This is a genomic window from Bacillus sp. FSL K6-1218 (assembly GCF_038006445.1).
Classification (GTDB): Bacteria; Bacillota; Bacilli; order Bacillales; family Bacillaceae_G; genus Bacillus_A; species Bacillus_A thuringiensis_S.
In genome coordinates this window covers 4,528,774-4,586,444 of sequence record NZ_JBBOVE010000001.1, presented here as the reverse complement: position 1 = coordinate 4,586,444, position 57,671 = coordinate 4,528,774, and the positions used below count along the sequence as shown (strand labels likewise).

The following is a 57,671-nucleotide window of genomic DNA, read 5'->3' as shown; positions in this document are numbered from 1 at the left end:
AAAACAAAATTAGATGTATTTGGTGTAATTAGTTCGAGTATTGGACTAGGTAGCTTACTGTACGGATTTAGTGAGGCTGGAAATAATAGTTGGACTAGTGCAGAAGTTGTTATTTCACTTATCATTGGTGTCATTGGTTTAGCGTTATTTATTTGGAGAGAGTTAACAACAGACAATAAAATGCTTGATTTACAAGTATTTAAATATCCAGTATTTACTTTCACTTTACTAATTAATGCAATTGTAACGATGGCGTTATTTGGAGGTATGTTATTACTTCCGGTATATCTGCAAAACATTCGCGGCTTTACGCCAATCGAATCAGGTTTATTATTACTCCCAGGATCATTAATTATGGGTATTATGGGACCTATTGCAGGGAAACTATTTGATAAATACGGTATTCGTCCGTTAGCGATTGTTGGGTTAGCTATTACAACGTTCGCGACATATGAATTTACGAAGTTATCAATGGATACGCCATATAGCGTTATTATGATGGATTATATTATACGTTCAATTGGTATGTCATTCATTATGATGCCAATTATGACAGCTGGTATGAACGCACTGCCGATGAAATTAATTTCTCACGGTACAGCAACGCAAAATACGTCAAGACAAGTAGCTGGTTCAATCGGAACAGCAATTTTAATCACACTTATGACGCAACAAACAACTGCTCACGTAGCAGATTACGGCAACATGTTAACAACATCAAACCCAATTTTAGTTGATAAAGTACACGGTATGGGGCAAAGTTTAGCAGCGATTGCCGGATCGGCTCAAGCAGGAGATGCGATGAGCACACAACTATTATATGGACAAATTTCAAAGCTATCTGCAATTAACGGTATTAACGATGCCTTCTTAATTGCAACGATACTAGCAGGTATTGCTTGGGTGTTATCGTTCTTCTTACAATCAGGCAATAAACCAAATAAAAAAGCAGGGAATTAATTTCCCTGCTTTTTTGTCTTTTTAAAGAGTTAAATATAAAAAATGATAACCAGTTACGGAGCACAGCCCTGTTATAAACAAAATCGTTCCCATAGCAAGAATACTTGATATTTGTCTGCCGCTTATAATAGCTAATAGTCCGGCTAAAGAGAACAAACTCCAATATAAAGTTCCTGAAATTGGAACCATCCCCTCTAAATGTATTCCAGAACCTATACAAATGATAGGAACAACGATAAGAGATATGCTAATTAAACCAGCTATAATAGTAAGTAATTTACGATGTTTCATGCCAGCAATAATTAAAAAAATACCAACGATAAATTCACATACCATCAAAGTAAGAGCTAAAATCATCCAAGTTAATATTCCGACCACTGCTGTATTACCTCCGATTTGTAGGTTTCTAAAAAATATTATATATAGAATGAATCACCTACAGACACGAGTACCCAGAAAATAACCCCCAGTAGTCCCGTAATAAAAATAATAAATCCTATGTTGCGTATACTTTTAATTTTTACTTGTAATCCACTTAATCCTGCCGATAATCCAGTTAAAGAAAACAATATCCAGTATAAAGTAGTTGAAATAGGGAGGATTGTCTCGCTATTCACCCCCATGCTCCAAAAAACAAAAGGTAGCGTTACAAAGGAAAAGCTAAGTACCCCCATTAAACCAACAAATAATTTACGATGTTTAATACTAGTAATAATTAAAAAAATACCACCGAAAAATCCGCATAAGACAAGAATTGGCATATAAACAATCCAAAGGAAGCTAAACATATATAATCTCCTTTTATGTAATGAGTTATATTTTACTACATCAGGTTCATTTTGGATATTATTAATAAATATGTATAAATTGATAGAAATGGGTAGTAATGATACGGATTATCAAAAAGTGCTAATCGAAGAAGAGTTTGAAGTTGTGATAAAAGAGTAAAAAGAGGTATCGTGATGATACCTCTTTTTAACTGAAGAATGCCAACGTATTATTTATAATATGAAATAACATAGCTGGAAGAATGGATTTTGTTTTCTTACATAAAATAGCCATTAATAATCCCATGAAGAAAGTAATTACCATTACTCCAAGTGAGTATGTATGAGCGATACCAAAGAAGAAACTTGTTAAGACTGCTGCAATCCAAAATGGAAAGCGTTCAGAGAAGAAGTGAAGTATAAAACCACGGAAAATAAGTTCTTCAAAAATTGGTGTGAGTATTGCAAATCCGAGAAGTAATAGTATTTGATATTGCTTAAAAACGTCTAAGTTTAGTGCGGAAGATTGCTGCTTTGTTGCGTCTTGGAATACATAATTTAATAAGAAGTAGTTGAGTATGATGTTTATAGCGAAGAAAAGAAGTAAATATACGTATGTGCGCCATTCTTTCAGTGCTTTAAAGTTAAAAGAGTTCAGTAATAATCTTTTCGCAGGTTTGAATTTAAAAATAAAGAATAACAACATGGCTAGTTGTAACCCTATACTTGCGGTGTTTGCAATAGATTCATACAGGGCAATTTGCTTTTTATTTGTAAGACCAGCCGTATAAATTGTTAAGGGCATTATTGCTAGGAACAAGGTAATGAGTCCAGTTCCGAAAAAAGCGAATAAAACGGAGCTAATAAATTGTCCCCATGACATAGAGTGTTTCTGTTCATCAGAAAGTTGTGTAGCGGATTGCATTTGTGAAATCACCTCTTTATATTTGTATATTTAATTATAAAGTAATCTGTTTTTGAATGTAACATTTAAATATTACATTCAAAGGTGTATTTTTCGTAAAATAATAAAAGAGGTATCACCCTGTAGTGATGCCTCTTTCTCATTGATAACTATGTTCTGCCTTGTTATTCAATTTTGCTTGCTCTATTTGCAATTCACGCTCTACCAATCGATCTAATTGCTGAATAGCTTTCAGTGCTTTTTCATAAGAGATAGTTCGGTAATGGTGCGCTCCGCCTGGTTCTTCATCTGCTTCGTCTGCCCATTTAATAATGCTTTGAAGAGATGTTCTTTCAATTTCTTGTTCCACTAAGAAAGAATCTGTATGCAGAAGAATCGCGATAGAAATTTCTTTTGCTAGTTTTGGATGCTCTCCCAATCTAATAAGCAATTTATGTGCTCTTTCTGCACCTTTAATTGCATGGATATCATTCTTTTTATATAAGTCATAGTCCCATTCGCCACCTGTGTACCACGTATGATGTCCGATATCATGAAGGAAGCCAGCTTTTGTGGCAGCATCGACTGAGGCGTGATGCTTTTTGGCTAGGTGAAACGCATGGTAAGCGACAGCGATCGCATGAACCATTCCAGAACGATTTACGTATTTTTGTGTAATATGGTGTTTAAAAATTTGTTCAAGCGTAATACGGTGCATAAAACATTCACTCCTTTTATCTAATGATGTATACGAAGAAAAAACGATCGGTTTAAATGTATTTTGAATATTGTACTCCATCATAGTTCGTTAGTAAAGTAGAAATGTTTAGGAGAAGAAAAAATTTTTCGTGAAAAAAATCACCTTGGCTTATGCGAAGGTGATTTTTAAATTGCTTATTTTTTTAATCCTTGCTCAAGTGTTTCTAACATTTCATGTTTTTCATTTTCATCAGCATTTTTCCAAATGACTTCGAATAAAACGCCAAGACCTGGAAGCATTTTTTCTTCACCGCTTTGAATTGCATCGACAATTGTTTCTTGTAATTGATCTTGTGAATTTCCAGATACATTCGCTAATACGGCACCGCGTAAATTAAAACTCATTGTTTTCACCTCTTCTTCAGAATTGAAACTGACGTTAGTTTTTGTTCTTTTTTATGTAAATATGTATGAAAAATAGGCTATAATGATAAGACAAGAAGAGAGGGAAATACATATTATGAAAAACATTGATTCAGTACAAAATCCGCGTGTAAAGCAGTGGAAAAAGCTGCAAACGAAAAAAGAACGCGATAAAAAAGGTTTATTTTTTGTAGAAGGATTCCACTTAGTCGAAGAAGCTTTGAAGGCAGGAATTGTAACAGAACTTATCGTTTCAGATCAGACAGACCTTCCGAAAGATTGGACAGTTAATGATGTGGAAATGTATATCGTGCCTGAGGCTATTGTAAAAATACTTCGTGAAACAGAAACGACGCAAGGTGTATTTGCTGTTTGTGAGAAGCATGAGAAAGAAGTAGCTCTTACTGATGGGAAATTCCTTTTATTAGATGGCCTGCAAGACCCAGGTAATTTAGGGACAATTATTCGTACAGCTGATGCAGCTGGTATTCATGCCGTTGTGCTTGGAGAAGGTTGTGTTGATGTTTACAATAGTAAAGTACTCCGCTCTACACAAGGTTCTATTTTCCACTTGCCAATTGTAAAAGGGAACTTAGAAGAATGGGTAGACAAGTTAAAAGAAAATAACGTTCCTGTATATGGAACAGCTCTTGAAAATGGAGTTCCGTATGATGAAGTAACTCCGGCCGGAAGTTTTGCATTAATTGTTGGAAATGAAGGAAATGGCGTACGCCAAGAAATTCTTGCAAAAACGGATCAAAACTTGTATATTCCGATTTACGGCGGGGCAGAATCATTAAATGTTGCGGTTGCAGCAGGGATTTTAACGTATTATTTACAAAGCCCAGTTGCGAACAAATAAAAAACTTCTTATAATAAGTTGAAGTACATTATATTAAAAGTTAAATAACGAAAAACGTTGATAGAGAAGAGTAGCTTACAAAATCGCCATATAGGGAGAGAATGCCGTAGACTGAAAGCATTCTTATGGTAGACGGAAGTGAATTCACCTCTGGAGTTGACGCCAGGACCATGTATATGTAAAGGCGTTCCGGTCAGAATTGATCGTTATAACTAATGAGTGGGCAGACTTGTTCTGTCAATTTAGGGTGGTACCGCGAATTTACCTCGTCCCTTTTTGGGAGCGAGGTTTTTTTATTTTTAAAATTAGGAGGGTTCCAAAATGGAAGCACGTTTAAAAGAGCTAAAGCAAAAAGCGTTAGAGCTTATTGAAGAAGCGAAAGAGCTAAAGGGCTTAAACGACGTACGCGTAGCGTATTTAGGAAAAAAAGGTCCAATTACAGAAGTATTACGCGGCATGGGAAAATTATCAGCAGAAGAGCGTCCACGTATGGGAGCATTAGTGAATGAAGTACGTGAAGCGATTCAAACGCGTCTAGAAGACAAAATTAGCAACTTAGAAAAAGCAGTAATTGAAGCGAAATTAGCTACGGAAACAATTGATGTTACATTACCAGGTCGTCCTGTTGAAACAGGTTGTCACCATCCGTTAACAGCTGTTGTTGAACAAATTGAAGATGTATTCATCGGTATGGGTTATGAAGTAGCTGAAGGAACAGAAGTAGAAAAAGACTACTACAACTTCGAAGCACTAAACTTACCGAAAGATCACCCAGCACGTGACATGCAAGATACATTCTACATTACAGAAGAAACGTTACTACGTACACATACATCTTCTGTGCAAGCACGTACGATGGAAAATAATAAAGAAAAAGGCCCAATCAAAATTATTTGTCCTGGTAAAGTGTATCGCCGCGATGATGATGATGCGACGCATTCACATCAGTTCATGCAAATTGAAGGCCTTGTAATTGATAAAAACATTCGTATGAGTGACTTAAAAGGTACACTGCAAGTATTCGTGAAAAAGATGTTCGGTGAAGATCGTGAAATCCGTCTTCGTCCAAGTTTCTTCCCATTCACAGAGCCATCTGTAGAGATGGATATTTCTTGTATGATGTGTCATGGCAAAGGTTGCGGCACTTGTAAAGGAACTGGCTGGATTGAAATTCTAGGCGCAGGTATGGTTCACCCGAACGTACTTGAAATGGCTGGTTATGATTCAAAAGAATATCAAGGTTTCGCATTCGGTATGGGCGCAGAGCGTATCGCAATGTTGAAATACGGAGTAGATGACATTCGTCATTTCTATACAAATGATGTACGTTTCTTACAACAATTCAAACGAGCGTAAGGGAAGGAGAGGATAAATATGTTCGTATCATATCGTTGGTTACAAGAGTATGTAGATATTAAAGATGTAACAGCACAAGAACTAGCAGACAAAATCACGAAAAGTGGTATTGAAGTAGAAGGCGTTGAAGTATTAAATAAAGGTGTAAAAGGTGTTGTAGTTGGTCACGTATTAGAATGTGAAAAACACCCAGAAGCTGATAAATTAAGCAAATGCTTAATCGATATCGGTGAAGAAGAGCCAGTTCAAATTATTTGTGGAGCTGCTAACATTGCAAAAGGTTTAAAAGTACCAGTTGCAAAAGTTGGAGCTGTACTTCCTGGTAACTTCAAAATCAAAAAAGCAAAACTACGCGGTGAAGCTTCTCACGGTATGGTTTGTGCTCTTCAAGAGCTTGGTATTGATGGAAAGTTAGTTTCAAAAGAATACGCAGATGGTATCTTCATCTTCCCAAGTGACGCTGAAGTTGGTGCAGATGCACTTGAAATTTTAAACTTAAACGATGAAGTACTTGAGCTTGGCTTAACACCAAACCGTGCAGATTGCCTAAACATGTTAGGTGTTGCATATGAAGTAGCTGCTATTTATGGCCGCGAAGTAAAACTTCCAGCTATCGACTTACAAGAAACAGCAGAAAAAACTTCTGATTATATTTCTGTAAGTGTAGAAGCGAAAGAAGAAAACCCGTTATACATTGCAAAAATGGTTAAAAACGTAAAGATTGGTCCATCACCAATGTGGATGCAAACTCGTCTTATGGCAGCTGGCATTCGTCCAATTAGCAACGTAGTTGATATTACAAACTACATTTTAATGGAATACGGTCAACCGTTACATGCATTCGATTACGATAAATTAGGTTCAAAAGAAATCGTTGTTCGTCTTGCAAAAGAAGGCGAAAAAATTGAAACGTTAGATGATCAAGAGCGTACATTACAAAGCCACCATCTTGTAATTACAAACGGCACGAAAGCTTTAGCTGTTGCTGGTGTAATGGGCGGGGCGGATTCTGAAGTTACAAATGAGACAGTAAACGTTCTAATTGAGTCTGCATACTTTGCAGGTCAAACAGTACGTCGTACATCAAAAGACTTAGGTCTTCGTAGTGAATCAAGTGCACGTTTCGAAAAAGGGATCGACCCAACACGTACATTTGAAGCAATTCAACACGCAGCTGCCTTAATGGCGAAATATGCTGGCGGTGAAGCACTTGAAGGTGTAGTAGAAGCTGATAACTTACAAGTACAAGAGCGTACAGTATCTGTTACTGCTGAAAAAGTAAACCGTGTATTAGGTACAAATATTTCTGCGAGTGAAATGGGTACAATGTTCGCGAACTTGAAATTCCCATTCACAGAAGTAGAAGGAACATTCCATGTAAATGTACCAGCACGTCGTCCTGATATTACAATTTCAGAAGACTTAGTAGAAGAAGTGGGCCGTCTATACGGTTATGACCACATTCCAGTTACATTACCTTCTGGAACGATGACTCGTGGTAAATTAACATCAGCACAAACGAAACGTCGTAAAGTACGTCGCTTCTTAGAGGGTGCTGGTTTATATGAAGCAATCACGTATTCATTAACGAGCGCTGACAAAGCGAAACAATACATGATTGAGCCAAACGAAAAGGCGCCTGTAGGTCTTGCACTTCCAATGAGTGAAGAGCGTAGCCAACTTCGTTTAAGCTTAGTGCCACAATTGCTAGAAGCAGTTTCATACAATGTTGCTCGTAAAAACGACAGCGTTGCTTTATACGAAGTAGGTTCTATCTTCTTACCAACAGAAGCAGGAGAACTTCCGAAAGAAGAACAACACCTTGCAGGTGTTATGACAGGTCTTGCTCTTCACCATGCATGGCAAGGTGAGAAGAAAGTAGTAGACTTCTTCGTTGTGAAAGGTGTACTAGAAGGACTATTCGACGTACTTGGCGTTTCAAACCAAATCACATATGCACCAGCAAAACGTGAAGGTATGCACCCAGGCCGTACAGCTGACATCGTATTAGATGGCGAAGTAATTGGTTTCATCGGTCAATTGCACCCAGAAGCAGAAAAACAATTAGATGTGAAAAATACATTCGTATTTGAACTATCTCTTGTAAAAATATTCGGTGCAGACGCTGAAGAAACTTACTACTCAGCAATTCCGCGTTTCCCATCTATGACACGTGACATGGCTGTTGTAGTAACAAAAGAAACAAAAGCTGGTGAAATGAAGCAAGTCATTGCTGAAGCTGGCGGAGAACTTTTGAAAGAAGTAACACTATTCGACTTATACGAAGGTGAAAAAATGGAAGAAGGCAAGAAATCACTTGCATTCTCTATGACTTACTTCGATGCAGAACGTACGTTAACAGATGAAGAAGTAACAGAAGCGCATAACCGTGTATTAACAACGGTAGAAGAGAAATTTGGTGCGGAGTTACGTAAGTAATTAGAAAATTGCCGGATTCATTCCGGCAATTTTTTTATTGCACAATCGTCGACAGATGTCGGTAAGTCGATATATTACAAAAATCGCTTATATATTTTCTGGCATCTTGCATCTTTCTCTCGAATGTAGTACATTAATTTTAGTTTAACAAAATGAAAGACGATGATAAGGAAAAGTAGTATATACTATAATCCAAAGCGAGTCAGGGGCGGTGAGAGCCTGATGAGGCGGTATATGTGAAGAACACCTTGGAGTTGCTAACCGAAATTGAATTTTGTATTCAAGAGTAGACTTAGACGGGAAGCCGGCCTGTTACAAACCGGGAAGTATGTATTACATACGAGTTAAAGTTGGTCTTTATGACAAATTGGGTGGTACCGCGAAGTTTAACCTTTCGTCCCTTTATGGATGAAAGGTTTTTTTGTATTTAAATATATCAGCAAAGGAGAATTTCACTATGGAAAACACATTAGTAAAAAGTCTGTATAGAGATACAGAAAAGTATGCAGGTCAAACAGTACAAGTATCAGGGTGGATTCGTAACTTACGTGATTCAAAAGCATTTGGTTTCATCGAATTAAACGACGGTAGCTTCTTCAAAAGCGTTCAAATCGTTTTCGATACAGAATTAGAGAACTTTAAAGAAATTGCAAAGCTGCCACTTAGCTCTTCAGTGAAAGTAGAAGGTAAAGTAATTGCAACGCCTGGAGCGAAGCAACCATTTGAAATTAAAGCAGAAAAAATTGATATCGAGGGCTTATCAGATTCTGATTACCCACTTCAAAAGAAGCGTCATACGTTTGAATACTTACGTACAATCGCTCACTTACGTCCAAGAACAAATGCATTCTCTGCAACGTTCCGCGTACGTTCTATCGCAGCATTTGCGATTCACCAGTTCTTCCAAGAGCGTGGATTCGTACATGTTCACACACCAATCATCACTGGTAGTGATACAGAAGGTGCTGGCGAAATGTTCCGCGTAACAACACAAGATTTAAACAACGTACCAAAAGGTGAAGACGGACAAGTTGATGAATCAAAAGACTTCTTCGGTAAAGAAACAAACTTAACAGTAAGTGGACAGCTGAACGCTGAAGCGTATGCATTAGCATTCCGTGATGTATATACATTCGGACCTACATTCCGTGCGGAAAACTCAAACACAACTCGCCACGCTGCTGAGTTCTGGATGGTTGAGCCTGAGATTGCATTCGCTGAGTTAGGCGATGTAATGGATCTTACAGAAGATATGCTGAAATATGCAATGAAATATGTATTAGAGCATGCACCAGAAGAAATGGACTTCTTCAACAGCTTCGTTGATAAAACAGTTCTAGAGCGTATGAACAACGTGATTAACTCTGACTTCGGTCGCATCACATATACAGAAGCAATTAAAGTACTTCAAGAATCAGGTGCTGACTTCAAATACCCAGTAGAATGGGGTATTGACTTACAAACAGAGCATGAAAGATACTTATCAGAAGAAATCTTCAAACGCCCTGTATTCGTAACTGACTACCCGAAAGACATTAAAGCGTTCTACATGCGTATGAATGAAGATGGAAAAACAGTAGCTGCTACTGACCTTCTAGTTCCTGGCATCGGCGAATTAATCGGCGGAAGTCAACGTGAAGAAAGAATGGACGTTTTAGTAGACAGAATTAAAGAATTAGGTATGAACGAAGAGGACTACTGGTGGTACTTAGAACTTAGAAAATACGGCGGTACAAAACACGCTGGATTCGGTCTAGGTTTCGAGCGCTTCCTAATGTACATCACTGGTATGGCTAACATCCGTGACGTAATTCCATTCCCAAGAACTCCAGGTTCTTCTGAGTTCTAAAATATGAAAAAAGCGAGAGGATTTCCTCTCGCTTTTTTGTTTGCATAGTTTATGACCCCGTAGCAAAAAGTAACGCGAAGGGGTGAATATAAATGAGTAAAAAAGTGAAAAAAGATCATTCAAGGTCAAGCCTTGGTTCTCCAGAAGTAGAAGGACAAGGAACGACGACACATGAAACAGGTTCACATAAAGTACCTTCATCAAATAAGAAGCAGAAACGAAGCTAACATAAAAAAGGAGAGTCTTGGCGACTCTCCTTTTTTCATGTATTACATCTTCTTATCGTTAATTTCTTTTGTAATGTTATCGACATCTTTGTCTAATCGATCGAAATAGAAAAACCACAGTAAACTTATGAACACGTAATAGATGGCCATCACGCCAAGATTATCAGATATATTTTCAAATGTAGATTTAGTAGTGAAAAAAGCTCCCCAAATGGTAGAAATAGTGAAGTAAGAAAGAGGACCTACGATGTGTACGAAAGCATAAAGTACCGTTTTTACTTTTACAGCGTTCATATGAAAAACCTCCTTTTTCTAATCATACATTCAAGTTCCTCACAGAAGTGTTGTAGTTTTGCTGGATTATGTATTAACAAGCGGGCATCGTGTTTCCCGATAAACCTGCGGATCCGAAAGTTTAATGAAAAAGATCGACCATAACGCTCTATTAAATCGTTGAACTCTCGTTGTTCACTTAGTAGCTGAATGTTTTCCCTAATTTCGAACTGTCTTTCATGTGGATCACCTAGTAAAATATTTAGAATCATTTGTAGAAGTAGCAATGTAGATCCCCTCCTATGTTGGAATAATCTGTATATTATAATTGTAACAAAACTATAAGGACAATAGTAGGATGAAACAAAAAACAGGAGTTTGTAGGCTCCTGTTTTTGTCGATACTATTTTAATAAGCGAAGCGCCTTCTCCGTATTAGCGAAATGCAGTTTCACAAACTCGGGTAATCGTTCTTTACCAAGCTTTTGAATTAATTTAGCAGCAGCGATATCAACTTGTTTACCAGCACCTTTTGGAAGTGGCATACCAGCTTTTTTACTTAGTTCGTCAAACTGTTTTACGAATGAGTAGCGAGCTAAAATAGAAGCAGCGGCTACTGCTAAATGGACGCTTTCACCTTTCGTAGCGAAATAAACATTTTCACGCTGTACCTGTTTTTGTTTTGCTAAATATTTATAGTATGTATCAGGTTGTGTGAATTGATCGATTAAGACGCCTTCAGGTTTTGTAGGTGCCATTTTCGCTAATAAGTTTGTAATAGCTTTATTATGTAGCAAGGCTTTTAACTTACCTTGGTTGTTTCCTTTATCAAATAGCTCGTTATATTTTTCATTATGAAGGACAAGAGAGCTGTAAGGAACAACGTGTAGAAGTTGTTTCGCAATGGCAGTAATTTGATCGTCATTTAAGTTTTTAGAGTCTTTTACACCAAGTTCTTTTAGTAGTGGAATTTGCTTCGCATCCACATATACAGCAACGACTGTCATCGGTCCAAAGAAATCTCCCGTACCAACTTCATCAGACCCTACAATAGACATTGTACCGATGGAAGCAGGCGGCGCATAACGATGGGAATCGACAGATTTTTTTACAGCTGTTTTTGGTGTTTGAGAGACAGTTTGCCAACGAGCAGCTTCTGCTTCAGCGCGGCCTCCTTGGAACATTACTTTTCCAGATTTATATGCTGTAATCGTGCAAGATGGTACCTTTGCCATGAAGATCCCGCCTTGCGGAGTTTTCGGGCTAAGCGAATGTTTATATTGTTGTTTCATGTCTTCAATTACTGTAGAATTTGTTTGAATTACGATAGAATTTGACATAATGGTCGCCCCTTTTTTTATATTGTTATTTTTATCATATCGGATTGTTCTTTCTGTTTCCATATTATGAAGGTTCATGGTATGATAAACTTTAGGATTCTGTACGTGATTGGAGGCCGGTGAGTTGTCACAACAAAAGGGAAAGAAAAGTCGAATTAATGTAGAAATCTATGGTCAACAATATTCAGTTGTTGGCGATGAAAGTACAAGTCATATCCGCATGGTAGCAGCGATTGTGGATGATAAAATGCGCGAACTCAATGCCAAGAATCCTTCGCTTGACACGAGTAGACTAGCGGTATTGACGGCGGTAAACGTCATACACGATTACATAAAATTAAAAGAAGAACATGAGAAATTGAAAGAAAGTATGACAAAAAAAGGAATGGAATAACATGATTGATATTATTATCATTTTACTGCTTGTTATGGGATTTTTCCTCGGCTTACGCAGAGGGTTTATTCTGCAACTTGTAAAGTTAACAAGCTTTATTATCGCATACCTTGTTGCATACTGGTACTGTAAAGATTTAGCGCCAGCACTTGCGAAATTTATTCCGTATCCATTTGATAAAAACGTATCTGTTCCAGAATGGATTGATGCAAATAATATTGAGACAGTATTTTATCAAGCGCTTGCGTTTATCATATTGTTTATTATCACTAAAATTGCACTTTCATTACTTGGTAATTTGTTAAATATGTTTGCAGAAATACCGGTTTTAAAGCAAGTAAATGCGTTTGCGGGGGCAATCCTCGGATTTTTAGAAGTATATATTATTTTGTTTGTCTTAATTATCATTGGAAACATACTTCCGATTGAACAAGTACAAACACCATTACAAAAATCATCAATTAGCAAAATAATTGTAGACGATACACCGATTCTATCTGAAAAGGTGAAGGAACTATGGCAGACAGGTAGCAGAGTATAACTTCTCTTTTTTCGGAAAGAGAAGTTTTTTTCTATGAAAGAAAGGCGGGGCAATGATGAAAGTAAATAAAAAACAAGTTATCAAATTATTAGAGACAATCGGGCTTTTTATGGAACTAAAGGGTGCGAATCCATTTAAAATATCTGCATTTCGTAAAGCGGCAGCAGCATTAGAAAGTGACGATCGTAGTCTTTCTGAAATTGAAGATTTCACAAAGATTCCAGGCATCGGAAAAGGAACAGCAGCCGTTATTCAAGAATATATAGAATCGGGAACATCTGAAGTATTACAAGAACTTGAGAAAGAAGTACCAAGTAGCTTATTGCCGTTATTAAAACTACCAGGACTTGGTGGTAAAAAGGTGGCTAAGTTATATAAAGAACTTGGTGTTGTTGATATGGAATCGCTAAAAGCTGTTTGTGAGGAAAATAAAGTACAGGCTTTAGCAGGTTTCGGTAAGAAGACAGAAGAGAAAATATTAGAAGCAATCGATCAAGTAGGCTCTCGTCCAGAGCGTTTACCAATTGCGATGGTATTGCCTATTGCCGGGGAAATAGAGGAGAAATTGTCGAATATTGCTGAAGTAATTCGTTTCTCTCGCGCTGGTAGCTTACGCCGTGTTCGTGAGACAGTGAAAGATTTAGATTTTATCATTGCAACGACAGAACCAGCAGCGGTACGTGAGCATTTACTACAATTCGATAATATGATTGAAGTAATCGCAAGTGGAGATACAAAAGTTTCTGTCCGTCTTCAATATGAATATGATATTTCAATCGATTTTCGTTTAGTAAAACCAGAAGAGTTTATTACAACTCTTCACCATTTCACAGGATCAAAGGACCATAACGTAAAAATGCGTCAAATCGCAAAAGATAAAGGCGAGAAAATTAGTGAGTACGGTGTAGAGAACTTAGAAACAGGTGAAGTGAAAACATTTGAGACTGAAGAAGACTTCTTCGCTCATTTCGGTCTGCCATTTATTCCGCCAGAAGTGCGTGAAGATGGAAAAGAAATTGAATTAATTAAAGAGTATCCGAACTTAATTCAGTTTTCCGATATACAAGGTGATTTACATATGCATACAACTTGGAGTGACGGTGCTTTTTCTATTGAAGAAATGGTACAAGCGTGCCGTGCTCGTGGATACAAGTTTATGGCGATTACTGATCACTCGCAATATTTGAAAGTAGCGAATGGTTTAACGAAAGAGCGTCTTCGTGAGCAAGCGAAAGAAATTGAACGTATGAATGAAAAGTATCCAGACATTACAATTTTACGCGGAATTGAAATGGACATTTTACCAGATGCCTCTCTTGATTTTGATGATGAAGTATTAGAAGAATTAGACTATGTCATTGGAGCGATTCACTCTAGCTTCTCACAAGACCGTGAAACGATTATGAAGCGTCTGCGTACTGCACTTGAGAATAAACATGTCACAATGATTGCCCATCCGACAGGACGTCTTCTCGGGCGCCGTGAGGGTTATGATGTAGATACAGATTTATTAATTGAACTCGCAAAAGAGACAAATACAGTTTTAGAATTAAATGCGAATCCGAACCGTCTAGATTTAAGCGCGAAATTATTAAAACAAGCACAAGATGCTGGTGTAAAAGTAGCGATTAATACGGATGCTCATACACTTGAAATGTTAGAAGATATGGAAACAGGTGTAGCTGCAGCACGTAAAGGTTGGATTCAAAAAGATAACGTGATTAACACATGGGATATTGAACGTTTATTAGACTATATTAAACGTAATAAGTAACACAAGGGGGACCTGCAACATGTTAGAAAGAACGTTGCGTGTATTAGAATACAATAAAGTAAAAGAACAATTACTTGAACATACAGCCTCTTCACTTGGCCGTGATAAAGTGAAGAATTTAGTGCCGAGCACTGATTTTGAAGAAATTGTAGAAATGCAAGATACAACGGATGAAGCAGCGAAAGTCATTCGTTTAAAAGGTAGTGCACCATTAGGTGGCATTACGGATATTCGTTCCAATGTGAAGCGTGCAAAGATTGGAAGTATGTTAAGCCCGAATGAACTACTTGATATTGCGAATACGATGTATGGTAGTCGTAATATGAAACGTTTCATTGAAGATATGGTTGATAACGGTGTCGAGCTTCCGATTTTAGAAACTCATGTCGCTCAAATTGTATCTTTATATGATTTAGAAAAGAAAATTACAAATTGCATCGGTGATGGCGGTGAAGTAGTCGATAGCGCGAGTGATAAACTGCGTGGTATTCGTACTCAAATTCGTACTGCGGAAAGCCGTATTCGTGAAAAGTTAGAAAATATGACGCGTTCTTCAAACGCGCAAAAGATGTTGTCTGACTCGATTGTAACGATTCGTAACGAACGTTACGTAATACCAGTAAAGCAAGAATATCGCGGCGTATATGGCGGTATTGTTCACGATCAATCAGCTTCTGGACAAACGTTATTTATTGAACCGCAAGTCATTGTAGAATTAAATAACGCACTGCAAGAAGCACGAGTGAAAGAAAAACAAGAAATCGAACGCATCTTATTAATGTTAACGGAAGAAGTGGCAGTAGAAGCCGATATCGTTTTATCAAACGTAGAAGTAGTTGCAAATCTTGATTTCATCTTTGCGAAAGCTTTTTATGCGAAGCGAATTAAAGCAACGAAACCAATCGTAAATAACGAGCGTTACATGGATTTAAGACAAGCACGTCATCCACTTATCGATCCAGAAATTATCGTGCCAAATAACATTATGTTAGGTAAGGATTTCACGACAATTGTTATTACAGGACCGAATACAGGTGGTAAAACAGTTACGCTGAAAACGGTTGGTATTTGTGTATTAATGGCGCAATCTGGCCTTCACATTCCAGTAATGGATGAATCAGAGATTTGTGTATTTAAAAATATCTTTGCTGATATCGGTGATGAGCAATCGATTGAACAAAGTTTAAGTACGTTCTCCTCACATATGGTGAACATTGTAGATATTTTAGAAAAAGCTGATTTTGAAAGCTTAGTTTTATTCGATGAATTAGGTGCTGGAACAGACCCGCAAGAAGGTGCTGCACTAGCAATTTCGATTTTAGATGAAGTATGTAATCGCGGTGCTCGCGTTGTTGCTACGACGCATTACCCAGAATTAAAAGCATACGGATACAACCGTGAGCAAGTTATTAATGCGAGTGTTGAGTTCGATGTGAACACATTAAGCCCAACATATAAATTATTAATCGGTGTACCAGGTCGTAGTAACGCCTTTGAAATTTCGAAGCGTCTTGGATTATCTGATCGCGTTATTGACCAAGCCCGTAACCACATTAGTACAGATACAAATAAAATCGAAAATATGATTGCGAAGTTAGAAGAGAGCCAGAAGAACGCAGAGCGTGACTGGAATGAAGCAGAGGCACTTCGCAAACAATCTGAGAAACTTCATCGTGAGTTGCAACGTCAAATTATTGAATTTAACGATGAGCGTGATGAAAAACTATTAAAAGCGCAAAAAGAAGGGGAAGAAAAAGTCGAAGCTGCGAAGAAAGAAGCAGAAGGTATTATTCAAGAACTTCGTCAATTGCGTAAAGCACAGCTTGTAAATGTGAAAGACCATGAGCTTATTGAAGCGAAGAGCCGTCTAGAAGGAACAGCGCCAGAGCTTGTGAAGAAGCAAAAAGTAAACGTGAAAAACACTGCGCCGAAACAACAGTTACGTGCAGGCGATGAAGTAAAAGTATTAACGTTCGGTCAAAAAGGTCAATTACTTGAAAAAGTAAGCGATACAGAGTGGAGCGTACAAATCGGTATTCTGAAGATGAAAGTAAAAGAATCTAATATGGAATACATTAACACACCGAAACAAACAGAGAAAAAAGCAGTCGCAAGTGTGAAGGGTAGAGATTACCACGTTTCATTGGAACTTGATCTTCGCGGTGAACGTTATGAAGATGCAATGATGCGCGTTGAAAAATATTTAGACGATGCCCAGCTTGCAAGTTATCCTCGTGTATCAATCATTCACGGTAAAGGAACAGGAGCGCTTCGCCAAGGTGTACAAGATTACTTGAAGAAGCACCGCGGCGTGAAGAATTACCGTTACGGTGACATGGGCGAGGGAGGCCTAGGCGTAACAGTTGTCGAATTAAAATAGAAAACAACGAAACAAAGGGGAAACCATTATATGTTTATGGACAAACTTGCAAAAGTATTGTTAGCTTGTTGTGGAATATTTTTGGTGATTGGGGTTATTTATTTAGTTGTTTTTGCGAAGTGAAAAAGCGTCAATCGTGGCATAATGATATTGCCATAGATTGACGTTTTTATTATATATGAAAAGGAACAAAACATGAAAATCAACCAATACATAAGCGAAGCAAAATCCTGCTCAAGACGTGAAACAGATCGCCTTATTAAAGCTGGACGCGTGGCTATTAATGGCGAAATATGTACGCACGGTGCACTCGTGAGCGATGGTGATAGGGTAACGATTGATGGGCAAGTTATTGTAAAAGAAGAGAAAGAAAAAGTGTATATCGCATTCCATAAACCAGTCGGCATTACTTGTACAGCAGCTGATCATATTGAAAATAATATTATTGATTATATCAATTACCCAGAGCGAATCTTTTCAGTTGGGCGATTAGATAAAGCATCGGAAGGACTTATCTTATTAACGAATGACGGTACGATTGCGAATCAAATTTTACATGGTGATCATGAGCATGAGAAAGAATACGTTGTTACTGTTGATAAACCTTTTACGGACTGGTTTATTGATGAGATGTCCAGCGGCGTAAAGATTAAAGATGGTATGACGAAGCCGTGCAAAGTGACAAGAATCGATCAATCAACATTTCGTATCGTTTTAACGCAAGGGATGAACAGGCAAATTCGTAGAATGAGCCGTGCTTTTGGATTTACTGTAATAAAGCTAAAGCGAGTACGGATTATGAATATAGAGCTAAATGAGCTTGAAGTAGGAAAGTGGAGGAGCGTTACATCGGAGGAATTAGACATTCTAATAGATCAGTTATAGGGAGGAAAAGTTTTCTCCCTATATTTTTTTGTCAGAAAAAATAAAACTATTGATTTTTTAAAAAATAGCCCATATAATAAAAAACAACAAGTTTCGACAAGATATTTTATAAAAGTAATGATGAGGACATGAGTTGTATTTTACGATTCTCAGAGAGGGGAGCCTTAGGCTGTGAGCTTCCTAATACGAAAAGACAAGCTTACCACCTCTAAACTTCAAGAGTGAACTGCATGCATGATGCATTGTAATTCTTGGCGGATAAAACCGTTATCAATTTACACGAGCTATAAAATGAGCTTATTTCGTTATAAATTCATTTTATTAGAATAAGGGTGGAACCACGATTTCAACACTCGTCCCTTTGTTAGGGACGGGTGTTTTTTGCGTTCTTTTACGGGGAAGTGTGCTTGAAAGAGGATATGTGACGGATTATTTTTCAGAATATTTTGTCAATTAATTATTTTAGGAGGTTAGTAGAAATGAAATCATCTTTAAAGTTTTCAGAGATGTTTGCAATAAGTTTAATGTTATTTGCACTGTTTTTTGGTGCAGGTAATATGATTTTTCCACCAGCGTTAGGGCAAGGTGCTGGAACGGACGTATGGATCGCGCTGTTTGGTTTTATTGTAACAGGCGTTGGACTACCTTTATTAGGCGTAATTGTTATAGCTTTAAAGGGAGATATTAATGAGCTAGCAGGACGTGTACATCCTATATTCGCACTTGTTTTTATCACTGCCATTTATTTATGTTTAGGCGTATTCGTAAGTGTGCCGCGTACAGGAACAGTAGCTTATGAGATGAGTGTTGCACCGTTTTTACCAAGTGAGCTAGCAGGTCAGTCATATCCACTTGTTATCTTTACACTTATTTTCTTTGCAGTAACTTTCTATTTAGCTTTAAATCCTTCGAAATTAGTGGGGCGTATTGGTAAAGTGCTAACTCCAATATTATTAGCTGTTATTGCAATTATCGTAGGTAAAGCACTTATTACACCAATTGGAGAATTTGGTGCACCGACAGAAGTGTATAGTGCTCCTCTCTTCAAAGGATTTATTGATGGATATTTAACTTTAGATGGACTTGCAGCACTTGTATTCGGAAATGTTGTAATTCATGCGTTAAAAGAAAAAGGCATTACAAATAAAAATAGTATTGCAAAAGTAACAATCTTTGCAGGATTTATTGCAGCGCTTGGTCTACTACTTGTGTATTTAGCGCTTGCTTATCTTGGAGCTTCTAGTGTGTCACTTGGAATGGGCGCAAACGGAGGAATTATTTTAACAAATGTCGTGAATCATTTATTTGGCAGTTACGGAACTTTATTACTAGGGATCGCAATTACAGCAGCATGTTTAACAACTTCTGTAGGTATTGTTGCGGCTTGTGGTGATTACTTCTCTTCCTTATTACCAAAGCTTTCTTATCAAAAAGTCGTTTTCATTTTCTGTGTATTAGCATTTATGGTAGCAAATCTTGGATTAACTCAGTTAAATGCATTAGCATTACCAATCTTAATCGCTATTTATCCAATTGGAATCGTACTTATCGTATTATCACTTGTTGAAAACTACGTTCGTCTTCCATTAGCGATGTATGTGGGGGGGATTGTAGGAGCATTTGCAATCAGTTTCTTTGATGGATTACACAATGCAAACCTTCAAATTGCAGCGCTAGCACCTATTTTAGATAAGATTCCATTATATAGTGTAGGAATTGGTTGGTTAGTTCCAGGCATAATCGGTATAGGATTTGGTTATATAGTTTCTAAGTTTCAAAAGCAGGAAATTGCTGTAGAAAAATAGAGAAAAGAGGCTTTCTATAATAGAAAGTCTCTTTTTTTGTAGAAAAAGCCATATATAGAGAAATTCAGATATTAAAAATTTTATACGTAATATAGTTGACAAAAAATTTATGAGTAGGCTAAGATTGACTTAGTTGTGGAAATATTGGAAGGGAAGTGAGGGATAAGGGGTTTCTATAACTATAGTGTTGTTATGGGAAGAGGTGAAAGAAGAGGCGAAGAGATAGTTTATTTTTTTTGATTTATATTGAGAATGATAATCAATAAAAAAGTTTTATAATTTTTTCTCAGTTTCTATGCCTTTGTATAAGGAATAGGGTGAGATATTATTTTTAATATTAAATGAGAATGATAATCAATAATACTTATGTTACATAAAAGAATGCTAATTAAATAATAGGTAAAAGAGATTATTTTTTTCTTATAAATTGAGAATAATTATCATTTTCAAAAAGTGAAATGAAAGATAACCAAGGAGGAAACAAGAAAAATGAAAAAGGTTTCTGTATTACCCGCTTTTATTATAACGTTCGTATGTATGCTAGCTTTTCTTGTAATGCCATACGGAAATGCTTCAGCAAAACTAGCTGATGGTACTTACGATATTAATTACGTAATTCAAAAAGCGGAAAATGATTCAGCTTCAATGGCAAATGACTATTTTGAAAAGCCAGCAAAATTAGTAGTGAAAAACGGTGAGATGAGAGTACAAGTTCCGATGAATCATAGTGCTTGGATTACAGAATTTAAAGCACCAGAGAACGGGAATTTTGTTGATGCGAAAGTTGTTAGTAAAGATGAATCGGCAGATAAAAGAACAGTAGAGTTTAAAGTAGATGATTTATCCAAACCGGCAGCTGTAAAAATTCATGTTGTTGTACCAAATGCAAACTATGACCACCACTACACAATTCGTTTTGCTTTTGATGCAAATGTAAAAGCTGTAGGTGGCGATAACGGCGTAGCTGCTACTACAAAAAATAATGATCAAGCGAAAACAGATACACAAGTAAAAGAAGAGAAAACAAAAGTAGAGAATAAGGAAGCAGCTAAAGAAGTGAACAAAGAAACAAAAAATGAAAATGGAAAAGCTGAAAAAACAGATAACCCAAAAACAGGCGATGAAGCACGTATTGGATTGTTTGCAGCGTTAATTCTTATTTCAGGTGCTTTCTTAATTCGTAAAGTGAAGTTGAGTAAATAAATCTTTTGAAGGGTGATGAATATATGTTTAAACAATTTAAAATGATTATTGCCGTATTTGCTGTTTTATTTACGTTTATCGCAACACTAGGTTTACAAGATGCAAAGGCTGCTACAAAACTAGTTGATGGAAAATATAATATTGCTTTTACTGTATGGAAAGGCGATAAAGATGAATCGTCTAGAATGAATAGTTATTTTGAAAGCCCAGCAACATTAACAGTTAAAAATGGAAAACAATATGTTTCATTTAAAGTGAAAGATAGTGCTTCTATTAAAAGTTTCCAAGTAGAAAAAGATGGTCAATTTGTAGAAACAACCGTGTTAAGTGAAAACAAAAAAGATAATACTAGAGTTGTAGAATTTGAAGTTGCTGACTTGTCAAAAAAACTAAATGGCAAGGTGAAAATTAATATTCCAATTATTAATTATAATGCTTCGTATGATATTCGCTTTGTATTTGATGGGAATAGTATTAAATAATTTTCAAAAGGGAGAGTCGTTCCATTGAACAGGTATACAAAAATTATTGTTGCTATGTTTTTAATGATATTTACATTCGTATCAACATTACAACCACTTGCAGTTCAAGCAGCTACCAAGTTGGCTGACGGTGAATATTCAATTGGCTTCAAAGTTTTAAAAGATACATCAGATGAAGAATCAATGATGAATCAATATTCAGTAAGCCCGGGAACTTTAAAAGTGAAGGATGGGAAAAAGAAAGTATCCTTTACATTAACGAATAGTTCATGGATTACGAAGTTTGAAACAGAAAAAGCAGGTAAGCTAGTTGCGACAAATGTAATTAGTGAAGATAAAGAAAAAGATACAAGAGTAGTAGAATTTGATGTAGAAGATGTAGAGAAGGTATTAAATGCAAAAGTAAAAGTAGATATTGATTTTTTAAATTATCATCATGAGTACGACGTTCGTATTGCATTTGATCAAAATAGCATTACACCAATTCATGTAGAAAAACCAAATGAAAAAGAGGACCCAGCTAATAAGCCAGATCCAAATGAAACTACCGATCCAGGTCAGAAGCCCGACCAAAAGCCTGACCCAGATCAACAACCAAATTCTAACACAATTACAGATGGTGCGTACAGCATTCCATTTAAAGTGTTAAAAGATCAAACAGATGAAGAATCTAAGATGAATACTTACATGGTCAATCCAGGAATATTAAAAGTAGAAAACGGTAAGAAAAAAGCAATTGTAACATTAAAAAGTAGCTCATTAATTAAAAATTTCCAAACGGAAAAAGATGGCGCATTTGTTGATGCAAAAGTAGTGAGTGAGGATAAGGAAAAAGATACAAGAGTAGCAGAGTTTGAAGTAAACGATTTGTCTAAAAAACTAAATACAAAAGTATTTATCGAAATGGCATCAAGAAATTATAAGCAAACGCATGATGTACAACTTTTATTTGAACAAGATAAACTTGAACAAATTAAAAATGAAGAGAAACAACCAGAAGTAGAAAAACCAGAAGTAGAAAAACCAGAAGTAGAAAAACCAGAAGTAGAAAAACCAGAAGTAGAAAAACCAGAAGTAGAAAAACCAGAAGTAGAAAAACCAGAAGTAGAAAAACCAGAAGTAGAAAAACCAGAAGTAGAAAAACCAGAAGTAGAAAAACCAGAAGTAGAAAAACCAGAAGCAGAAAAACCGGAAGCAGAAAAACCGGAAGCAGAAAAACCAGAAGTAGAAAAACCAGATGCTGAAACAATTAAAGATGGTGAATACAGCATCAATTTTAAAGCGTTAAAAGATCAAACAGACGAAATTTCAATGATGAACACATATACAAAAAGTCCAGGTGTGCTAAAAGTAAAAGATGGTAAGAAGTATGTATCATTTACGTTAACGAACAGTTCTTGGATTACAAAATTTGAATTTGAGAAAAATGGTTCGTTTGTTGATGCAAATGTAATAAGTGAAGATAAAAAAGCTGATACACGCGTAGTGGAAGTAGAAGTACCAGATTTATCGAAAAAGTTAAATGCAAAAGTAAAAGTAGATATCGATTCAATGAATTATCACCATTTTTACGATATTCAATTTGCATTTGATAAAGGTAGCATTAAGCCGTTAGATAACCAAGGCGGAAACAACAACCAAGGTGGAAACGACAATCAAGGCGGAAACAACAACCAAGGTGGAAACGACAATCAAGGCGGAAACAACAACCAAGGTGGAAACGACAATCAAGGCGGAAACAACAACCAAGGTGGAAACGACAATCAAGGCGGAAACAACAACCAAGGTGGAAACAACAATCAAGGCGGAAACGACAATCAAGGCGGAAACAACAACCAAGGTGGAAACGACAATCAGGGTGGAAACAATAACCAAGATAATAACACAACAATTGATCCAAAAGCTCTTAAAGATGGTGAATACAGCATTGGCTTTAAAGTGTTAAAAGATCAAACAGATGAAATCTCAATGATGAACACATACACAAAAAGCCCAGGTGTATTAAAAGTAAAAGATGGTAAGAAATACGTATCGTTTACATTAACAAATAGTACATGGATTACGAAATTTGAATTTGAGAAGAATGGTTCTTTCGTTAATGCAAAAGTGTTAAGTGAAAATAAAGAACAAAATACAAGAGTAGTAGAAGTAGAAGTAGAAGTAAACGATTTGTCTAAAAAATTAAATGCAAAAGTAAAAGTAGATATTGATTCAATGAATTATCACCATTTCTACGATGTTCAATTTGTATTTGATCAAGACAGTATTAAAGCTTTAGGGAATCAAGGTGGAAACGACAACCAAGGCGGGAATGACAACCAAGACGGGAATGACAACCAAGGTGGAAATAATAACCCGAAAGTAATAGTTGATCCGAAAAATTTAGTAGATGGCCAATATGATATTACATTTAAAGTATTAAAAGATAAAACAGATGAGATTTCAAAGATGAATGACTATGTTGTAAATCCAGCGAAATTAATCGTAAAAGATGGTAAAAAATACATTGAGATGACGCTGAAAAATAGTGCGTGGATTACGAAATTCCAAACGGAAAACAAGGAATTATTCGCTGATGCGAAAGTAGTAAGCGAAGATAAAAATGCAAATACGCGAGTAGTACAGTTTGAAGTAGAAGATCTATTTAAAAAATTAAACGCAAAAGTAAAGGTAGACATCGATGAGATGAACTACCATCATTTCTACGATGTACAAATTCAATTTGATACAAATAATATCGGCGCGTTAGGAACTATTAAAGAGGAACCGAAAAATGAACCGAAAAATCCAGTGACTACACCGAAAGTAGATAATATAAAAACAGTAGGTACTCCTGATTTTAACCGAAATGCAGATGGTCAGAAGAAAAAAGAAGATACAAAAAATGATTCGAAAAAAGAGAAAAACTCAAAAACTGCAGATACAGCACAACTTGGTTTATACATGGTGTTACTGCTAGGTTCACTTGCTTTACTAGTTCGTAAATATAGAGCAGGTAGATTGTAATTTTTGGAGTCTTGATGCATGTTCGCGTGCATCAAGACTTGTTTCATATTGTATGGAAGGGAGTGGTGATTGAGAGTGAAGAAAATCGTAAGTGTACTAATGGCTATCATTTTGTTAATGAGTATAGCAGGGTGCTCATCACCAAAAAAAGAAACAGCAAAGCAGGTAAAGAGTGAGAGTAAGGAGCGCGTTGTTGCAACAACAGTGGCTGTTACTGAAATTATGGATGCGTTAGAAGTAGATTTAGTCGGTGTTCCAACAAGTTCTAAAACTTTACCAAAGCGATATAAAGGTTTACCTGAAGTTGGGAATCCAATGAGTCCAGATATGGAAAAGGTAAAGTCATTAAAGCCTTCAGAAGTGTTATCTGTGACAACACTTGAATACGAATTAAAGCCAGTTTTTGATGGTGTGGGTATGAAAGCAACCTTTTTAGATTTAACGAGTTTAAAAAATATGCAAAGTTCTATTAGCGATTTAGGTAAGAAATATGGACGTGAAAAACAGGCTGAAGCAGTAGTAACTAAGTTAGATAAAAAGGTTGCTAGCATTCAAAAGGAAGTAAAAGGAAAGAAAGAACCGACAGTGCTTATTTTATTAGGTGTGCCGGGAAGTTATTTAGTAGCAACAGAGCATTCTTATATTGGAGATTTAGTGAAACAATTAGGTGGTAAAAATATTGTGCAAGGTGAACAAGTAGAATATTTAGCTTCTAATACAGAGTATTTAAAGAAAGCCGATCCAGATATTATTTTACGAGCAGCTCATGGTATGCCTGATGAGGTTGTAAAAATGTTTGATAAAGAATTTAAAACAAATGATATTTGGAAACACTTTGCTGCGGTTAAAAATAACCGTGTTTATGATTTAGAAGAGCGTTTATTTGGAACGACAGGCAATTTAGCAGCAATTGAAGCTTTAGATGAATTGAAAAAAATGATGTATCCGTGATGCATTTTAATATAAAGGAAGAGTAGAATGAATAAAAAAACTTGGAGTTTCCTCATTGTTACTGCATTGCTCATTGTTATGACATCATTGTCAGCGATGAAAGGGAGTTTAGAAGTAGGTATTGTTGAACTTGTACAAGGGATATTTACAGGTGGAAATGAAGATGTTGAAGTCATTAAAGATTTACGTTTCCCGCGTATTATTATTGCGCTGTTCACTGGAGCGGCTCTTGCTGTTTCAGGGGTGCTTTTTCAAGCTGTTATGAAGAATCCACTCGCTGATGCTGGGGTAATCGGTATATCTTCAGGAGCAAGTTTTATGACACTCGTTATTATTACTTTGTTCCCGCAATTCTTTTTCTGGACCCCCGTATTCGCCTTTTTAGGTGGTGCGCTTGCGTGTTATCTCGTTTATTCGTTTTCATGGAAGTCAGGGTTAAGCCCACTTCGCATTATTTTAATTGGTATTGCTATTAATGCGATGTTTACTGGATTAAATGAATCATTCGTTACGATTTGTGGGTATTTTATTAAAAGTATTAAGCAAACGACGACTTCTAACATAACAATGAAGACGTGGGGCGATGTAGAAATAATGGTGACTTATGGAACGATTGGTCTTATTCTTGCTCTGTTCGTAGGAGCTTGGTGTAACTTATTATCGCTACAAGATAAGACTGCGAAAAACTTAGGCTTGCACGTGACGAGAGTTCGTCTTATTATTTCTGCCATTGCAGTACTCTTAGCGGCAGTATCAACAGCGATTGCAGGTGTTATTGCTTTTGTAGGATTACTAGTTCCGCATATTTCAAGACAATTGGTCGGTTCAGACCATAAAGTATTAATTCCATTTTCTGCTCTTGCAGGGGCGTTATTAATTTTGACAGCGGATACGATTGGAAGGTTAATTGTGCCACCTAATGAAATTCCAGCAGCAACAATTATGGCGGTTATTGGTGGTCCATTCTTAATATTCTTGCTTAGAAAGAGTGATAAAGTTCATGGAAATTAAAAATGTAACCTTTTCATACGATAACGTAACAAATCGTTTAAAGTCTGTTAGTAGTGAAATAGAAATTGGGAAAATTACAACAATCATTGGCCCGAATGGATGCGGGAAATCAACATTACTTAGTGTCATGTCTAGAAATCACGTTCCTAGCAGTGGAGAAGTAATACTTGATGGGAAAGCGATTAGTGAATATAAACCGAAAGAGCTTGCTAGAAAGCTAGCAGTTGTCCACCAACAAAATGAGGCTCCAGCAGATATTACAGTGGAAAAGCTAATAAGCTTTGGACGTATGCCATATAAAAATATTTTCTCTCCGCAAACAGATGAAGATAGAGAAGCGATAGAGCGTGCACTAGTATGTACGAATTTACAAAGTAAGCGTGATAAGCCAATCTATGCTTTATCCGGTGGAGAGAGGCAGCGAGTTTGGATCGCAATGACATTAGCTCAAAATACACCAATGATTTTCTTAGATGAACCGACAACCTATTTAGATATTTACTATCAGCTAGAAATATTAGAATTAGTGAAAGAGTTAAATGAAGTGTATGGATTAACGATTGTAATGGTATTACATGATATTAATCAAGCCATTCGTTATAGCGACCATATTATCGTTATGAAAGATGGAGAGATCATTACGAAAGGTAATCCTAATGATGTAATAACAGAAGAGATGGTTAAAGCAATATATGGTGTAGATGTCATTGTAAAGCAGGATGAAGATACTGGATTGTATATGGTACCTATGGGAATCTAAAGGCTGAGTATAATCCGTTTTGAGGTGATAATTTGAATAGCAAGAACGGACGGAAAAAGAATTCTTTTTTTCAACGCATACTTACAATTGCGTTTTTAGGAGTCTTTTTCTATTCAATGTATGAGTTGGGTGGGATTTTCATGGATTATTATGAAAATCGTAAAGTAATGGCTGAGGCACAACATATTTATAAAAGAAGTCCAATGGAAGAAAAATCGGAAGACGGAGAGGTACGTAAACAGTTTCAGGATCTCCAGAAAATTAATCCAGAGATAGTCGGATGGATTACGATGGATGATACACAAATTAATTATCCAATCGTTCAAGCAAAAGATAATGATTACTATTTGTTTCGTAATTATAAAGGTGAAGATATGAGAGCGGGAAGCATTTTTATGGACCATCGTAATGATGTGAAATCTCAAAATCGAAATACGATTTTATATGGCCATCGTATGAAAGACGGTTCTATGTTTGGTAGTTTAAAAAAAATGTTGGATGAAGACTTTTTCATGTCCCATCGTAAATTATATTACGATACATTATTTGAAGGATACGACGTTGAAGTTTTTTCAGTATACACGACAACAACGGACTTTTATTACATTGAAACGGATTTTGAAAATGATGCAGCATATACATCGTTCTTAAAGGAAGTTCAAGAAAAATCACTGTACAAAACGGATACGGAATTGACGGCTAATGATGAAATCGTAACACTTTCTACTTGTGACTATGCGCTTGATCCAGAGGCTGGAAGGCTAGTTGTACACGCAAAGTTAGTAAAAAGAAATTAAAGAAAAAAGTATAGAATATGAGAAGTGATAGATAACGCTTCTCATATTCTATACTTTAAAAAAGAACTGTTTTTACTGTGCTGCAGCCATTGGCATACGTACAACTTTTACATCATAGTAAGCAATTTTATTATCAAGAATATATTCTGGCATTCCACCTTGATGTGAGTGAGCATCTTTAAATGCGGCGCTCTTTGTCCAACCTTGGAAATCTTCTTTTGCATTCCATCGAGTGCTAATTGTTACCTCATCATAATCAACTGTATTTTGCGTTAAAAGAACTTCTAGACCTAAAAAGCCTGGCATCGTTTCAACTTTACCTACTTTATTAAAACGCTCAATTAATTTATGTCCATTTCCCTTTGTAATTTTAGCTGTATTTGTAACAATAATCATGTTTATTCCTCCTATAAATGTAGCTATATTTTCAAGAACTCATATACATTAAATGATAATGAAAATCATTATCATTGTCAATGGTAAATGTGAAATATATAATTTTTTTCTATTATTTTGGACAGTGAGATTTCCATTTCAAAACGTAGTAAATATGTGGCGGTTAAGTGCGAGAATAAGCGAGTTGTACTAGCAAAGCAATAATATGGTATAGTGAAACGAGGCTGTTTTTTCAGGCTTGTTTTTTAAATGCTTCCTATAGAGAAAGCATGCAAATGGAAAGGAAGTTATTATATGCAATCAGAAGTAACTATAAAAATAAAACCGAAATTTATAAAAGAAATTAAAAGTGGATATCCACTTATTTTAAAAGATGCAATTCAAAATTTAAACGATGTTCGTGAAGAAGGGACAATCATCAAAGTAGTAGATGAGAAGAACAACTTTGTCGGAAAAGGTTATTATGGAAAACAAAATAAAGGATACGGCTGGATTTTAACGAGAAAAGAGAGTGAACAAATTAATCAATCTTTCTTTGAAAGTAAAATCAAATCTGCCTTACATAAACGAAAACAATTTTATAAATCAAGTGATACGACAGCATTCCGCGCCCTAAACGGTGAAGGTGATGGTCTTGGCGGACTAATTATCGATTATTATGACGGCTACTACGTAGTAAGTTGGTATAGTGAAGGGATTTATACTTTCAGAGATGAGATTATAGCAGCTCTGCAAAAAGTAGCAAACTTTAAAGGCATTTATGAGAAAAAGCGTTTTGATACGAAAGGGAAATATATTGAGGGTGATGATTTCGTAGCAGGAGAGCGCGGTGAGTTCCCGCTTATCGTAAAAGAGAACGGTGTGAACTTCGCTGTTTATTTAAATGACGGGGCAATGGTTGGTGTATTTTTAGATCAACGTAACGTTCGAAAACAAATTCGTGACAAATATGCAAAGGGAAGAACAGTGTTAAATATGTTCTCTTATACAGGTGCTTTCTCTGTATTTGCAGCGCTTGGCGGAGCGAGTAAAACGACGAGTGTTGACCTTGCAAATCGTAGTTTAAGTAAAACAATTGAGCAGTTTAGTGTCAATGAAGTTGATTATGAAGCACAAGATATTATTGTAGAAGATGTATTTCTTTACTTCAAATATGCAGCTAAGAAAAAGATGAAATTTGATATGGTTGTACTTGATCCTCCAAGCTTCGCCCGATCAAAAAAATATACATTTAGTGCAGCAAAAGATTATAAAAATTTATTGAAAGAAACAATTGCTATTACAGAAAATAATGGTATTATCGTTGCTTCTACAAATTGTAGTGCATTCGATATGAAAAAGTTTAAAGGCTTTATCGATACAGCCTTTAAAGAAATGAATGGCAAATATAAAATATTAGAAGAACATTCTTTACCAGAAGATTTCCGTACCATTGATCAATTTAAAGAAGGAGACTACTTAAAAGTAGTTTTCATCGAGAAAATTAAAGGTTAATAAAGAAAAGGAGCTCGAGTTTACTTGAGCTCCTTTTCTTATTGAACGATATTTTGTACTCTACCGACTTGCCCGTCCTGCAATCGCACTTTAATGCCATGTGGATGGGAAGGGGAGTTTGTTAAAATATCTTTTACAATGCCACGTGTTAATTTGCCTGTTCGTTGATCTTGTTTTAATACAATATCAACTTCAAGACCGGGTGCGATATTAGAACGTTTTTGTCCGTTCATTTACACACCTGTACGTCTACGTTGGTTGTTTGTCTTCTTTGTTTGTTGGTTTTGTAATTTTTTCGTTTCTTGGTTTTGATTTTTTGCATTTTGACCATTTCCATTTCCTTGCTTTTTCTTAGCAAGTTGTTCACGCATTAAATCAGCTAAGCTTACTTTTTTGTTTTCTGACATGATAAGTCTCCTTTATATAAAGTTAATTATGAACTATCGTAGTAAATTTCATCATATCATTGTTATGGAAGGAAGGGAAGTTGGTTTGAAAATTCATATTATTCTTCACAGTGTTCATTCGTTACGATACAATTAGCATGTTAATGTTTGTAAAAAGGGGATAGACATATGTCACATCATATTTTATTAGTGGAAGATGATATTTCAATTCAAGAGATGGTGGAAAAATATTTATTAAAGGAAGGCTTTCAAGTTACGATGGCGTCTGACGGGGAAGCAGGGGTGCAAACCTTTTTTAAATCATCTTTTGATTTAGTGATCCTTGATATAATGATGCCGAAGTTAGACGGATTAGAGGTTGTACGTATTATTCGTGAAAAAAGTGCAGTTCCGATTTTAATGATGTCAGCAAAAGATACAGATGTTGATAAAGCTGTCGGATTAGGACTTGGAGCAGATGATTACATTTGTAAGCCGTTTTCTATGATTGAATTGGCTGCACGTGTAAAAGCAGGTATTCGGAGGTCTACGAAATACTCGGCTACAGAAACTATAGAAAAAATGATTCAAATTGGTGATTTAACAATTGATGCAATTAATTTTACTGTAGAAAAAAACGGGAAGCCTCTCAAACTTACTTTAAAAGAATTTGAGATTTTAAAGCTATTCGTAAAGAACCAAAATCGAGTATTTACAAAAGCGCAAATATATACGTTAGTTTGGAATGAAGAGTATTACGGTGACGATAACGTTATTAATGTTCATATGAGAAGATTGCGTGAGAAAATCGAAAGTGACCCATCTAATCCAGAATATATTAAAACGTTATGGGGCATCGGCTATAAGCTGGAAGTAATGTAATATGATCAATTTGTTAATAGGTATTATTTTTATATTGTTATGTGTTATTTATATGCAATATAAAATGAGAAAAAATAGTAGTGAAAATTTACGATACACATATGAAAAGTTAGAAAGTATTGTAAATGGCAAAACAGGCGAGACGTTACTCGTTATGACAGATGATCTAGAATTGCAAAAATTATTAGTGGCAATTAATCAATTATTAGATGCAAAACAGAAAACGAATGCAGATCATGCAAAAGTAGAAATTTCGATGAGAAAAATGCTTTCAAATATTTCGCATGACTTGAAAACACCACTAACAGTTATTCTTGGATATACAGAAATGTTAAATAAGGATAAAACGATAAATAAAGAAGAACAACAAATATTACTTGAAAAAGTGCATACGAAAACACTAGAAGTGATGGAGTTAATTCATAAGTTTTTTGACTTGGCAAAATTAGAATCTGGTGACAAAGCAATTGAAATGACAAAAGTAAATATGAATGAAGTTTGCCGCGAGAAGATTTTATCTTTTTATGATTTAGTGACGACGAAAGGTTTTCAGGTTCATATTGATATACCAGAAAGAAATATATACGCACTTGGAAATGTAGAAGTATTAGGTAGGGTATTGAATAATTTAATATCAAATGCGATTACATATGGAGACGATGGAAAGGCACTTGGTATGACGTTAAGAGATGATGACACGAGTGTGTATATAGACGTATGGGATAAAGGAAAAGGGATTGATGAATCTCATATTGATAAAGTATTTGAGCGTATGTACACACTTGAAGATTCAAGAAATAGATTGTACCAAGGAAGCGGTCTAGGATTAACGATCACGAAACGGCTTGTGGAAGCGATGGACGGAAAAATTCACCTTTCTAGTAAACCGTATGAAAAAACAATTTTTACAATTGTATTAACAAAGATGCAGTTTTAGCTTGTAGAGCAGTAGATTCTACAAGCTTTTTTTCAGCGTAAGGAATTTGTAAGAAACGGGTAAGAAAAAAGAGATTTCCGTTGTCTATTATAGAAATATAGAGTATTGCGAAAGGGGAAAGTAACATGACATATATATTAAAAACAAATCAGTTAACGAAAGTGTTTAAAGGGAAAGAAGTTATTTCCAGTGTTAACATGCATGTGAAAAAAGGAGAAATTTACGGTTTTTTAGGACCAAACGGTGCTGGTAAAACAACGATTATGAAAATGATTACAAATTTAATAAAACCGACGAGTGGTGATATTGAAATCTTCGGTGAGAAATTAACAGATACATCTTATGAAGTATTAAAAAGAATGGGGACAATTATTGAATACCCAATCTTTTATGATAAATTAACGGCGAAAGAAAACTTAGACCTGCATTGTGAATATATGGGCTACTACGATAAAAATGCAATTGACCATGCTTTACATTTAGTGAAACTACAAGGGATAGATAATAAAAAAGTAAAAGATTTTTCATTAGGAATGAAACAACGACTCGGTATTGCAAGGGCAATCGTGACAAAGCCAGAATTGCTCATTTTAGATGAACCAATTAACGGTTTAGATCCAATTGGTATTAAGGAGTTACGAGACTTATTTAAAATGCTCTGCAAAGAATACGGTATTACATTATTAGTTTCTAGTCATATTTTAGGTGAGATGGAACTAATGGCGGATACAATTGGTGTGATTCAAAATGGAAAACTAATAAAAGAAGTTTCAATGAAGAGTATTAACGGAAAGCAAACAGAGTACATTGAAATCACTGTTCCTGATGTGAAACGTGCAGCTTATATTTTAGAAGATAAACTTGGTATAAAAAACTACAAAATAATGAGTGGAACCATGATTCGTGTGTATGATACGTCAGCGTCTCAGCAGGCCATTTCAAAAGCACTTATTATGAACGATGTGGAAATTGAAAGTATTAATAAGAAACATAGTTCTTTAGAAGAATATTTCTTAAATGTAATGGATGGAGAAGGTATTCATGCTTAATGGGTTGTGGCTGAACCTGGTAAGTGGATTAATCGTAATGTTTATAAGTGGAATTTTATATTATAGAAAACCAGAACGGAAATGGTTGTTAATTCTACTAGTGATAGGAATGTTAAGCTTCGTTACTGCTGGAATTAGAATGTTAGCAGTGTAGAGACAGTTATATAAAGAATGGAGGCGTGGTTTATATGTTTAAATTAATGAAGCTCGAATGGAAAAAACATAAATTATCTAGTTATTTTAAAGGAGTAGCGATTTGTATTATAGCAATTTTTGCTGCGGTAAGTCTTATGGTATGGGGAACTAAAGTAGAGGATGGTTTGATGTTCTCTAGCTATATGGAATACATGTCTTTAGCAAATATTTTTATTAGAATTACATTTATTATTTTTGCATCGGTTATTTTATCACGTTTAGTGATTGATGAATACAAGAACAAAACAATACAGCTACTATTTATGTACCCACTGCAAAGGAAAATGCTAATGAGAGCGAAATTAGCAATTGTTTTTAGTTTTTGCTTTGTGAGCACGATAATCGCAACATTCATTATTAGTTTGCTCATATTCTGTATGAATCCAATAATGGGACTACTTGAAACGCCTGTTACAATGGGGGAAATAATAGCTACCGTTCCAGCTACCTTTATAAATGCATTTATGATATCTGGTATAAGTTTAATTCCTTTATTTTTTGGGATGAGAAAGAAATCAACACCGACAACAATTACTTCTGCAGTAATAATTGGGATGATGATGAACAGTAACGTTGGTTCTGGAAACGGTCAAGTAAGTATGTTTGATTTTATAGCTATCCCAATAGTGTTCTGTTTATTAGGAATTTTCATCAGTTATCTATCATATCGTAAAATTGACAAGATCGATGTGGCGTGAAGCAAGGTTAAAACAACAACGAACTGGGGTATGAATGTTGAAAAAAATAATAGTAATTGCAATTTTATTTCTGACAATTGCTAGTGTGATTTTTGGTTTTAAGACATTTCAGGGGAAAGATTTTAAGCAAGAAAAGTCTTTTGAGATAAATCATATAAAAGAAATAGAAGTGGACAATGAAAACTGGGATATTGAATTTAAAAGTACAGACGCTAACAAAATAGTAATTTCCGCCCAAGGTAAACGAGTAGATAAAGAGATAGACCCCATCGAAATAGAACAAGCAGGGAATAAAGTTATAGTTAAGCAAAAACAAAAGGCGACCAGATTCTTTAATGGTTTTACGTTTCGGAAGAAAAATAGTATATGTATAGCGATTCCGAAGAAAGAAATAGATAAAATTGTATTAAATAATAAATCGGGTGATGTGAAAATAAGCGATATAGTAGTAAAAAGTATCGTTACAAAAAGCAAGTCTGGAGATGAAATGGTTGTAGGATTATCAGCAGAGAAAGGTGAATTCATATCGCAAAGTGGAGAATTAGCTGTAAAAGATAGTTCAGTACAAGAATTAAATATAAAGTCTACGACTGGTGATAACTATATAACAAGTGTAAGTAACTCAAATATAAACATCACTTCAACATCTGGGGAAGTAGTACTGAAAGATATGAAAGAAGGAAAATCATTATTTGTAGAAACAAAATCAGGGGATATTGGCGTACGGTATAAAGGTGTCCCGGCATCATTGAAGCTTATGGCTAAAAGTAATTCGGCTGACGTAATAGTGGATTTAAAAGGACTTAAGAAAGATAAAAGTACAGAAAAAATAAAAGAAGGAACTATTGGTGATGCAAAAAACGAAGTGAAGATTTTAAGTAAAACAGGGGCAATTTATATTGATTAAATTTTAAAGGGAAGGAGGACCATCATGCTACGTCTTATGAAGCTAGAACTGAAGAAATTTAAACTTGGCTGGTACGTGAAGAGAGCAGTAATTGCAAATCTTGCTATACTGGCATTATTGATTTTTGTTAGCATCGTTTCTCAAATAGAGGGAGATCCAGAAATAAGAGATCCGCAGGCGATTTTGTTAATGGCTAGTTCAATAGTGAGAGCAACATTTATTATTTTTGGCGCTGTACTAATAGCTAAGTTAATAATTGATGAATATAAAAACAAAACAATATTATTGATGTTTTCTTATCCAATTAATCGAAAGAAAATAATGATTAGTAAGTTGGCTATTACAGCAATATTAACATTCATAACAGTTATTTTATCTAATATTTTTGTAGTGGGAATTTTCATTGGAATAGATAGTTATTTTTCGATTCTTCCTAATTCATTCGCAGTAGATCAATTGATTCAAGAAGGGATAAATCTCGTTCCTTTAGCCATTGCCACTGCTGGAATAAGCTTAATTCCTCTATACTTCGGAATGCGTAAACGTTCAGTGCCAACTACTATTGTTTCGTCTATTATCGTTGTGCTAATCGCAATTAATAACCCACCAATATTTCCTATAGCGACCTTTCTTCCTCTTCAATTCGCATTTGCAGTGATTGGTGTGGCGATTGCTTATTATGGAATTAAAAATATTGAGAGGGAAGATGCATTATAAAGTTTCACATGAAACAAGTTACAGAAAAAGACAAGATATGTAAACATCTTGTCTTTTTTGTCGTTACATTTTAGGAACTTCCATTCCAGCCGCAGCCCATTCTTCTTTTGCAGGGCCATATACGCCAGGAACTGTTAAGCCAGCTTGTCGCATTAAAACCGTCATTTGTCCGCGGTGGTGATTTTGATGATTAATGAGTGTCATTAAAAATATAGAATTCGGCATAGGGCGACCAAAGAAGTCATTAATAGTAGCTAAGTCTTTATCAGTCCATTTACTTTGAAGTGTTTCAACAAAAGCCGCGTTTACTTTACGGTATTCATCTGCAATTGTTTTTGCAGAAGTTGGAACAGGATAATCTTTCGATTCTCCTTCAAACTTTAGCCCTGTGCCAGATAGTATAACAGGAATTGCCGTCACGATATGCCAAGCAACTCTTCCTAAAGTCCAATGTTCAGGTGCAATCTCTTGTGATAAAGATGCATCGGTTAATGAATCAAGCATTTTCTGAGTAGACTCTGCTTCGTATGTCCATGATTGTAAAAAGCCTTCAATTGTTTGGTACATTATTGTTATCCCCCTCTACTTATGTTCATAGATTAAGTTCGAGAAGAAATGACAAGTTCCCTTTATGTTTTTATGATGGTACTTAAAATTTTATATATAAATTTTATGATACTATTGAGTGTATATAGAATTATATTAATTTAGGGGGATATGATGAAAAGATTGATTTTAGGAATCATAATTTTATTTTTAATGGTAGGATGTAGCAATGAAACCTATAAAAAAGCAATGGATCAAGGGAAATTGGCGTTAGCGAGTAAAGAATATGACACGGCAGTAGCATCATTTGAGCTAGCATTAGAAGAGAAAAAGGATGATAAAGAAGCAAAGGTATTAAAAGGCCAAACTACTAAGATGATAAGTTCGATAAAAGAGAAATCGAGTGGAAATATAGAACAAGCAATAGGTTTGTTTCAAGAAGTAGAAAAGATGAAAGATGGTTCCACAATCCTTCAAAATCAAGCGAAAGAACAAAAAGATTTGCTTATAGAGCATAAAGAGTTAAAAGGTCAATATATAGGTCAATTGGAAAAGGCAGAGAAGTTAAAGAATGATAAAAAGTATGAAGAGGCTAAAGGGATAGTAAATAAAATTTTTAACGATACTGGTCAAAATCAACAATTTATTTCGGAAAATCAACGGGCCCAAGAGCTGAATAAGCAAATCGATGGCTTACTAACTCAACAAGCAGAAGTCAAGAAAAAAGAGGAAGAGTTAAAAAATGAAAAGAAAAAAGAGGCTGATATTGGAAAGTTAAAGGGGTCTTGGATGTCATCAGAAAGTACAGACAGGCCAGTTGGGTTGGAAATAGAATCTATTAATAGTGAGAAAACAGGCGGAGAATTTATGGAACATAATATTTTTGGGAAAGGGACTACTATAGGAGACTTTCGAATATTAAGTGTGGACCAAGGGAGTATTTCCATAGAGCTTGTATTTTTAATGGGAGAAAGAAAACAGAAGGTTGATTTGAAACTTGAGGAGAACACATTAACTGTACATCATGAGTTTATGGGAGGGACTAAATCTGTGAAATTAGTGAGATCAGAGTAATTTATCCCGCTATTCACCTGCAGTAAAATTCCCACCTCAAGATTCGGCTGGAGCAAAGAAGTTAGGTGGGAGATCCACTGCTCATAAAAGCCCGATTGGTGTGGGTTAATAATCAGTGGGGATGAAGAAAACCCCACTGATTAAAGTTTCACTTTATTTAGTATATAAAAAGGAGGCTTCTAAAACGAAGCCTCCTTTTTAATTAACTTTCTTCCCACTCTTCCTCATCAACCATAAGAAATAAGGTGCTCCAAGTACAGCAACGACAAGTCCAGAAGGAATTTCTTTCGGATATGCAATTGTTCGGCCGAGTAAGTCAGCAATGGAAAGAAGAATTGCTCCAAACAGTGCTGAGCAAACGAATAGTCTTTGATGATTCATACCAACAACAATTCTTGCTAAGTGAGGTGCGACAAGGCCTAAAAAGGCAATTGTACCGACAGCAGCGATATTTACTGATGCAAGTAGTGTCGCTAGCACAATCAGAGCAAGACGTGTTTTATTTACTGGTTGCCCAAGTCCAGTTGCTAAATCGTCTCCAAGTACGAGAACGTCAAGTTGTTTTATTAAGAAAAAGATAATGAATACAAGAATTAGAGATGGATATAGAATGATATTTTCTAAGTGATTCCACCCTCTTGCATACGTACTGCCAGATAACCATGTTAAAGCAGCGGCAACATTCAAATTGGCTCTAACGATAAAGATTTGAATAATTGCTGAGCCAAGTGCAGAAATACCAATCCCTATTAAGGCAAGAGCTGTTGGGCTAAACCCTGATTTCCATGAGAAGAAGAGGACAATTCCAACTGCAAGTAGTCCGCCAATAAATGCACCAATTGGTAGGAAGAAACCAGGAAGTGCAGGAAAGACATACATAACAGTTAAAGCACCAACACCAGCTCCCGATGAAATACCAATAATAGAAGGATCGGCAAGTGGGTTTCGTAATATACCTTGGAAAACAAGCCCACTTATTGCAAGGCATGCACCAGCAATAGCGGCAACGAGCATTCTTGGTAAACGAAGATTCATCATCATGTTTTTGTCAAATTGTGTTAATTGACCTGATATAACATTAGTAATGCTTTCGATATAAGCGTTACTACCGATTGTAACACCAAGAGCAATCGTCACAATACAAAGTGTGATAGATATAATGATTACCTTTTTATAAGAGTAATAGCTGGAGCTAGCTCCAGCTGCATTCGCACCATTATCATTCATATATTGTCTCGACTTCATCATTCGATAGACTAAGTAAATAAGCCAAGGAGATCCAATCATTGCTGTGACTGCCCCGACAGGAAGTTCTGCACCGGTTGGATCTATTAGTCTACCGACAACATCTGCTCCAAGCAATAATACTGCCCCCCATAAGAAAGAAGAGAGAAGAAGAGTAAAGTGTTGACGGTATCCGATCAGGCGCATTAAATGAGGTGCAACTAAGCCGACAAATCCAATTGGTCCAACAACAGTAACAATTACTGCTGTTAAAAAGATTGCAGCAATGAAGGCGATAAGACGTGTTACTGCTGTTTTTTCACCAAGAGAAACAGCAACATCATCACCAAGTAAGAGAATGTTGAGTTTACGAGACATAAATAGTAAAACTAGGAAAGAGATAATGATAAATGGAAAAGCAAATTGAACGCCATCCCAGTTATTTTGAATAAGAGAGCCAGCTCCCCATAAAAATAAACCAGCTGTTTCATTTTCATAGAACAGTTGCATCGTTCCGGTAAAGGCAGAAAGCATTAATGTAACGACCATCCCAGCTAATGCCATTCTAAGTGGGGTTCCCTTTTTTCCACCAGAAATACGGTATACAAATAAAGCAGTAATAGCACCGCCGATAAATGTGAACAGAAGAGAATTAATTTGCAAGCCTTTTGGTAAGAAAATTGTAGCCGCTACTAGAAAGAAATATGCGCCAGAGTGAATACCCATTGTACTGGATTCAGCAAGTGGATTTTTCGTTAACGTTTGTAAAATAACCCCAGATGCAGCAAGAGCACCTCCAGCTAAAATGGCAATTACAGCTCTAGGTAATCGAAGCATGATTAAAGTTTGATGTTCTAGCGATTGGTTCGGTGAGATAAGAGCATCAATAATCATACTATAGGAAATGTTTGCTTGACCTTGTCCGATATGAATAAAGAAAAGGAGGAGCAAGAGAGCTGCTCCTCCTCCGAATACAAGACTTGCTCGAAGTGTATGTTGTAGGCTATTCATCGTGTAATCACTTCTTCGCTGTCATTACATCTGCTACTTGTGTTGCTAAAGATGTTGCAGACTCAGGACCACCGAAAATCCAAGTGTCGCCTTTTAATTTATACATTTTGTTTTCTTTTTTGAACTTTAATTCTTCCCAAGCAGGGTTGCCTTTTAGTTGCGTGTCAAAAATGTTATCTTCATCCGCTACAATGTAAATGAAGTTTGAATCTTGTACACTTTGTAATGATTCTACAGTTGTTTGTTTGAAACCATCTGGCTCAGATTTTCCTGCTTCAAAAGTATTTGTTAAACCTAATTTTTTTGTAACTTGTAAAGCTAAAGAATTGTCAGTTAAGATACGGAATGTTGGTACGTTTTTAGCAGTAAATGCTTGTGCCATTGCGATGTTTTTATCTTTTAAGTCTGCTTTCTCAATTTTTGCTTTTGCATCAGCGAAGGCTTTATCCATATCAGCTAATACTTTTTTACCTTCTTCTTCTTTTCCAACTGCTTTTGCAATTTGTTTAAATGTTTCTGTCATTTCAGCAAAGTGATCGTTATTGCTTGTTGATGGATCAAACATAACTGTTGGTGCAATTTGCTCTAATTCATTTTTAATTGCTTTACCACGGAATGAAGCTGTGATAATTAAATCTGGTTTTAAACGGCTAATTTCTTCTAAGTTTGGTTGTTGACGTGTCCCTACATCTACAACATCTTTACTTGGTTTTGTTTTTGTATTTACCCATTTATTATAATTCTTAATGTCTGCCATCCCTACTGGCTGAACACCAAGTGCTAATAAGTCTTCTGAATATACCCACTCAAGTACAACTACTTTTTTCGCTGGTTTATCTAACTTTGTTTCCCCTTCAGCGTGTTTAATTGTTATAGCTTGATTTTTATTGTCCGCTTTTGTTTCCTTTTTCTCCTCTTTTTGCTGTCCGCATCCAACAGCGAATAGAAGAACTACTATGAAAATACTGAGAATTTTCTTCATCTTCTGCCCCCAAATTAAGTGTTTTTTGTAACTAGCACCATAAATGAAAATGGTTATCAATTACAACACCAAAATCATACTATGAGGATAATTTAAGTGTCAATATTTTTTTAAAATTTTGACTAAAAATAACAAGTTATATGGATTTTTATATATTATAGTCGCTATTTATGAAGAATCATCCTCTTTACTAAAAAGATTGGCGAATGTGGAAAGTTTAAATGGGAACTTGGCTGTGTACGAAAGCGTAATGTGTATGGTTAATAATCTGTGGAGATGGGGCGAAAGTACAAGCAAAAGGAGAGTGAATTGCATGTAATAATTACTAGAATGTATGGAGGAAATCTGTGTTTTATCCCCCACTAGGCAAAGTATTTCTTTGTTATTTAGATAGGTGTTTTTAATTCGGTGATTGCGCTAAAAAAATCGAATGTAAAGGAAGTAATCAACATGTCTTCATGGAGCAATAACATAAATGGATATTGTGGGTGTAATAATCAAAATGGTGTACATGTTGATTCATGCTGTTTTAGTTGCGATGGGACAGTTCCTAAGGTTGGTCCAACCGGTCCGACGGGGGCAACAGGAGCAACAGGTGGCACAGGCCCAACGGGGGCGACAGGAGTAACAGGCGACACAGGTCCAACGGGAGCGACAGGAATAACAGGAGCAACAGGCCCAACGGGAGCGACAGGAATAACAGGAGCAACAGGAGCAACGGGTCCAACGGGAGCGACAGGAATAACAGGGGCAACGGGTCCAACGGGTCCAACGGGAGCGACGGGAGCAACAGGAGCAACAGGCCCAACGGGAGCGACAGGAATAACAGGAGCAACAGGAGCAACGGGTCCAACGGGAGCGACAGGAATAACAGGGGCAACGGGTCCAACGGGAGCGACGGGAGCAACAGGAGCAACAGGGGCAACGGGTCCAACGGGAGCGACAGGAATAACAGGGGCAACAGGAGCAACGGGTCCAACGGGAGCGACAGGAATAACAGGGGCAACGGGTCCAACGGGAGCGACGGGAGCGACGGGAGCAACAGGAGCAACAGGCGATACAGGAGCAACAGGCACAAGTATAACGGCAACATACGCATTTGCAAATAATACGTCGGGTACAGCAATATCGGTACTACTAGGTGGAACAAATGTCCCGCTTCCAAACAATCAGAATATCGGTCCAGGTATTACAGTGTCTGGGGGAAACACAGTATTTACGGCTGCAAATGCAGGGAACTATTATATTTCATATACAATTAATATAACGGCTTCATTATTAGTTAGTTCAAGAATTACAATTAATGGGGCACCGCTTGCTGGGACTATTAATTCTCCTGCATTAGCAACGACATCATTTAGTGCGACAATTATTACGACCCTTGCGGCGGGGAGTGCAATTAGTTTGCAATTATTTGGTTTGTTAGCTGTTGCGACATTATCAACAACTACCCCAGGAGCGGTATTAACGATTATAAGATTAAGTTAATGACAAACTCTCTTACTCTTTTAAGATTAGGAGAGTTTCTACATATAATAAGAAGTTAATGAAGTAAAGCATAGTTATATAAAAGTCGGAATATTATGATTGTAACGTTATGGTGACTATAATATAATGAAAATAACCATCATGAATGAACATTCATTTATTTTTTATGTATTTGAAGGGGGAATGAAGGTGGAAAAAACATGGTTGAAAAGTTATCCAGAGGAAATTCCTAGTACGATTTCTTATGATATTCAGCCACTTCATGGATATGTAGAACAGATGGCTTCTCGCTATCCAGAAAAGAAAGCGCTTCATTTTTTGGGGAAGGATATTACGTTTTCGGACTTCCATGATAAGGTGAAGAGATTTGCAAATTATCTTCAAAAGCTCGGTGTGGAAAAGGGGGATCGAGTTGCTATTATGTTGCCGAATTGTCCGCAAGCTGTAATTGGTTATTACGGTACATTACTTGCGGGAGGTATCGTAGTACAAACAAATCCACTGTATACAGAAAGAGAATTAGAATACCAGCTTCATGACTCGGGAGCAAAAGTAATTCTTTGTCTCGATTTAGTGTTTCCAAGAGTAACGAATGTTCAATCTGCTACAAAAATTGAGCATATTATCGTAACTCGTATTGCGGACTTTTTACCATTCCCTAAAAATCTATTGTATCCATTTGTGCAGAAAAAACAGTCGAATTTAGTTGTGAAAGTATCAGAGAGTGAAATGATTCATCTTTGGAATTCAGTAGAAAAAGAAGTGAATACGAATGTTGAGGTGCCTTGTGATCCTGAAAATGATCTAGCTCTTTTACAGTACACAGGAGGAACAACCGGATTTCCGAAAGGAGTTATGTTAACGCATAAAAACCTCGTTTCTAACACTTTGATGGGAGTACATTGGTTATATAATTGTAACGAAGGTGAAGAAGTCGTCCTTGGGGTTCTTCCATTTTTCCATGTTTATGGTATGACAGCTGTTATGAATTTAAGTATTATGCAAGGATACAAAATGGTCCTTATTCCAAAGTTTGATATGAAAATGGTTTTTGAAGCGATTAAGAAGCATAAAGTGACATTGTTTCCAGGGGCTCCAACTATTTATATCGCTCTTTTAAATAGCCCGCTTTTAAAAGAATACGATATTTCTTCTATTCGTGCTTGTATTAGTGGATCAGCACCACTGCCAGTAGAAGTACAGGAAAAGTTCGAAAAAGTTACAGGTGGTAAACTAGTAGAGGGATATGGTTTAACAGAATCATCTCCGGTTACACATAGTAATTTTTTATGGGAAAAGCGAGTGCCGGGTAGCATTGGAGTTCCGTGGCCAGATACAGAAGCAATCATTATGTCACTTGAAACTGGTGAGGCATTACCACCAGGAGAAATAGGGGAAATTGTAGTGAAAGGTCCTCAAATTATGAAAGGATACTGGAATAAGCCAGAGGAAACAGCGGCTGTATTGCAAGATGGCTGGCTCCATACAGGTGATGTTGGCTACATGGATGAAGATGGATTCTTCTATGTAAAAGATCGCAAGAAAGATATGATTGTCGCGAGTGGATTTAATGTGTATCCTCGTGAAGTTGAAGAAGTATTATATGAGCATGAAAAAGTGCAAGAAGTAGTGACAATTGGAGTTCCAGATCCGTACAGAGGAGAGACAGTTAAAGCATTTGTTGTGTTAAAAGAAGGTACGGAGTGCTCTGAGGAAGAATTAAATCAGTTTGCACGTAAATATTTAGCGGCTTATAAAGTGCCGAAAGTATATGAGTTTAGAGATGAATTGCCGAAAACGACAGTAGGGAAAATTTTACGCCGTGTCTTAATGGATGAAGAGAAGAGAAAGAATGAGGATGAGCAAACGGGCTAAGGCCCTTTCTTTTTGAAAAATAGGATTGACACTTTTCTAAATAGTCAGTATTATAAGAATATGAATGACTATTCATTCAGTCATCTTCTTGAAGGGGACAGTAAAGTGAAGAAAAATAGACCGAAATACAATCAAATTATTGATGCGGCAGTCATTGTGATTGCGGAGAATGGGTACCACCAAGCGCAAGTTTCTAAAATCGCAAAGCAAGCTGGGGTAGCTGATGGCACGATTTATTTATATTTTAAAAATAAAGAAGATATATTAATATCCTTATTCCAAGAGAAGATGGGAGAATTTGTCGAAACAATTCGTCAAAAAACAGCAGGAATTGAAAGCGCTGTATCGAAGTTATTCATGTTGGTAGAAACGCACTTCTTGCTGTTGTCACAAAATGATCCTCTTGCTATCGTTACGCAATTAGAGCTGAGGCAGTCCAATCAAGACTTGCGCCTTAAAATAAATGAAGTATTAAAAGGCTACTTACAAGTTATGGATGAGATTTTAGAGACTGGTATAAAACAAGGTGAATTTCAAGCAGATTTAAATGTTCGCGTGGCAAGACAAATGATCTTTGGAACAGTAGATGAAGTTGTGACCAATTGGGTAATGAGCGATCATAAGTATGATCTGGTCGCACTTTCAAAAACGGTACATGGGCTACTCATTGCAGCTTGTGGTTATCGTCAATAATGGGAGGGATCATGTTGAAATTCCTATCTGTAAGAGTTGAAGATCATATCGCGGTGGCGACGTTAAATCACGCACCAGCAAATGCGATGTCTTCACAAGTTATGCATGACGTTACTGAATTAATTGATCAAGTGGAAAAGGATGATAACATTCGTGTTGTTGTTATTCACGGTGAAGGACGTTTCTTCTCAGCAGGAGCAGATATTAAAGAATTTACATCTGTTACTGAAGCGAAGCAAGCAACAGAATTAGCACAGCTTGGACAAGTTACGTTTGAGCGTGTTGAAAAATGTTCAAAACCAGTTATTGCGGCAATTCATGGAGCGGCACTGGGCGGCGGCCTTGAGTTTGCTATGTCTTGCCACATGCGCTTTGCAACTGAAAGTGCAAAACTTGGTTTACCTGAATTAACACTTGGATTAATTCCTGGCTTTGCAGGTACACAGCGCTTACCACGTTATGTTGGGAAAGCAAAAGCTTGTGAAATGATGTTAACAAGTACACCAATTACTGGTGCAGAAGCATTGAAATGGGGACTTGTTAACGGATTGTTCTCTGAAGAATCACTTTTAGATGATACGCTTAAAGTCGCAAAACAAATTGCTGGAAAAAGTCCAGCAACAACTCGTGCTGTACTAGAGTTATTGCAAACGACCAAATCGTCTCATTACTATGAAGGTGTACAACGTGAATCACAAATTTTTGGTGAGGTATTTACGAGTGAAGATGGAAGAGAAGGTGTAGCTGCATTTTTAGAAAAGCGTAAACCTTCATTTAGTGGCAGGTAGTTCAATTATTTTTTTAATATAAATTAACAGAAAATTAAAATTGATAGAATCTTTCTGAAAAACAAGGGGGTAAATGGAATGAACATCTACGTACTCATGAAACGAACATTTGATACAGAAGAAAAAATCGTAATTAAAAACGGTGCAATTTACGATGGCGAAGCGGAATTCATCATCAACCCTTACGATGAATATGCAATTGAAGAAGCAATTCAAGTAAGAGACGCACAAGGTGGAGAAGTTACAGTTGTAACAGTCGGTGGCGAAGATAGTGAGAAAGAACTTCGTACTGCATTAGCGATGGGCTGTGATAAAGCGGTATTAATTAATATTGAAGATGATGTAGAAAATGGTGACCAGTTCACGACAGCAAAAGTGCTTGCTGAATATTTAAAAGATAAAGATGCAGATTTAATTTTAGGCGGAAACGTTGCAATTGATGGTGCATCTGGACAAGTAGGTCCACGCGTAGCTGAAGCGTTAAATATTCCGTACGTAACGACAATTACAAAACTTGAAATTGACGGTACAAACGTGAAGATTGAGCGTGATGTTGAAGGTGATACAGAAGTGATCGAAACTTCATTGCCGGTTTTAGTAACAGCACAGCAAGGTTTAAATGAACCGCGTTATCCATCGCTTCCAGGTATTATGAAAGCGAAGAAAAAGCCACTAGAAGAAGTAGAATTAGATGATTTAGATTTAGAAGAAGATGATGTGGAAGCAAAGACAAAAACAATTGAAATCTATTTGCCTCCTAAGAAAGATGCAGGAAAAGTGTTACAAGGCGAGCTGCAAGATCAAGTAAAAGAACTTGTATCGTTGCTCCATACAGAAGCGAAAGTAATCTAATAAAATACGAAATTATATATGCAGGAGGGAAAATCTATGGCTCGTAAAGTATTAGTAATGGGTGAAGTTCGTGATGGATCGCTACGTAACGTTTCGTTTGAAGCGGTAGCAGCAGCAAAAACAATTGCAGAAGGCGGTGAAGTAGTAGGTCTTCTAGTTGGAGACAGCGTTGCCTCTTTTGCAAATGAATTGATTCATTACGGTGCAGATCGCGTTGTGACAGTTGAAAATGATAAATTAAAATCATATACATCTGATGGTTATGCACAAGCGTTTTTAGCTGTACATGCTGAAGAAAATCCAGAAGGTATTGTCTTTGGACATACAGCACTTGGTAAAGATTTATCACCAAAATTAGCAGCGAAGCTTGAAGCTGGTTTAGTTTCTGACGTAACTGCTTTAGAGGTTGAAGGTGGAAATGTTATCTTCACTCGTCCAATTTACTCTGGTAAAGCATTCGAGAAGAAGATTGTAACAGACGGTATCTTATTTGCGACAGTTCGTCCAAATAACATTGCAACTCTTGAAAAAGATGAGTCTCGTAGTGGTGACGTATCTTCTATTACAGTTGATGTGAAAGATTTACGTACAATCATTCAAGATGTTGTCCGTAAAACTGCAGAAGGTGTTGATCTTTCTGAAGCGAAAGTTATTATCGCTGGCGGACGCGGTGTGAAGAGTGAAGAAGGATTTAAACCATTAAAAGAGTTAGCTGACGTACTAGGCGGCGCTGTTGGGGCATCTCGTGGTGCTTGTGACGCTGAATACTGTGAGTACTCATTACAAATTGGTCAAACTGGTAAAGTTGTTACGCCAGACTTATATATTGCATGTGGTATTTCTGGTGCGATTCAGCATTTAGCAGGTATGTCTAACTCAAAAATAATCGTTGCGATTAATAAAGATCCAGAAGCAAGTATCTTCAAAGTAGCTGACTACGGTATTGTCGGTGACTTGTTCGAAGTTGTACCTCTTTTAACAGAAGAGTTTAAAAAGTTAAAAGTACATTCATGATTTAAGTACCCTTGAGTTCCAAGTGAAGTACCCCTATATATAGAAAAAGGTGAGAGATCCCCTGTCTCTCATCTTTTTAGTATTTAATCCGTATTTTTATATAGTATAAAGGAACATTTTTTTGTTACAATACATAACGATACATATTATTCGCCACGTATATAAGTTAATGATATACTCTTGGTAGAATATACTTGAAGGAGGAAATAAAATGGCAATTGTAAACGCAAATGACCAAAGCTTCGCAGCTGAAACTAGCGAAGGTGTTGTATTATTAGATTTCTGGGCACCTTGGTGTGGACCTTGTAAAATGATCGCTCCTGTATTAGAGGAAATCGATGCAGAACTAGGCGAAAAAGTAAAAGTAGTAAAAGTAGATGTTGATGAGAACCAAGAAACTGCTCGTCAATTCGAAGTAATGAGCATTCCAGCTCTTTTCGTATTAAAAGACGGTAAAGTAGTTGATCAAACGTTAGGTTACAAACCGAAAGAAGCGTTAGTAGAATTAGTTTCTAAACATTTCTAAAATAAAAAAGCTACCAGTTGGTAGCTTTTTTTATTTTCTTTTTTACAGTCTTTCCGTTACAATAAAAGAACGTATGTTGGGTGTTTGGGCATAGTATGTTTTCAAGGGAAAATAAAAATGCTAAGTATGTAGAAATGGAGGGAGACGAGTGCACGAACATTTGAAAGAGAAGTTGGCTATTTTACCAGATCAACCTGGTTGTTATTTGATGAAAGATAAGCAAGGAACGGTTATATATGTTGGAAAGGCAAAAGTGCTTAAAAATCGTGTGCGCTCGTACTTTACTGGTTCACATGATGGGAAAACACTGCGGCTTGTAGGAGAAATTGTTGATTTTGAATATATTGTAACCTCTTCGAATTTAGAAGCACTTATTTTAGAGTTAAATCTAATTAAAAAATATGATCCGAAATATAATATTCAATTAAAAGATGATAAAACATATCCTTTTATTAAAATTACAGCGGAGAAACAACCGCGCTTACTCATTACTCGAAATGTAAAAAAGGATAAAGGAAAGTATTTTGGTCCTTATCCAAATGCACAATCTGCTCATGAAACGAAAAAACTGCTAGATCGTATGTATCCACTTCGGAAATGCACGAATATGCCAGATAAAGTTTGTTTGTATTATCATATGGGTCAATGTCTAGCGCCTTGTGTGAAAGAAGTGACGGAAGAACAAAATAAAGAAATTGTAGATGAAATTATTAAGTTTTTAAATGGTGGACATAAAGAAATTCGTTCAGAATTAGAAATAAAAATGTATGAGGCCTCAGAGAAACTAGAGTTTGAACGTGCAAAAGAGTTGCGTGATCAAATTGCTCATATTGATGCGATTATGGAAAAACAAAAGATGATTATGAGTGACTTAGTGGATCGCGATGTGTTTGGATATGCAGTGGATAAAGGATGGATGTGTGTTCAAGTTTTCTTCGTTCGAAAAGGCAAGCTAATTGAACGTGATGTTTCTATGTTTCCGATTTACGATGAACCAGAAGAGGGCTTTTTAACGTTTATCGGTCAATTTTATGAAAACAGTAGTCATTTTAAGCCGAAGGAAATTGTCGTTCCAGGAAGTATAGATTCGGAATTAGTAGAGCGCTTTTTAGAAGTGGAAGCGACACAGCCGAAACGTGGTAAGAAAAAAGACCTTGTAGAATTAGCAAATAAAAACGCAAAAATTGCTCTTGAAGAGAAGTTTTACTTAATCGAACGTGATGAAGAACGAACGATTAAAGCGGTAGATCATTTAGGGAAGCAGCTTGGAATTGAAACACCGTATCGTATTGAAGCGTTTGATAACTCAAATATTCAAGGAACAAATCCCGTTTCTGCAATGATTGCTTTTATCGATGGGAAACCAGCGAAGAAAGAATATAGGAAATATAAAATTAAAACGGTTCAAGGGCCAGATGATTATGAGTCTATGAGGGAAGTTGTGAGACGCCGTTATACAAGGGCGCTTAAAGAAAATTTACCTTTACCGGATTTGATTATTATTGATGGCGGAAAAGGCCACTTGGCGGCTGCAAGTGATATTTTAGAGAATGAGCTCGGATTATATATTCCGATGGCAGGTCTTGTAAAAGATGACAAACATAAAACCTCCCATTTAATTATTGGAGATCCCCCGGAACCTGTGATGCTTGAGAGAAATAGCCAAGAATTTTATTTATTGCAGCGTATTCAAGACGAGGTGCATCGATTTGCGATTACATTCCATCGTCAATTACACGGGAAATCTGTCATTCAATCAGCATTGGATGACATTCCAGGAATCGGTGATAAACGGAAAAAGGTATTGTTAAAACATTTTGGTTCATTAAAGAAGATGAAAGAAGCTTCTGTAGCAGAATTTGTCGAAGCAGGTATGCCAAAAAATGTTGCAGAGACGATTTATACGTATTTAACAGATAAGAAGACGTTGTAGTTTACAATGTCTTCTATTTTTTGTTATAATTTCTGAAGATTTAAAATAAATTGATGTGAATGAAAATACAAAAAAGTCAACTAAACTGATATGTCTAGTTGACTGTAGGTAATGCTTACACTTCAATGAGATCTTTTATATCCCATTTCACAAGAAATGTAATAGAGTCAGAACGTTTTTTCTTTTCTTCGTATGACTCTGCAACGACGTTCCGTTGCTTTTGAATTTGTTCAGCGATGAATCCAGCTTCTAGTTGATAAGAAGAATGCCTTTTTTGTTTTTGACGTTCTGCAATGAGTGTGCCTTTAAGTTGGAACTGCATTTCACGACGCTTATGTTCAATAATGCTTAAAGTGCCCCAGCCAGCCTTTTCAAAGAACTGAATGACTTCTTCAATTGTTTCTAGCGGATATTTTCTTGCAAGGTTTCTACCAGACCAGTATAAAATACCATCTAAATCGTTGCCGATTAAATCAGGTAGTAATTCTTCACGTAGCAATTCATAAGCGAAGGCGTTCAATGAAACATCTTCTAAAGATGTTATATCGATTGTATTTTTACTCACAATATTCCCCTCTTTCTATAGGGATTATTATATAACATTTTTCATTTATAAAAACAGATTTTTCTTTAGGGAAATCTGAATATCTAAGAAGAAAAAAAGAATTGGCAAATTATATGCAAATTATGTATACGTTTTCTTGACGCTTCGACAAAAATAGGGGTAAAATGAACTTGTTATCAAATTATGCTGAAATATTTCGAATAATTTTTTCAGTTTTTCTTATGCCAATAGTGAAAAAACATTATTGTTATAAATTAATCTGAAAACAGCAGTCAAACATTCAAGGGGGTAATGGGGACATGAAAGGCCGCGAGTATACGTTTCGTAAGTGGCACTCATTAATGGGGGTCATCCCGGTTGGTGTCTTTTTGACGCAACATCTAATTGTAAACAACTTTGCAACAAGAGGAGCAGAGGCTTTTAACAAAGCTGCAGGCTTTATGGAGCTCCTTCCATTCCGGTATGCGCTAGAAATTTTCATCATCTTTTTACCGATACTGTACCATGCTATATATGGCTTATATATTGCATTTACAGCTAAGAACAATGCGGTTTCTTACGGTTATTTCCGTAACTGGATGTTCGTCTTCCAAAGAATTTCAGGTATCGTTACGCTGATTTTCATTTCTTGGCACGTCTGGGAAACTCGTATTCAAGCAATGTTAGGTAAAGAGGTAAACTATGATATGATGGCAGATATTTTAAACAATCCAGCTATGTTTGCATTCTACTTAGTTGGTGTTGTTTCAACAATTTTCCACTTTGCAAATGGACTATGGACATTCTGCATCAGCTGGGGAATTACAGTATCTCCACGTTCACAAAGAATCTCTACTTATGTAACATTAGCTATTTTCTTAGGTCTATCTTATGTAGGTGTGAGTGCATTATTAGCGTTCATCGATCCACAGCTAGCAAATCAGTAAGGAGTGGGAGAGCATGAAAGGGAAACTTATAGTAGTCGGCGGTGGCTTGGCTGGCTTAATGGCAACGATTAAAGCGGCAGAAGCAGGAGTAAATGTTGAACTGTTTTCTTTAGTACCAGTAAAACGTTCACATTCTGTATGTGCTCAGGGCGGAATTAACGGTGCCGTAAATACGAAAGGTGAAGGGGATTCTCCATGGATCCACTTTGACGATACAATTTATGGTGGGGACTTCTTAGCGAACCAACCACCAGTTAAAGCAATGTGTGAAGCAGCACCTGGTATCATTCATTTAATGGACCGTATGGGTGTTATGTTCAACCGTACGGAAGAAGGACTTCTTGATTTCCGTCGATTTGGTGGAACGCAACATCACCGTACAGCATTTGCTGGTGCAACAACTGGACAGCAATTACTTTACGCATTAGATGAGCAAGTACGTCGTCACGAAGTAGCAGGACTTGTAACGAAATATGAAGGTTGGGATTTCTTACGAGCTGTTGTTGATGATGAAGGTGTGTGCCGAGGAATCGTTGCACAAGACTTACAAACTATGGAGATTAAAAGTTTCGGAGCTGATGCCGTGATTATGGCAACAGGGGGCCCTGGTATCATTTTCGGAAAATCAACAAACTCCATTATTAATACAGGTACAGCAGCGTCTGCTGTATATCAGCAAGGCGCATATTATGCAAATGGTGAGTTCATTCAAATTCACCCAACGGCAATTCCAGGAGACGATAAATTACGTCTTATGAGTGAATCTGCACGTGGTGAAGGTGGACGTGTTTGGACATATAAAGATGGTAAACCATGGTACTTCTTAGAAGAAAAATATCCGGCTTACGGAAACCTTGTACCTCGTGATATCGCAACGCGTGAAATCTTTGATGTTTGCGTAGAGCAAAAACTAGGTATTAACGGTGAAAACATGGTGTACTTAGATCTTTCTCATAAAGATCCGAAAGAACTAGATATTAAACTTGGTGGAATCATTGAAATCTATGAGAAATTTACAGGTGATGATCCTCGTAAACTACCAATGAAAATCTTCCCAGCTGTTCACTATTCAATGGGCGGACTATGGGTTGACTATAAGCAAATGACGAGTATTCCAGGTTTATTTGCAGCAGGTGAGTGTGATTATTCTATGCACGGTGGTAACCGCCTTGGTGCAAACTCACTATTATCAGCAATTTATGGTGGTATGGTAGCAGGACCAAACGCAATTGAATATATGAAAGGTCTTTCTAAATCATCAGATGCTGTTTCGTCTACTGTATATGAGCAAAATGAATTAATCGAAACAGAGAAATTTAACAATATTTTAACGATGGATGGTAATGAAAATGCATATGTTCTTCATAAAGAGCTTGGAGAATGGATGACAGATAACGTTACAGTAGTTCGTGAAAATAAAAAGTTATTAGAAACAGATGCGAAAATTGAAGAGTTAATGGCTCGTTACAAACGTATTAACATTAACGATACAGCGAGATGGAGTAACCAAGGTGCTTCATTTACACGTCAACTTGCAAATATGTTTGAGTTAGCACGTGTTATTACAATTGGCGCATATAACCGTAATGAGAGCCGCGGGGCGCATTACAAACCTGAATTCCCAAATCGTGATGATGCAAACTTCTTAAAAACTACGATGGCAAAATTTGAAGGAGAAGGAAATGCACCAGCATTCCATTACGAAGACGTTGATGTTTCATTAATTAAACCACGTAAACGTGATTATTCTTCAAAACATGATGTAGCTGCTAAGGGTGAAGAGAAGGGGGATAAACAACATGTCTGAGAAAACAATCCGCCTCATCATTACGAGACAAGATGGACCAGATGCACAAGCGTTTGACCAAGAGTTTGAAATTCCATATCGTCCGAATATGAATATTATTTCGGCGCTTATGGAAATTCGTCGTAATCCTGTTGATTCAAAAGGGAATCAAACAACTCCGATTGCATGGGATATGAACTGCTTAGAGGAAGTATGCGGAGCATGTTCAATGGTTATTAACGGAAAACCACGTCAATCATGTACGGCTCTTATTGATCAATTAGAACAGCCAATTCGCTTAAAGCCGATGAAGACATTCCCAGTTGTACGTGATTTACAAGTTGACCGCAGTCGCATGTTTAATGCTCTAAAACGCGTTAAAGCTTGGATTCCAATTGATGGTACGTATGACCTAGGTCCAGGACCAAGAATGCCTGAGAAAAAGCGTCAATGGGCTTATGAGCTTTCAAAATGTATGACATGTGGTGTTTGCTTAGAATCATGTCCAAACGTAAACAGTAAGTCTGACTTTATTGGACCAGCGCCGTTATCACAAGCTCGCTTATTCAACTCACATCCAACGGGTGAAATGCATAAAGCAGATCGCTTACGTGCAATTATGGGAGATGGAGGACTAGCAAACTGTGGTAACTCTCAAAACTGTGTGCAATCATGTCCGAAGGGTATTCCTTTAACAACTTCAATTGCGGCATTAAACCGTGATACAACAATTCAATCGTTCAAAGATTTCTTTGGTAGCGATAATAACTATTAATAAATATTGCCTCTTCATCTTGAAGGGGCAATATTTATAACTATATTTTTCAGTTTATTCTGTTTTTTTGAGAGGAAGGGGAGATAACGTTGAAGAGAATTTCTTATATTGAAGACTTCGAGAAATGGGAAAGTGGTTTTTTATTTTACAATCCTGTAAAGGTTCGTTTTGGTGAAGTAGATATGTTTGGACATGTAAATAATGTCGTTGCTTTTACTTATTTTGAAGAAGCTCGTATCGCGTTGTTTAAAGAACTTGGATTTATGCAAGAGTGGACACATGCATCATCAGACACGATGATCGTTGTTGCGGATTTACAATGTAATTTTATTAAGCAAATATATTATGATGAACAGTTGAAGGTGTATGTAAAGGCAGGATCGGTTGGGAATTCTTCTTTAGATTTACATTATATGGTGAAGAATGCAGAAGGAGAGGTTTGTTTAGTAGGCCGTGGAATGATGGTTCAAGCGTCGAAAAAAACAGGAAGAGGCGAACCATGGCCTGAAGAATGGAAGAAGAAATTACTACAATGATAGAGTGAAAGAAAAATAAGAGAGCAATTTGCTCTCTTATTTTTTGTCTTCCATCGCTTCTTCTAATGTTAAGTGATGTTTATATAGGTATGTAGCGTATGGATTACCAACGTAGCGTAAGTGCCATGGTTCATATGCATATTCTGTTGTATCTGTTTTATCTTCTAAGTAACGAATGACAAAGCCGAATTTATGAGCGTGTTCCGCGACCCAGTTTCCTTCTGCTGTCTCTCCGAAGATAGGCTCTAATTGAAATTTAGCTGTTTTTGAACTAATATCCATTGCTAAACCCGTTTGGTGTTCACTTGTACCAGGAATTGCGCTTACTGAATTAGCTTCAGCTTTTCCTTGACGTCTAACGTATGTATCATGCAACGATTTTTGACGTTTGTATGAACGATAACCAGATACAGCTGTAAGATCAATCCCTTCTTTTTTTGCAGCTTTGAACATGTTTTCAAGTGCCTCTGCAGCATCTTTGCGTAGTAGCGTTTTTTCTTTATCTTTTGGACTAGTGAATGGTACGTTTGGTCTTGTTAAGTCTTCAGGAGTGTATCCATCTGGTAGTTTTCGATGTTTATTAATTAAGACAAGATTAGATTTTGGATTTGTTACAACTGAAAAGTCATTGTCTATTTTCTTTGCATTATGATCAGCTTTTGGAAAAGCAGGAATCTCTTCTTTTGGGTGGTTATTATGTTTTTGACTTTCGACAGCTTTCGCTTCATTATGTAGTGGTGATTTAGAACCAAAGTAAGCGAAAGATGTGATACCGATTACAATAGTAGTGGCAGAAATAATTATTATCTTTTTCATAATGCCTTGTAATCACAGTCCCTTCTTAATAAAATGTGTATCTTTTTTTATTATAAGTCTAGTTTGTTGGAAAAGAAATATCAGAGTCATAACGTAATAGAAATGCAAAGAAAATGTCAGAAAATGTGTAAATTTGTAGTATTTTTTTATATAATTCATTTCTTATCTTTCATGAATTGCATTTTTTATGTAATATATATACATAAGAAGATGTAGCGATTATCGAGAATAAAGAACTTCTTGTATAGACTAGGAGTGAATGGGAATGGATTTTGCAACAATTATTGGACTTATTTTAGGATTTTTAGCAGTGGTAGTAGGGATGGTCGTCAAGGGCGCTGACGTAACAGCCTTATTAAATCCTGCCGCAGCATTAATTATTTTTATCGGTACATTTGCTGCAGTATGTATTGCATTTCCGATGAATCAACTAAAAAGGGTTCCAAAACTATTTAAAGTTCTTTTTGGTTCAAATAAAAAGGATTTAAGTTATGAACAGTTGCTAGAATTATTTGTTCATTGGACATCTGAAAGTAGAAAATACGGTATTTTGTCTTTAGAGCAACAATTAGACAAAATTCAAGATGAATTTCTTTTGCGCGGTATGAAATTTGTGATTGATGGCGTATCCGCAGAAGATTTAGAGCAAATTTTGGAATCTGAATTAGAGGCAATTGAAGAAAGACATGCAAAGGGAGCTGCTATTTTTTCACAAGCTGGTACGTATGCACCGACATTAGGAGTTTTAGGTGCTGTTATCGGTCTTGTAGCTGCGCTTGGTAACTTAACTGATATTGAAAAGTTAGGTCATGCTATTTCGGGTGCATTTATTGCAACGATTTTTGGTATTTTTTCAGGGTATGTATTATGGCATCCATTTGCAAATAAGTTAAAGCAAAAATCTTCAGCTGAAATTGAGAAAAAACGTTTAATCATTGATTGTTTATTAATGTTACAAGAAGGTACATATCCGTTTATTATGAAGAACCGCATTTTAGGTGCACTTTCTGCAACTGAGCGTAAAAAGCTAGAAAAAGGAGCAGAAAAAAATGCGGAGTAAGAAAAATAGAAGAGGCAAAAAGAAAAAACATGATGAGCATATCGATGAAACGTGGTTAATCCCATATTCTGATATGTTAACGTTGTTATTTGCATTGTTTATCGTTTTATTCGCAATGAGTAGTATAGATGCTGCGAAGTTTAAACAGATGGCAGTTGCTTTTCGAAGTGAATTAGCCGGGGGAACAGGTAACAAAGAATTTTTAAGTGATCAAAAGCCAAATGATGAAAAAGAATTATCGGCAAGTAGCCTTGAGGCAGAACAAGCAAAAAAACAAGAAGAAGCTAGAGCTAAAGAAAAAAAAGAGATGGATGAATTGAAAGCATTACAAAAAAAGATTGATCAATATATTAATGAAAAACAATTATCCTCTTCTTTTCAAACTAAATTAACTGAAAAGGGATTAATGGTGACAATATTAGAAAATATACTGTTTGATTCGGGGAAAGCAGATGTGAAATTAGAATCTTTAGGGATTGCAAAAGAGATGTCTAGCTTACTTGTTTCAGCGTCACCTCGTGAAATTACAGTATCCGGTCATACGGATAATGTCCCTATTGCCAATGCACAGTTTGCGTCGAATTGGGAATTAAGTACGCAGCGGGCAGTTAATTTTATGCAAGTATTACTGCAAAATAAAGAATTACAACCAGAAAAATTTAGTGCGATTGGTTACGGAGAATACCGTTCGATTGCTCCAAACGATACACAAGAAGGAAAGGCAAAGAATAGACGTGTGGAAGTATTTATCTTGCCTTTAACAGAGAAAGTAAAATAAAGAGGATGGCGAATGCCATCCTCTTTATTTTACTTCAAATGATTTTAAGTTGTCGCGACGGATTTTATCCTTTTCTGCATCTGATTTTTTGAAATCATAATCATATAAAGCGCCTTCCCAATCGCCATACATTGGATTCGGGAAAATAATGAATTTCTCACCAAATTGTGCTTTTGAATCTTCTACTGTTTGGTTACGATCTTTTACAGATTTTCCATCAAAACCTGTGAAATCAGATAAGTTATCACCGAAGAATAAGACAATATCATGAGTTTGAGAAACGAGTTCACGGCGTTTTTCTTTTCCTTTTTCTTTCGGATCTTGTAGTAATATATGTTCTTTCGTTGCTTGAGGAGCACCTACACGCTCAAGATTTTTAATTGTTGCATCTAGTTGGTTCGTTTTACGATTTGAGATGTAGTAAATATCTACACCTTTAGACTCTGTATATTTTAAGAAATCAATTGCGCCTGGAAGGGCTTCAGCCTCAGCTTTGTTAATCCAATCATCCCATTTGTAAGGATAACCTTTGCCTGTTTTTACGCTCATTGCTTGATGAGGACTGTTATCTAAAACAGTTTCGTCTAAATCAAGTACGATAGCAGGTTTTTTCTCTGTCCCTTTTGCAAGAACTGCATCAAGTTTTAATTGACCAATGTTGTACCCTTGATAGTA

At 36.3% G+C, this 57,671-nt stretch carries 59 protein-coding genes and 3 other annotated features (2 of these 62 only partly in view); of the genes, 42 read left to right on the top strand and 17 right to left on the bottom strand.

All coding sequences use genetic code 11. The features are described 5' to 3' along the window. Positions 1-960, top strand: partial view of a DHA2 family efflux MFS transporter permease subunit gene (locus MHI26_RS23405; protein WP_000094779.1) — the 3' portion only. It extends 840 nt beyond the left edge of the window; only the last 960 of its 1,800 coding nucleotides appear in the window; its start codon lies beyond the left edge, outside the window; its stop codon occupies positions 958-960. 21 nt (positions 961-981) lie between these two features. On the opposite strand, the gene MHI26_RS23400 is transcribed toward MHI26_RS23405, so the two are convergent. The 5 genes from MHI26_RS23400 to sspI form a co-directional block, all read right to left on the bottom strand. Beyond that, the gene (locus MHI26_RS23400; protein ID WP_061666224.1) at positions 982-1,338 is read right to left on the bottom strand and encodes a hypothetical protein; all 357 of its coding nucleotides are present in this window, start codon (positions 1,336-1,338) and stop codon (positions 982-984) included. A 38-nt stretch (positions 1,339-1,376) separates the two neighbouring features. Beyond that, positions 1,377-1,748, bottom strand: coding sequence for a hypothetical protein (locus tag MHI26_RS23395; protein ID WP_000490823.1), 372 nt, complete (start codon positions 1,746-1,748; stop codon positions 1,377-1,379). A 187-nt stretch (positions 1,749-1,935) separates the two neighbouring features. Continuing rightward, entirely contained in the window at positions 1,936-2,652 is a 717-nt protein-coding gene (locus MHI26_RS23390; RefSeq protein ID WP_001190240.1) for a CPBP family intramembrane glutamic endopeptidase, read from the bottom strand. Between the two features lie 139 nt (positions 2,653-2,791). Next, on the bottom strand, positions 2,792-3,349 hold the full coding sequence (locus tag MHI26_RS23385; protein WP_000554790.1) for an HD domain-containing protein: 558 nt from the start codon (positions 3,347-3,349) through the stop codon (positions 2,792-2,794). Positions 3,350-3,525: 176 nt separating this feature from the next. Further along, on the bottom strand, positions 3,526-3,735 hold the full coding sequence (sspI, locus tag MHI26_RS23380; RefSeq protein WP_000009509.1) for a small acid-soluble spore protein SspI: 210 nt from the start codon (positions 3,733-3,735) through the stop codon (positions 3,526-3,528). An 82-nt stretch (positions 3,736-3,817) separates the two neighbouring features. Between sspI and MHI26_RS23375 the strand changes: the two genes are divergently transcribed. The 5 genes from MHI26_RS23375 (at position 3,818) to MHI26_RS23355 (ending at position 10,486) form a co-directional block, all read left to right on the top strand. Next, a complete protein-coding gene (locus MHI26_RS23375; protein WP_141526905.1) occupies positions 3,818-4,615 on the top strand; it encodes a TrmH family RNA methyltransferase in 798 nt (265 codons plus the stop codon). 48 nt (positions 4,616-4,663) lie between these two features. Beyond that, positions 4,664-4,892 (top strand) — a binding site (T-box leader). Positions 4,893-4,936: 44 nt separating this feature from the next. Next, positions 4,937-5,971, top strand: a complete 1,035-nt coding sequence (gene pheS, locus MHI26_RS23370; protein ID WP_000388222.1) for a phenylalanine--tRNA ligase subunit alpha — start codon at positions 4,937-4,939, stop codon at positions 5,969-5,971. A gap of 18 nt (positions 5,972-5,989) precedes the next feature. Continuing rightward, complete coding sequence (gene pheT, locus MHI26_RS23365) at positions 5,990-8,410, top strand: phenylalanine--tRNA ligase subunit beta (protein WP_061666226.1); 2,421 nt, start codon at positions 5,990-5,992, stop codon at positions 8,408-8,410. Positions 8,411-8,563: 153 nt separating this feature from the next. Then, positions 8,564-8,815, top strand: a binding site (T-box leader). A gap of 52 nt (positions 8,816-8,867) precedes the next feature. Continuing rightward, positions 8,868-10,259 (top strand): asparagine--tRNA ligase, encoded by a 1,392-nt coding sequence (gene asnS, locus MHI26_RS23360; RefSeq protein ID WP_000432189.1) that lies wholly within the window; start codon positions 8,868-8,870, stop codon positions 10,257-10,259. Between the two features lie 92 nt (positions 10,260-10,351). Further along, positions 10,352-10,486, top strand: a complete 135-nt coding sequence (locus tag MHI26_RS23355; RefSeq protein WP_000039592.1) for a YuzL family protein — start codon at positions 10,352-10,354, stop codon at positions 10,484-10,486. A gap of 42 nt (positions 10,487-10,528) precedes the next feature. Here MHI26_RS23355 and MHI26_RS23350 read toward each other — a convergent pair whose 3' ends face one another. From MHI26_RS23350 to rnhC, 3 genes are all read right to left on the bottom strand, one after another. Then, positions 10,529-10,780, bottom strand: coding sequence for a hypothetical protein (locus MHI26_RS23350; RefSeq protein ID WP_061666227.1), 252 nt, complete (start codon positions 10,778-10,780; stop codon positions 10,529-10,531). Beyond that, complete coding sequence (locus MHI26_RS23345; protein WP_061666228.1) at positions 10,777-11,046, bottom strand: hypothetical protein; 270 nt, start codon at positions 11,044-11,046, stop codon at positions 10,777-10,779. The genes MHI26_RS23350 and MHI26_RS23345 overlap by 4 nt, the downstream gene beginning before the upstream one ends. 116 nt (positions 11,047-11,162) lie before the next feature. Beyond that, positions 11,163-12,098, bottom strand: coding sequence for a ribonuclease HIII (gene rnhC / locus MHI26_RS23340; RefSeq protein WP_061666229.1), 936 nt, complete (start codon positions 12,096-12,098; stop codon positions 11,163-11,165). A 124-nt stretch (positions 12,099-12,222) separates the two neighbouring features. Here rnhC and zapA point away from each other — a divergent pair, with 124 nt between their 5' ends. The 13 genes from zapA (at position 12,223) to srtB (ending at position 28,087) form a co-directional block, all read left to right on the top strand. Beyond that, positions 12,223-12,492, top strand: a complete 270-nt coding sequence (zapA, locus tag MHI26_RS23335; RefSeq protein ID WP_000082701.1) for a cell division protein ZapA — start codon at positions 12,223-12,225, stop codon at positions 12,490-12,492. Between the two features lies 1 nt (position 12,493). Further along, on the top strand, positions 12,494-13,033 hold the full coding sequence (locus tag MHI26_RS23330) for a CvpA family protein (RefSeq protein WP_000565409.1): 540 nt from the start codon (positions 12,494-12,496) through the stop codon (positions 13,031-13,033). A gap of 55 nt (positions 13,034-13,088) precedes the next feature. Next, positions 13,089-14,807, top strand: coding sequence for a DNA polymerase/3'-5' exonuclease PolX (gene polX, locus MHI26_RS23325; RefSeq protein ID WP_000867533.1), 1,719 nt, complete (start codon positions 13,089-13,091; stop codon positions 14,805-14,807). A 19-nt stretch (positions 14,808-14,826) separates the two neighbouring features. Then, positions 14,827-17,187 (top strand): endonuclease MutS2, encoded by a 2,361-nt coding sequence (locus MHI26_RS23320; protein ID WP_000893748.1) that lies wholly within the window; start codon positions 14,827-14,829, stop codon positions 17,185-17,187. Positions 17,188-17,382: 195 nt separating this feature from the next. Beyond that, positions 17,383-18,072: a 23S rRNA pseudouridine(2604) synthase RluF gene (locus tag MHI26_RS23315; protein ID WP_061666230.1), complete on the top strand. Its 690-nt coding sequence runs from the start codon at positions 17,383-17,385 to the stop codon at positions 18,070-18,072. Between the two features lie 108 nt (positions 18,073-18,180). Continuing rightward, positions 18,181-18,436 (top strand) — a binding site (T-box leader). 115 nt (positions 18,437-18,551) lie between these two features. Then, positions 18,552-19,877 carry a branched-chain amino acid transport system II carrier protein BrnQ6 gene (brnQ6, locus tag MHI26_RS23310; protein WP_061666231.1) on the top strand — a complete coding sequence of 442 codons (1,326 nt, stop codon included), beginning with the start codon at positions 18,552-18,554 and terminating at the stop codon, positions 19,875-19,877. A gap of 489 nt (positions 19,878-20,366) precedes the next feature. Beyond that, positions 20,367-21,080, top strand: coding sequence for a heme uptake protein IsdC (isdC, locus tag MHI26_RS23305; protein WP_061666232.1), 714 nt, complete (start codon positions 20,367-20,369; stop codon positions 21,078-21,080). A 23-nt stretch (positions 21,081-21,103) separates the two neighbouring features. Then, positions 21,104-21,562: an NEAT domain-containing protein gene (locus MHI26_RS23300; RefSeq protein WP_061666233.1), complete on the top strand. Its 459-nt coding sequence runs from the start codon at positions 21,104-21,106 to the stop codon at positions 21,560-21,562. 24 nt (positions 21,563-21,586) lie between these two features. Next, positions 21,587-24,568, top strand: a complete 2,982-nt coding sequence (locus tag MHI26_RS23295) for an NEAT domain-containing protein (protein WP_340808991.1) — start codon at positions 21,587-21,589, stop codon at positions 24,566-24,568. A gap of 69 nt (positions 24,569-24,637) precedes the next feature. Next, positions 24,638-25,519: a heme ABC transporter substrate-binding protein IsdE gene (gene isdE, locus MHI26_RS23290; protein ID WP_001264110.1), complete on the top strand. Its 882-nt coding sequence runs from the start codon at positions 24,638-24,640 to the stop codon at positions 25,517-25,519. A gap of 27 nt (positions 25,520-25,546) precedes the next feature. Next, positions 25,547-26,530, top strand: coding sequence for a FecCD family ABC transporter permease (locus MHI26_RS23285; protein ID WP_001036848.1), 984 nt, complete (start codon positions 25,547-25,549; stop codon positions 26,528-26,530). Then, positions 26,520-27,290: an ABC transporter ATP-binding protein gene (locus MHI26_RS23280; RefSeq protein ID WP_061666235.1), complete on the top strand. Its 771-nt coding sequence runs from the start codon at positions 26,520-26,522 to the stop codon at positions 27,288-27,290. Before MHI26_RS23285 ends, MHI26_RS23280 begins: the two co-directional genes overlap by 11 nt. Positions 27,291-27,322: 32 nt before the next feature. Next, positions 27,323-28,087 (top strand): class B sortase, encoded by a 765-nt coding sequence (gene srtB, locus MHI26_RS23275; protein ID WP_061666236.1) that lies wholly within the window; start codon positions 27,323-27,325, stop codon positions 28,085-28,087. 72 nt (positions 28,088-28,159) lie between these two features. Here the strand turns inward: srtB and isdG are convergent, their stop codons facing one another. Further along, positions 28,160-28,483 (bottom strand): heme oxygenase, encoded by a 324-nt coding sequence (isdG, locus tag MHI26_RS23270; protein WP_000587818.1) that lies wholly within the window; start codon positions 28,481-28,483, stop codon positions 28,160-28,162. Between the two features lie 294 nt (positions 28,484-28,777). On the opposite strand from isdG, the gene MHI26_RS23265 reads away from it, so the two are divergent. Further along, entirely contained in the window at positions 28,778-29,977 is a 1,200-nt protein-coding gene (locus MHI26_RS23265) for a class I SAM-dependent rRNA methyltransferase (RefSeq protein ID WP_061666237.1), read from the top strand. Between the two features lie 38 nt (positions 29,978-30,015). Here the strand turns inward: MHI26_RS23265 and MHI26_RS23260 are convergent, their stop codons facing one another. Continuing rightward, positions 30,016-30,210 (bottom strand): YwbE family protein, encoded by a 195-nt coding sequence (locus tag MHI26_RS23260; RefSeq protein WP_001014310.1) that lies wholly within the window; start codon positions 30,208-30,210, stop codon positions 30,016-30,018. Further along, positions 30,211-30,384 (bottom strand): hypothetical protein, encoded by a 174-nt coding sequence (locus tag MHI26_RS23255; protein WP_001293576.1) that lies wholly within the window; start codon positions 30,382-30,384, stop codon positions 30,211-30,213. A 168-nt stretch (positions 30,385-30,552) separates the two neighbouring features. Here MHI26_RS23255 and MHI26_RS23250 point away from each other — a divergent pair, with 168 nt between their 5' ends. From MHI26_RS23250 to MHI26_RS23220, 7 genes are all read left to right on the top strand, one after another. Next, a complete protein-coding gene (locus MHI26_RS23250; RefSeq protein WP_061666238.1) occupies positions 30,553-31,245 on the top strand; it encodes a response regulator transcription factor in 693 nt (230 codons plus the stop codon). Between the two features lies 1 nt (position 31,246). Next, entirely contained in the window at positions 31,247-32,182 is a 936-nt protein-coding gene (locus MHI26_RS23245) for a HAMP domain-containing histidine kinase (protein WP_061666239.1), read from the top strand. 125 nt (positions 32,183-32,307) lie between these two features. Next, complete coding sequence (locus MHI26_RS23240; RefSeq protein WP_061666240.1) at positions 32,308-33,231, top strand: ABC transporter ATP-binding protein; 924 nt, start codon at positions 32,308-32,310, stop codon at positions 33,229-33,231. Next, positions 33,224-33,385 carry a hypothetical protein gene (locus MHI26_RS23235; RefSeq protein WP_000931820.1) on the top strand — a complete coding sequence of 54 codons (162 nt, stop codon included), beginning with the start codon at positions 33,224-33,226 and terminating at the stop codon, positions 33,383-33,385. The genes MHI26_RS23240 and MHI26_RS23235 overlap by 8 nt, the downstream gene beginning before the upstream one ends. A gap of 34 nt (positions 33,386-33,419) precedes the next feature. Then, positions 33,420-34,124, top strand: coding sequence for an ABC transporter permease (locus tag MHI26_RS23230; protein ID WP_000475540.1), 705 nt, complete (start codon positions 33,420-33,422; stop codon positions 34,122-34,124). A 34-nt stretch (positions 34,125-34,158) separates the two neighbouring features. After that, positions 34,159-35,031, top strand: a complete 873-nt coding sequence (locus tag MHI26_RS23225) for a DUF4097 family beta strand repeat-containing protein (RefSeq protein WP_003307906.1) — start codon at positions 34,159-34,161, stop codon at positions 35,029-35,031. A gap of 24 nt (positions 35,032-35,055) precedes the next feature. After that, positions 35,056-35,748, top strand: a complete 693-nt coding sequence (locus MHI26_RS23220) for an ABC transporter permease (protein ID WP_000945192.1) — start codon at positions 35,056-35,058, stop codon at positions 35,746-35,748. Between the two features lie 63 nt (positions 35,749-35,811). Here MHI26_RS23220 and MHI26_RS23215 read toward each other — a convergent pair whose 3' ends face one another. Beyond that, positions 35,812-36,315 (bottom strand): DinB family protein, encoded by a 504-nt coding sequence (locus tag MHI26_RS23215; protein ID WP_000284974.1) that lies wholly within the window; start codon positions 36,313-36,315, stop codon positions 35,812-35,814. Between the two features lie 153 nt (positions 36,316-36,468). Between MHI26_RS23215 and MHI26_RS23210 the strand changes: the two genes are divergently transcribed. Further along, complete coding sequence (locus MHI26_RS23210; protein ID WP_061666241.1) at positions 36,469-37,368, top strand: tetratricopeptide repeat protein; 900 nt, start codon at positions 36,469-36,471, stop codon at positions 37,366-37,368. A gap of 198 nt (positions 37,369-37,566) precedes the next feature. Here the strand turns inward: MHI26_RS23210 and fhuB are convergent, their stop codons facing one another. Further along, complete coding sequence (gene fhuB / locus MHI26_RS23205) at positions 37,567-39,603, bottom strand: Fe(3+)-hydroxamate ABC transporter permease FhuB (protein WP_001087106.1); 2,037 nt, start codon at positions 39,601-39,603, stop codon at positions 37,567-37,569. 7 nt (positions 39,604-39,610) lie between these two features. After that, positions 39,611-40,585 carry an ABC transporter substrate-binding protein gene (locus MHI26_RS23200; protein WP_000722821.1) on the bottom strand — a complete coding sequence of 325 codons (975 nt, stop codon included), beginning with the start codon at positions 40,583-40,585 and terminating at the stop codon, positions 39,611-39,613. A gap of 450 nt (positions 40,586-41,035) precedes the next feature. Here MHI26_RS23200 and MHI26_RS23195 point away from each other — a divergent pair, with 450 nt between their 5' ends. From MHI26_RS23195 to uvrC, 8 genes are all read left to right on the top strand, one after another. Beyond that, a complete protein-coding gene (locus MHI26_RS23195; protein WP_340808985.1) occupies positions 41,036-42,073 on the top strand; it encodes a BclA C-terminal domain-containing protein in 1,038 nt (345 codons plus the stop codon). A gap of 189 nt (positions 42,074-42,262) precedes the next feature. After that, positions 42,263-43,948, top strand: a complete 1,686-nt coding sequence (locus tag MHI26_RS23190) for a long-chain-fatty-acid--CoA ligase (RefSeq protein ID WP_000416315.1) — start codon at positions 42,263-42,265, stop codon at positions 43,946-43,948. A 105-nt stretch (positions 43,949-44,053) separates the two neighbouring features. Continuing rightward, positions 44,054-44,641, top strand: coding sequence for a TetR/AcrR family transcriptional regulator (locus tag MHI26_RS23185; protein ID WP_000742223.1), 588 nt, complete (start codon positions 44,054-44,056; stop codon positions 44,639-44,641). An 11-nt stretch (positions 44,642-44,652) separates the two neighbouring features. Then, complete coding sequence (locus MHI26_RS23180) at positions 44,653-45,429, top strand: enoyl-CoA hydratase (RefSeq protein WP_000911292.1); 777 nt, start codon at positions 44,653-44,655, stop codon at positions 45,427-45,429. A 78-nt stretch (positions 45,430-45,507) separates the two neighbouring features. Then, entirely contained in the window at positions 45,508-46,281 is a 774-nt protein-coding gene (etfB, locus tag MHI26_RS23175) for an electron transfer flavoprotein subunit beta (protein WP_001029031.1), read from the top strand. Between the two features lie 36 nt (positions 46,282-46,317). Then, positions 46,318-47,295: an electron transfer flavoprotein subunit alpha gene (gene etfA / locus MHI26_RS23170; protein WP_000101957.1), complete on the top strand. Its 978-nt coding sequence runs from the start codon at positions 46,318-46,320 to the stop codon at positions 47,293-47,295. Between the two features lie 211 nt (positions 47,296-47,506). Further along, on the top strand, positions 47,507-47,821 hold the full coding sequence (trxA, locus tag MHI26_RS23165) for a thioredoxin (protein ID WP_001018944.1): 315 nt from the start codon (positions 47,507-47,509) through the stop codon (positions 47,819-47,821). A 148-nt stretch (positions 47,822-47,969) separates the two neighbouring features. Continuing rightward, complete coding sequence (uvrC, locus tag MHI26_RS23160; RefSeq protein WP_061666243.1) at positions 47,970-49,754, top strand: excinuclease ABC subunit C; 1,785 nt, start codon at positions 47,970-47,972, stop codon at positions 49,752-49,754. A gap of 115 nt (positions 49,755-49,869) precedes the next feature. Here uvrC and MHI26_RS23155 read toward each other — a convergent pair whose 3' ends face one another. After that, positions 49,870-50,319 carry a YslB family protein gene (locus MHI26_RS23155; protein WP_000042214.1) on the bottom strand — a complete coding sequence of 150 codons (450 nt, stop codon included), beginning with the start codon at positions 50,317-50,319 and terminating at the stop codon, positions 49,870-49,872. Between the two features lie 299 nt (positions 50,320-50,618). On the opposite strand from MHI26_RS23155, the gene sdhC reads away from it, so the two are divergent. The 4 genes from sdhC (at position 50,619) to MHI26_RS23135 (ending at position 54,342) form a co-directional block, all read left to right on the top strand. Next, positions 50,619-51,245: a succinate dehydrogenase cytochrome B558 gene (sdhC, locus tag MHI26_RS23150; protein WP_000678354.1), complete on the top strand. Its 627-nt coding sequence runs from the start codon at positions 50,619-50,621 to the stop codon at positions 51,243-51,245. Positions 51,246-51,258: 13 nt separating this feature from the next. After that, entirely contained in the window at positions 51,259-53,052 is a 1,794-nt protein-coding gene (gene sdhA / locus MHI26_RS23145) for a succinate dehydrogenase flavoprotein subunit (protein WP_000676742.1), read from the top strand. Then, entirely contained in the window at positions 53,045-53,806 is a 762-nt protein-coding gene (gene sdhB / locus MHI26_RS23140) for a succinate dehydrogenase iron-sulfur subunit (RefSeq protein ID WP_001291827.1), read from the top strand. Before sdhA ends, sdhB begins: the two co-directional genes overlap by 8 nt. A gap of 89 nt (positions 53,807-53,895) precedes the next feature. Then, positions 53,896-54,342, top strand: a complete 447-nt coding sequence (locus MHI26_RS23135; protein WP_000822725.1) for an acyl-CoA thioesterase — start codon at positions 53,896-53,898, stop codon at positions 54,340-54,342. A gap of 36 nt (positions 54,343-54,378) precedes the next feature. On the opposite strand, the gene MHI26_RS23130 is transcribed toward MHI26_RS23135, so the two are convergent. Then, positions 54,379-55,158: a M15 family metallopeptidase gene (locus MHI26_RS23130; protein ID WP_000720194.1), complete on the bottom strand. Its 780-nt coding sequence runs from the start codon at positions 55,156-55,158 to the stop codon at positions 54,379-54,381. Positions 55,159-55,423: 265 nt separating this feature from the next. On the opposite strand from MHI26_RS23130, the gene motA reads away from it, so the two are divergent. Together motA and motB are read left to right on the top strand one after the other, a co-directional pair. Next, positions 55,424-56,218, top strand: a complete 795-nt coding sequence (gene motA / locus MHI26_RS23125) for a flagellar motor stator protein MotA (protein ID WP_000344851.1) — start codon at positions 55,424-55,426, stop codon at positions 56,216-56,218. After that, positions 56,208-56,996 (top strand): flagellar motor protein MotB, encoded by a 789-nt coding sequence (motB, locus tag MHI26_RS23120; protein WP_001256734.1) that lies wholly within the window; start codon positions 56,208-56,210, stop codon positions 56,994-56,996. Before motA ends, motB begins: the two co-directional genes overlap by 11 nt. A 24-nt stretch (positions 56,997-57,020) precedes the next feature. Here motB and MHI26_RS23115 read toward each other — a convergent pair whose 3' ends face one another. After that, a protein-coding gene (locus tag MHI26_RS23115; RefSeq protein WP_000782822.1) for a 5'-nucleotidase, lipoprotein e(P4) family crosses the window boundary here: on the bottom strand, positions 57,021-57,671 show its 3' portion. The gene runs 177 nt beyond the window's last position; 651 of the gene's 828 nt are visible here — the last part of the coding sequence; its start codon lies beyond the right edge, outside the window — the gene reads right to left on this strand; the stop codon is at positions 57,021-57,023.

Coding starts and splice junctions, on each gene's coding strand:
- MHI26_RS23395 (WP_000490823.1), bottom strand. CDS start 1,748: ATGTTTAGCTTCCTTTGGATTGTTTATATGCCAATTCTTGTCTTATGC.
- MHI26_RS23390 (WP_001190240.1), bottom strand. CDS start 2,652: ATGCAATCCGCTACACAACTTTCTGATGAACAGAAACACTCTATGTCA.
- MHI26_RS23385 (WP_000554790.1), bottom strand. CDS start 3,349: ATGCACCGTATTACGCTTGAACAAATTTTTAAACACCATATTACACAA.
- sspI (WP_000009509.1), bottom strand. CDS start 3,735: ATGAGTTTTAATTTACGCGGTGCCGTATTAGCGAATGTATCTGGAAAT.
- MHI26_RS23375 (WP_141526905.1), top strand. CDS start 3,818: ATGATAAGACAAGAAGAGAGGGAAATACATATTATGAAAAACATTGAT.
- pheS (WP_000388222.1), top strand. CDS start 4,937: ATGGAAGCACGTTTAAAAGAGCTAAAGCAAAAAGCGTTAGAGCTTATT.
- pheT (WP_061666226.1), top strand. CDS start 5,990: ATGTTCGTATCATATCGTTGGTTACAAGAGTATGTAGATATTAAAGAT.
- asnS (WP_000432189.1), top strand. CDS start 8,868: ATGGAAAACACATTAGTAAAAAGTCTGTATAGAGATACAGAAAAGTAT.
- MHI26_RS23355 (WP_000039592.1), top strand. CDS start 10,352: ATGAGTAAAAAAGTGAAAAAAGATCATTCAAGGTCAAGCCTTGGTTCT.
- MHI26_RS23350 (WP_061666227.1), bottom strand. CDS start 10,780: ATGAACGCTGTAAAAGTAAAAACGGTACTTTATGCTTTCGTACACATC.
- rnhC (WP_061666229.1), bottom strand. CDS start 12,098: ATGTCAAATTCTATCGTAATTCAAACAAATTCTACAGTAATTGAAGAC.
- MHI26_RS23330 (WP_000565409.1), top strand. CDS start 12,494: ATGATTGATATTATTATCATTTTACTGCTTGTTATGGGATTTTTCCTC.
- polX (WP_000867533.1), top strand. CDS start 13,089: ATGAAAGTAAATAAAAAACAAGTTATCAAATTATTAGAGACAATCGGG.
- MHI26_RS23320 (WP_000893748.1), top strand. CDS start 14,827: ATGTTAGAAAGAACGTTGCGTGTATTAGAATACAATAAAGTAAAAGAA.
- MHI26_RS23315 (WP_061666230.1), top strand. CDS start 17,383: ATGAAAATCAACCAATACATAAGCGAAGCAAAATCCTGCTCAAGACGT.
- brnQ6 (WP_061666231.1), top strand. CDS start 18,552: ATGAAATCATCTTTAAAGTTTTCAGAGATGTTTGCAATAAGTTTAATG.
- isdC (WP_061666232.1), top strand. CDS start 20,367: ATGAAAAAGGTTTCTGTATTACCCGCTTTTATTATAACGTTCGTATGT.
- MHI26_RS23300 (WP_061666233.1), top strand. CDS start 21,104: ATGTTTAAACAATTTAAAATGATTATTGCCGTATTTGCTGTTTTATTT.
- MHI26_RS23285 (WP_001036848.1), top strand. CDS start 25,547: ATGAATAAAAAAACTTGGAGTTTCCTCATTGTTACTGCATTGCTCATT.
- MHI26_RS23280 (WP_061666235.1), top strand. CDS start 26,520: ATGGAAATTAAAAATGTAACCTTTTCATACGATAACGTAACAAATCGT.
- isdG (WP_000587818.1), bottom strand. CDS start 28,483: ATGATTATTGTTACAAATACAGCTAAAATTACAAAGGGAAATGGACAT.
- MHI26_RS23265 (WP_061666237.1), top strand. CDS start 28,778: ATGCAATCAGAAGTAACTATAAAAATAAAACCGAAATTTATAAAAGAA.
- MHI26_RS23260 (WP_001014310.1), bottom strand. CDS start 30,210: ATGAACGGACAAAAACGTTCTAATATCGCACCCGGTCTTGAAGTTGAT.
- MHI26_RS23255 (WP_001293576.1), bottom strand. CDS start 30,384: ATGTCAGAAAACAAAAAAGTAAGCTTAGCTGATTTAATGCGTGAACAA.
- MHI26_RS23250 (WP_061666238.1), top strand. CDS start 30,553: ATGTCACATCATATTTTATTAGTGGAAGATGATATTTCAATTCAAGAG.
- MHI26_RS23245 (WP_061666239.1), top strand. CDS start 31,247: ATGATCAATTTGTTAATAGGTATTATTTTTATATTGTTATGTGTTATT.
- MHI26_RS23240 (WP_061666240.1), top strand. CDS start 32,308: ATGACATATATATTAAAAACAAATCAGTTAACGAAAGTGTTTAAAGGG.
- MHI26_RS23235 (WP_000931820.1), top strand. CDS start 33,224: ATGCTTAATGGGTTGTGGCTGAACCTGGTAAGTGGATTAATCGTAATG.
- MHI26_RS23230 (WP_000475540.1), top strand. CDS start 33,420: ATGTTTAAATTAATGAAGCTCGAATGGAAAAAACATAAATTATCTAGT.
- MHI26_RS23225 (WP_003307906.1), top strand. CDS start 34,159: ATGTTGAAAAAAATAATAGTAATTGCAATTTTATTTCTGACAATTGCT.
- MHI26_RS23220 (WP_000945192.1), top strand. CDS start 35,056: ATGCTACGTCTTATGAAGCTAGAACTGAAGAAATTTAAACTTGGCTGG.
- MHI26_RS23215 (WP_000284974.1), bottom strand. CDS start 36,315: ATGTACCAAACAATTGAAGGCTTTTTACAATCATGGACATACGAAGCA.
- MHI26_RS23210 (WP_061666241.1), top strand. CDS start 36,469: ATGAAAAGATTGATTTTAGGAATCATAATTTTATTTTTAATGGTAGGA.
- fhuB (WP_001087106.1), bottom strand. CDS start 39,603: ATGAATAGCCTACAACATACACTTCGAGCAAGTCTTGTATTCGGAGGA.
- MHI26_RS23200 (WP_000722821.1), bottom strand. CDS start 40,585: ATGAAGAAAATTCTCAGTATTTTCATAGTAGTTCTTCTATTCGCTGTT.
- MHI26_RS23195 (WP_340808985.1), top strand. CDS start 41,036: ATGTCTTCATGGAGCAATAACATAAATGGATATTGTGGGTGTAATAAT.
- MHI26_RS23180 (WP_000911292.1), top strand. CDS start 44,653: ATGTTGAAATTCCTATCTGTAAGAGTTGAAGATCATATCGCGGTGGCG.
- etfB (WP_001029031.1), top strand. CDS start 45,508: ATGAACATCTACGTACTCATGAAACGAACATTTGATACAGAAGAAAAA.
- etfA (WP_000101957.1), top strand. CDS start 46,318: ATGGCTCGTAAAGTATTAGTAATGGGTGAAGTTCGTGATGGATCGCTA.
- trxA (WP_001018944.1), top strand. CDS start 47,507: ATGGCAATTGTAAACGCAAATGACCAAAGCTTCGCAGCTGAAACTAGC.
- sdhC (WP_000678354.1), top strand. CDS start 50,619: ATGAAAGGCCGCGAGTATACGTTTCGTAAGTGGCACTCATTAATGGGG.
- sdhA (WP_000676742.1), top strand. CDS start 51,259: ATGAAAGGGAAACTTATAGTAGTCGGCGGTGGCTTGGCTGGCTTAATG.
- sdhB (WP_001291827.1), top strand. CDS start 53,045: ATGTCTGAGAAAACAATCCGCCTCATCATTACGAGACAAGATGGACCA.
- MHI26_RS23130 (WP_000720194.1), bottom strand. CDS start 55,158: ATGAAAAAGATAATAATTATTTCTGCCACTACTATTGTAATCGGTATC.
- motA (WP_000344851.1), top strand. CDS start 55,424: ATGGATTTTGCAACAATTATTGGACTTATTTTAGGATTTTTAGCAGTG.
- motB (WP_001256734.1), top strand. CDS start 56,208: ATGCGGAGTAAGAAAAATAGAAGAGGCAAAAAGAAAAAACATGATGAG.